Origin of the sequence: Plantactinospora solaniradicis (assembly GCF_042658085.1) — a bacterium.
GTDB classification, from domain to species: domain Bacteria; phylum Actinomycetota; class Actinomycetes; order Mycobacteriales; family Micromonosporaceae; genus Plantactinospora; species Plantactinospora solaniradicis.
Map to the genome: position 1 here is coordinate 268702 of NZ_JBHSPR010000013.1, position 57671 is coordinate 326372.

Annotated in this window: 40 protein-coding genes (1 of these 40 running past the window's edge); 21 read left to right on the forward strand and 19 right to left on the reverse strand. The window is 70.4% G+C overall.

Annotated features, from left to right (window positions below; all coding sequences use genetic code 11):
* Both ACFP2T_RS19005 and ACFP2T_RS19010 read right to left on the reverse strand, forming a co-directional pair.
* A partial coding sequence (locus tag ACFP2T_RS19005) for an Nramp family divalent metal transporter (RefSeq protein WP_377423560.1) occupies window positions 1–1402 on the reverse strand: 1402 nt, incomplete at its 3' end.
* Between the two features lie 74 nt (window positions 1403–1476).
* The gene (locus tag ACFP2T_RS19010; protein ID WP_377423563.1) at window positions 1477–2349 is read right to left on the reverse strand and encodes a shikimate dehydrogenase; all 873 of its coding nucleotides are present in this window, start codon (window positions 2347–2349) and stop codon (window positions 1477–1479) included.
* 127 nt (window positions 2350–2476) lie between these two features.
* On the opposite strand from ACFP2T_RS19010, the gene ACFP2T_RS19015 reads away from it, so the two are divergent.
* The gene (locus ACFP2T_RS19015) at window positions 2477–3223 is read left to right on the forward strand and encodes an IclR family transcriptional regulator (protein WP_377423566.1); all 747 of its coding nucleotides are present in this window, start codon (window positions 2477–2479) and stop codon (window positions 3221–3223) included.
* Between the two features lie 109 nt (window positions 3224–3332).
* Here ACFP2T_RS19015 and ACFP2T_RS19020 read toward each other — a convergent pair whose 3' ends face one another.
* Both ACFP2T_RS19020 and ACFP2T_RS19025 read right to left on the reverse strand, forming a co-directional pair.
* The gene (locus ACFP2T_RS19020) at window positions 3333–4919 is read right to left on the reverse strand and encodes a DHA2 family efflux MFS transporter permease subunit (protein WP_377423569.1); all 1587 of its coding nucleotides are present in this window, start codon (window positions 4917–4919) and stop codon (window positions 3333–3335) included.
* A gap of 324 nt (window positions 4920–5243) precedes the next feature.
* On the reverse strand, window positions 5244–6281 hold the full coding sequence (locus tag ACFP2T_RS19025; protein ID WP_377423571.1) for a LacI family DNA-binding transcriptional regulator: 1038 nt from the start codon (window positions 6279–6281) through the stop codon (window positions 5244–5246).
* Window positions 6282–6574: 293 nt separating this feature from the next.
* Between ACFP2T_RS19025 and ACFP2T_RS19030 the strand changes: the two genes are divergently transcribed.
* From ACFP2T_RS19030 to ACFP2T_RS19060, 7 genes are all read left to right on the forward strand, one after another.
* Entirely contained in the window at window positions 6575–8989 is a 2415-nt protein-coding gene (locus ACFP2T_RS19030) for a beta-xylosidase/alpha-l-arabinosidase (RefSeq protein WP_377423573.1), read from the forward strand.
* Window positions 8986–9984, forward strand: coding sequence for an ABC transporter permease (locus ACFP2T_RS19035; protein WP_377423575.1), 999 nt, complete (start codon window positions 8986–8988; stop codon window positions 9982–9984). Before ACFP2T_RS19030 ends, ACFP2T_RS19035 begins: the two co-directional genes overlap by 4 nt.
* Window positions 9981–10886, forward strand: a complete 906-nt coding sequence (locus ACFP2T_RS19040) for a carbohydrate ABC transporter permease (protein WP_377423577.1) — start codon at window positions 9981–9983, stop codon at window positions 10884–10886. Before ACFP2T_RS19035 ends, ACFP2T_RS19040 begins: the two co-directional genes overlap by 4 nt.
* A 39-nt stretch (window positions 10887–10925) precedes the next feature.
* A complete protein-coding gene (locus ACFP2T_RS19045) occupies window positions 10926–12578 on the forward strand; it encodes an ABC transporter substrate-binding protein (RefSeq protein ID WP_377423579.1) in 1653 nt (550 codons plus the stop codon).
* A 3-nt stretch (window positions 12579–12581) separates the two neighbouring features.
* Complete coding sequence (locus tag ACFP2T_RS19050; protein ID WP_377423581.1) at window positions 12582–14063, forward strand: GH39 family glycosyl hydrolase; 1482 nt, start codon at window positions 12582–12584, stop codon at window positions 14061–14063.
* A complete protein-coding gene (locus ACFP2T_RS19055) occupies window positions 14056–14742 on the forward strand; it encodes a DUF624 domain-containing protein (RefSeq protein WP_377423583.1) in 687 nt (228 codons plus the stop codon). Before ACFP2T_RS19050 ends, ACFP2T_RS19055 begins: the two co-directional genes overlap by 8 nt.
* Before the next feature lie 81 nt (window positions 14743–14823).
* Window positions 14824–16881 carry a beta-galactosidase gene (locus ACFP2T_RS19060; protein ID WP_377423585.1) on the forward strand — a complete coding sequence of 686 codons (2058 nt, stop codon included), beginning with the start codon at window positions 14824–14826 and terminating at the stop codon, window positions 16879–16881.
* A gap of 90 nt (window positions 16882–16971) precedes the next feature.
* Here the strand turns inward: ACFP2T_RS19060 and ACFP2T_RS19065 are convergent, their stop codons facing one another.
* Window positions 16972–18990 (reverse strand): copper resistance CopC family protein, encoded by a 2019-nt coding sequence (locus ACFP2T_RS19065; RefSeq protein ID WP_377423588.1) that lies wholly within the window; start codon window positions 18988–18990, stop codon window positions 16972–16974.
* 275 nt (window positions 18991–19265) lie between these two features.
* On the opposite strand from ACFP2T_RS19065, the gene ACFP2T_RS19070 reads away from it, so the two are divergent.
* From ACFP2T_RS19070 to ACFP2T_RS19080, 3 genes are read left to right on the forward strand one after another with little or no spacing between them, the layout of a single operon-like run.
* Window positions 19266–20093: a transporter substrate-binding domain-containing protein gene (locus tag ACFP2T_RS19070; protein ID WP_377423591.1), complete on the forward strand. Its 828-nt coding sequence runs from the start codon at window positions 19266–19268 to the stop codon at window positions 20091–20093.
* A 57-nt stretch (window positions 20094–20150) separates the two neighbouring features.
* Window positions 20151–21014 carry an amino acid ABC transporter permease gene (locus tag ACFP2T_RS19075; protein ID WP_377423594.1) on the forward strand — a complete coding sequence of 288 codons (864 nt, stop codon included), beginning with the start codon at window positions 20151–20153 and terminating at the stop codon, window positions 21012–21014.
* 6 nt (window positions 21015–21020) lie between these two features.
* Window positions 21021–21827, forward strand: coding sequence for an amino acid ABC transporter ATP-binding protein (locus ACFP2T_RS19080; RefSeq protein WP_377423596.1), 807 nt, complete (start codon window positions 21021–21023; stop codon window positions 21825–21827).
* A gap of 25 nt (window positions 21828–21852) precedes the next feature.
* Here ACFP2T_RS19080 and ACFP2T_RS19085 read toward each other — a convergent pair whose 3' ends face one another.
* The 3 genes from ACFP2T_RS19085 to ACFP2T_RS19095 are packed head-to-tail and all read right to left on the reverse strand — an operon-like array spanning window position 21853 to window position 24949.
* Window positions 21853–23676: an FtsX-like permease family protein gene (locus tag ACFP2T_RS19085; protein ID WP_377423599.1), complete on the reverse strand. Its 1824-nt coding sequence runs from the start codon at window positions 23674–23676 to the stop codon at window positions 21853–21855.
* A gap of 5 nt (window positions 23677–23681) precedes the next feature.
* Entirely contained in the window at window positions 23682–24425 is a 744-nt protein-coding gene (locus ACFP2T_RS19090) for an ABC transporter ATP-binding protein (protein ID WP_377423601.1), read from the reverse strand.
* Complete coding sequence (locus ACFP2T_RS19095; protein WP_377423603.1) at window positions 24422–24949, reverse strand: PadR family transcriptional regulator; 528 nt, start codon at window positions 24947–24949, stop codon at window positions 24422–24424. The genes ACFP2T_RS19090 and ACFP2T_RS19095 overlap by 4 nt, the downstream gene beginning before the upstream one ends.
* Before the next feature lie 257 nt (window positions 24950–25206).
* Here ACFP2T_RS19095 and ACFP2T_RS19100 point away from each other — a divergent pair, with 257 nt between their 5' ends.
* The 3 genes from ACFP2T_RS19100 to ACFP2T_RS19110 all read left to right on the forward strand — a co-directional run bounded on the left by ACFP2T_RS19100 (window position 25207) and on the right by ACFP2T_RS19110 (window position 31352).
* On the forward strand, window positions 25207–26082 hold the full coding sequence (locus tag ACFP2T_RS19100; RefSeq protein WP_377423605.1) for an alpha/beta fold hydrolase: 876 nt from the start codon (window positions 25207–25209) through the stop codon (window positions 26080–26082).
* A 751-nt stretch (window positions 26083–26833) separates the two neighbouring features.
* Window positions 26834–29206, forward strand: coding sequence for a polysaccharide lyase family protein (locus tag ACFP2T_RS19105; RefSeq protein ID WP_377423607.1), 2373 nt, complete (start codon window positions 26834–26836; stop codon window positions 29204–29206).
* A gap of 319 nt (window positions 29207–29525) precedes the next feature.
* On the forward strand, window positions 29526–31352 hold the full coding sequence (locus tag ACFP2T_RS19110) for a glucuronyl esterase domain-containing protein (RefSeq protein ID WP_377423609.1): 1827 nt from the start codon (window positions 29526–29528) through the stop codon (window positions 31350–31352).
* Between the two features lie 7 nt (window positions 31353–31359).
* Here the strand turns inward: ACFP2T_RS19110 and ACFP2T_RS19115 are convergent, their stop codons facing one another.
* The 4 genes from ACFP2T_RS19115 to ACFP2T_RS19130 are packed head-to-tail and all read right to left on the reverse strand — an operon-like array spanning window position 31360 to window position 38960.
* Complete coding sequence (locus ACFP2T_RS19115) at window positions 31360–34137, reverse strand: ABC transporter permease (protein WP_377423611.1); 2778 nt, start codon at window positions 34135–34137, stop codon at window positions 31360–31362.
* A complete protein-coding gene (locus ACFP2T_RS19120; RefSeq protein WP_377423613.1) occupies window positions 34134–37322 on the reverse strand; it encodes an FtsX-like permease family protein in 3189 nt (1062 codons plus the stop codon). The genes ACFP2T_RS19115 and ACFP2T_RS19120 overlap by 4 nt, the downstream gene beginning before the upstream one ends.
* A 16-nt stretch (window positions 37323–37338) precedes the next feature.
* A complete protein-coding gene (locus ACFP2T_RS19125) occupies window positions 37339–38043 on the reverse strand; it encodes an ABC transporter ATP-binding protein (RefSeq protein ID WP_377423615.1) in 705 nt (234 codons plus the stop codon).
* Window positions 38040–38960: an ABC transporter ATP-binding protein gene (locus tag ACFP2T_RS19130; protein WP_377423825.1), complete on the reverse strand. Its 921-nt coding sequence runs from the start codon at window positions 38958–38960 to the stop codon at window positions 38040–38042. The genes ACFP2T_RS19125 and ACFP2T_RS19130 overlap by 4 nt, the downstream gene beginning before the upstream one ends.
* Window positions 38961–39246: 286 nt before the next feature.
* On the opposite strand from ACFP2T_RS19130, the gene ACFP2T_RS19135 reads away from it, so the two are divergent.
* Complete coding sequence (locus tag ACFP2T_RS19135; RefSeq protein WP_377423618.1) at window positions 39247–41142, forward strand: rhamnogalacturonan lyase; 1896 nt, start codon at window positions 39247–39249, stop codon at window positions 41140–41142.
* A 140-nt stretch (window positions 41143–41282) separates the two neighbouring features.
* Here ACFP2T_RS19135 and ACFP2T_RS19140 read toward each other — a convergent pair whose 3' ends face one another.
* The 4 genes from ACFP2T_RS19140 to ACFP2T_RS19155 all read right to left on the reverse strand — a co-directional run bounded on the left by ACFP2T_RS19140 (window position 41283) and on the right by ACFP2T_RS19155 (window position 47516).
* Window positions 41283–42068, reverse strand: a complete 786-nt coding sequence (locus ACFP2T_RS19140) for a hypothetical protein (RefSeq protein ID WP_377423620.1) — start codon at window positions 42066–42068, stop codon at window positions 41283–41285.
* 9 nt (window positions 42069–42077) lie between these two features.
* Complete coding sequence (locus ACFP2T_RS19145) at window positions 42078–42857, reverse strand: hypothetical protein (RefSeq protein ID WP_377423622.1); 780 nt, start codon at window positions 42855–42857, stop codon at window positions 42078–42080.
* 70 nt (window positions 42858–42927) lie between these two features.
* Complete coding sequence (locus ACFP2T_RS19150) at window positions 42928–44073, reverse strand: PucR family transcriptional regulator (protein WP_377423623.1); 1146 nt, start codon at window positions 44071–44073, stop codon at window positions 42928–42930.
* 233 nt (window positions 44074–44306) lie between these two features.
* Entirely contained in the window at window positions 44307–47516 is a 3210-nt protein-coding gene (locus ACFP2T_RS19155; RefSeq protein ID WP_377423624.1) for a glycoside hydrolase, read from the reverse strand.
* 155 nt (window positions 47517–47671) lie between these two features.
* Between ACFP2T_RS19155 and ACFP2T_RS19160 the strand changes: the two genes are divergently transcribed.
* Window positions 47672–48832, forward strand: a complete 1161-nt coding sequence (locus tag ACFP2T_RS19160) for an RNA-guided endonuclease InsQ/TnpB family protein (RefSeq protein WP_377423626.1) — start codon at window positions 47672–47674, stop codon at window positions 48830–48832.
* 305 nt (window positions 48833–49137) lie between these two features.
* On the opposite strand, the gene ACFP2T_RS19165 is transcribed toward ACFP2T_RS19160, so the two are convergent.
* On the reverse strand, window positions 49138–50229 hold the full coding sequence (locus tag ACFP2T_RS19165) for a LacI family DNA-binding transcriptional regulator (RefSeq protein ID WP_377423628.1): 1092 nt from the start codon (window positions 50227–50229) through the stop codon (window positions 49138–49140).
* Window positions 50230–50451: 222 nt separating this feature from the next.
* Between ACFP2T_RS19165 and ACFP2T_RS19170 the strand changes: the two genes are divergently transcribed.
* The 4 genes from ACFP2T_RS19170 to ACFP2T_RS19185 all read left to right on the forward strand — a co-directional run bounded on the left by ACFP2T_RS19170 (window position 50452) and on the right by ACFP2T_RS19185 (window position 55811).
* Window positions 50452–51369, forward strand: a complete 918-nt coding sequence (locus tag ACFP2T_RS19170) for a carbohydrate ABC transporter permease (protein ID WP_377423630.1) — start codon at window positions 50452–50454, stop codon at window positions 51367–51369.
* Between the two features lie 2 nt (window positions 51370–51371).
* Window positions 51372–52295 (forward strand): carbohydrate ABC transporter permease, encoded by a 924-nt coding sequence (locus tag ACFP2T_RS19175; protein ID WP_377423632.1) that lies wholly within the window; start codon window positions 51372–51374, stop codon window positions 52293–52295.
* 66 nt (window positions 52296–52361) lie between these two features.
* The gene (locus ACFP2T_RS19180) at window positions 52362–53702 is read left to right on the forward strand and encodes an ABC transporter substrate-binding protein (protein WP_377423634.1); all 1341 of its coding nucleotides are present in this window, start codon (window positions 52362–52364) and stop codon (window positions 53700–53702) included.
* Window positions 53703–53783: 81 nt separating this feature from the next.
* Complete coding sequence (locus ACFP2T_RS19185) at window positions 53784–55811, forward strand: beta-galactosidase (protein ID WP_377423636.1); 2028 nt, start codon at window positions 53784–53786, stop codon at window positions 55809–55811.
* An 11-nt stretch (window positions 55812–55822) separates the two neighbouring features.
* Here ACFP2T_RS19185 and ACFP2T_RS19190 read toward each other — a convergent pair whose 3' ends face one another.
* A complete protein-coding gene (locus ACFP2T_RS19190) occupies window positions 55823–56959 on the reverse strand; it encodes a substrate-binding domain-containing protein (RefSeq protein ID WP_377423639.1) in 1137 nt (378 codons plus the stop codon).
* On the reverse strand, window positions 56956–57078 hold the full coding sequence (locus ACFP2T_RS19195; protein ID WP_377423641.1) for a hypothetical protein: 123 nt from the start codon (window positions 57076–57078) through the stop codon (window positions 56956–56958). The genes ACFP2T_RS19190 and ACFP2T_RS19195 overlap by 4 nt, the downstream gene beginning before the upstream one ends.
* A 505-nt stretch (window positions 57079–57583) precedes the next feature.
* Here ACFP2T_RS19195 and ACFP2T_RS19200 point away from each other — a divergent pair.
* Window positions 57584–57671, forward strand: the 5' portion of a protein-coding gene (locus ACFP2T_RS19200) for a DUF2264 domain-containing protein (protein WP_377423643.1). Its footprint extends 1919 nt past the window's final position; the window shows 88 of its 2007 coding nt (coding positions 1–88); it begins with the start codon at window positions 57584–57586; its stop codon lies beyond the right edge, outside the window.

The following is a 57671-nucleotide window of genomic DNA, read 5'->3' on the forward strand; positions in this document are numbered from 1 at the left end:
TGACCACCATGGCGATGGCGAAGAAGCCGTAGAAGCCGATGGCCACGATCATGCCGCCGAGACGCCATCCTCGCATCCGGATGGCGGCGGGAAGGTCCTTGACGTTGAGGCGTACGAGCAGGATGGAATAGAGCAGGGTGACGACCGAGGCGGCGCAGGTGGAGACCAGCAGCAGTCCGATCGGTTGAGTGAAGCCGGCGAGCAGGATGACGGAGCCGAGGACGATCTCGCCCCAGACGACTGCCAGGTAGAGTCGGGCCTCGGTCCACCGGGTCGAGGTGGCGAGATAGTTACGGCGCAGGAAGTCGCTCGCGACCCGGCCGATGACGTCGAGCAGGCCCATCGCGGCGGCCCAGAGCGAGACCGCGGCGATCGCGAAGAAGAGCAGCTTGAGCCAGGTGCCGACCTCCGCCGCGAGGACGTCGCCCTCGATCCGGAGGAAGGACGTGTCGGACTTGAGGTCGTCGCGGCCGAAGAGGGTGTCGTAGGCGAGCAGGCTCATGATCGTGATGGTCACGAAGCAGACCAGCAGGAAGGCGAAGAGGTGCTCGACGTTGGCGCGCTTCCACCAGGTCTTCCACCGGTCGAGGTTCTTCTCGTCCTGCGGGAACGCGTACCGGTCGGCGCCGGACGCCTCCTCCTGTCCGGTGATCGGGGAGATCAGGCGCGGGACGTGTGCGCCCATGCCGTACCGCTTGTCGCGGATCCAGTTGCTGAGCACCAGGTTGTGCACGCCGCCCGCACCGGCGGCGCCGATCGCGCTGAGCAGCAGGGTGAAGGTGATGCCCTCGGGGATCTGCCCGAATCCGACGACGGTCTCCTTGGCACCCTCGCCCCAACTCGCGGCGGAGATGACGAAGACCACGACGACGGCGAGGAAGAAGAGCGTGAGCGCGACCTTGACGATCTCGACCCGCTCGACGGTCCGGTAGATGACCTTCGAGATGGACAGCAGCACGCCGATGACGACGAGGACCGCGACGGTGATCCAGACCGCGTCACCACCGCCGACGAGGTACGTGAAGACCGTCGACCCGCCGGTCGCCCAGCCCGGCCAGACGTACTGGAACGCGCCGGCCAGGCAGATGATGATGCCCCAGCCCTTCCACCACCGGGAGAATCCGGCGACGGCGGTCTGCCCGGTGGCGAGGGTGTAGCGCTCGATCTCCATGTTGATGACGAACTGGACGGCGAGGGTCGCGAACGCGAGCCACAGCAGGCCCAGCCCGCCGATCGCGGTGAGGTACGGCCAGAGGACGATCTCCCCGGCCGCCAGGCCGATACCGACGGCCACCACGCCGGGACCGACCATCCGGCGTAGCGACATCGGCTCCGGCAGTTCCTGCGTGACGATGCCGCCGGGCGGCACGGTTGTCTCTGGTCTCGTTGCTGGTTGGCTCATCGGTACTCCATGGGGGTGGTGGTTGGGCGGTTCCCGCGCCGGCCGGTGGTTCGGGGGTGGCCGGAGTCATGGGGTCAGGCCTGGACATGGCGTCCGCCTTCGCCGAGCAGGCGGTCGAGGTGGTCGAGCATCCGCTCGGTGTCCGGGGTCCGACCGGTGAGCAACTCGAACGCCGCCGCGGCCTGGAACACGCACATCGCCGCACCGCCGATGGCACGCAGACCCTTCGCCCGGGCGGCTTGCAGCAGCGGCGTCTCGACCGGCATGTAGATGACGTCGACCACCCACAGGCCGGGATGCAGCAACCCGACCGGCAGCGGCAGCCCGGGGTGGGCGCGCATGCCGACCGGACTGGCGTTGACCAGGCCGTCGGCGGACCGGATCGCCGCCGGCAACTCGTCGGGCGTCGCCACCGCGATCCGCTCGGTCTCGAACCTGGCGCTCAGGGCCTCCGCCAGCAGGCCGCGCTTGTCGGCATCGGGATCGACCACGGTGAGGTGCCCGACGCCCGCGTGAAGCTGGGCGTACGCGCAGGCCGCGCCCGCGCCGCCGGCACCGAGTTGTACGACCCGGTCGACCGCCGCCCCCGGCAGGCCCCGCCGGAACGACTCGGCGAACCCGTACGCGTCGGTGTTGAACCCGAGGCGTTGCCCGTCGCGGAAGACGACGGTGTTCACCGCGCCGATGTCCCGGGCCTGCGGGGAGAGTTCGTCGAGCAGGTCGACCACCCGCTGCTTGAACGGATGGGTGATGTTGAGCCCGGCCAGCCCGTCGGCCTCGGCCTCGTCCAGCAACCGGCGCAGGTCGGCCGGTGTTCCCGGCGCGTCGACGTCGATCAGCCGGTACGTGAGGTCGAGGCCGTGCTGACGCCCTTCGGTCTCGTGCAGCACCGGTGACAGCGACGCCCCGATCCCCGAACCGATCAGGCCGTACCGGCAGAGTGGCATTGGTGTGATGCTCCCGTCCTCGTTCGTCGATGGGGTCGTCGTCGATGGCATCGAGCCGGGCCGGCTAATGTACGAACTGGTACGTTAGTAAGCAACGATCCGGCAGACCTGTCAAGGAGCTGCGCTGGTGCGTACCGGTGAGCGGAACATTCCCGATCTGGCCGTCGCCCGGGTGTCGGCGGTGCTCGGCGCGTTCGACTCCCGACATCGCGAGTTGCGGGTGTCCGAGATCAGTCGTCGCAGCGGCCTACCGAAGTCGACGACGTCCCGGCTGGTGGCCGACCTCGTGACGTACGGGCTCCTGGACCGCACCGGAACGTCCCTGCGGATCGGCGTCCGGCTTTTCGAGTTCGGCGAACTCGCGTCCGGGCGGCGGGATCTGCGGGCGGTCGCCCTGCCGTACCTGACGGATCTGCGCGAGGCGACGGGACAGAGCGTGCACCTCGCGGTCCTGGCCGGTGTCGACGTCGTCTACGTCGAGATACTGCACGGCCGGGCCGGGCCCCGGACGCCGTCCGAGGTGGGCAGCCGGATACCCGCGCACGCCTGCGCGAGCGGCAAGGCGCTGTTGGCGTTCGGCGTCGAGGCGGCGGTCGCCCTCGTCTGCAACCAGCCGCTGAGGACGGTCGGTCCCCGAACCGTCACCGCGCCCGCCCTGCTACGGCGGCAGTTGGCGCGGATCCGGGAGTCCGGCCTGGCGTACGAGAACGAGGAATCCGGTGTCGGGGTGGCGTCGGTCGCCAGCGCCGTCCTGCACACCGACGGGCGGGCGGTCGGTGCCGTCTCGGTCTCCGGTCGGACCGGTGGGCTGAGCCTACGTTCGGTCGGTCCAGCCGTCCGTACCGCGGCGTTGAGCATCGGCCGCGAACTGTGAGCGGCGGGTGACGGGTGATGACCCGTGGCCGGCTGCGGGGGCGTGCCGTCCTCCCCCGCAGCCGGCGGATGGCGCTTGCCATCCTGGTCGGCGTCGGGAACCGACAACCTCAGTGAATCAACACCGGGGTCGCCGCGCGGTCCTCGCCGCCGTCACCGCTCGGGTCGGCCGACAGCGGCGACGCCGTGGGTCGGCGGGGCAGGAACGCGATCGGCACGAACGTCAGCAGCACCAGTACGAAGCCGACCCAGAACGTCGTGGCGAAGGAGTCGGCCACGAACTCCAGGCCGCGCTGGATGATCGACGGCTCCACCGGCAACTGCGCGCCGTGCTGGTTGGCGATCGCCGCGCCGGCCTCGGTGATCGGCTCGCCGGTCCGGGGGTCGTGCAGGCCCGGGATCGGGTTCGACCCGTTCAGCTGGCTGGTGAGGATCACCGACATGATCGCGGCGCCGATGGAGCTGCCGATCTGCTGGAGGATGTTCACCAGCGTGGAGCCCCGGGCCACATCGTGGTTGGTCAGCGTCCGCAGCGCCGACGTCATGATCGGCATCATCGTGCCGCCCATGCCGAGACCCATCACGAACAGCGAGCCGCACAGCAGCCAGTACGAGGTGTCCGCGCCGACCTGGGTGAACGTGAAGAACCCGGCGGCGATCAGCGCCATCGCGAACGGCACCGTCCGGCCGACCGGGATCTTGTCGGCCAGCATGCCGGCGATCGGCATCGTGAGCATCGCGCCGATGCCCTGCGGCGCCATCAGCAGACCGGCGCGCAGGGTGGATTCGCCGCCGACCTGGAGGAAGTAGCTCGGGAAGAGCAGGCCGGCGCCCATGAACGCGATGATGAACACGAACAGCGAGATCGACGCGATCCGCAGGTTACGGTTCCGGAACAGCCGGAGATCGAGCAGCGGGTGGCGCGGCCGGAACGAGTACACGACGAAGCTGACCACCAGGACGGCGCCGGCCAGCATCGTGGCCCAGACCTTGGTGGTGGTGATCGTGCCGGTCTCCGGTAGCGACGAGACGCCGTAGAGGAACAGGGCGAGACCCGGCGACAGCATCAGCATGCCGACGAAGTCGAACGACTCGGACGGCTCGGCATTGTCCTTCGGCAGCGCGATGGCGGCGTACACCAGCGCGATCACGCCGATCGGGGCGTTGATCAGGAAGATCCAGTGCCAGCTCGCCGCGTCGATCAGCCAGCCACCGAGGATCGGTCCGCCGATCGGGCCGAGCAGCATCGGGATGCCGAGGACCGCCATCAGCCGGCCGATCCGCTCCGGGCCGGCGGCACGGGTCATGATCGTCATACCGAGTGGCATGAGCATGCCACCGCCCAGGCCCTGCAACACCCGGTAGCCGATGAGTTGACCGATCGAGTCGGCGGTCGCGCAGAGCACGGAGCCGAGCGTGAACAGCAGCAGAGCGAGCATGTAGAGCCGCTTGGTACCGAACCGGTCGGCGGCCCAGCCGCTGAGCGGGATCACCGTGGCGAGAGCCAGGGTGTAGCCCGTCATGGTCCAGGCGACCTGGGCGTACGTGGCGTTGAACTCGGTCTGGAAGGTCGGCAGCGCGACGCTGACGACGGTGATGTCGAGGATCGACATGATCGCGCCGAGCACGACCACTCCGGCAATCTTGAGGACGGCACCGTCGAGTTTGTTGGGCGCCGCGGCGACTTGATTGGTCACATGATTCTCCAGGTCCAGCAGGCCGGCTGCGGCAAGGTCAACGCAGTGGCGTGTCAAGCTACGTAGGCCGCGCGGAATCCGATGACCCTGGTGTCCCCCGGTCGCCAGTTTCCGGCTCCAGGATCACAGCTCCTACCGGCCGCCCGGTCAGGCCCCCACGCAGACGTGCTCTGGCTCACCTGTTCGAATCCCATCGGCCGGGACGACGGACCCGACGGCGTTGCCGCAGCTGACGGGCGGGACGGTCGAGCCGGCGGGTACCGCCGGCGATCCATCGGGCAGGAGATCGAGCCGGGGCGATGGAACCGGGCGGGACTTCGCGGGTCAGCGGGGGTGTGCGGGCGGCGCGGTGCTCTCCCGCACGACCAGCTCGGTCACGAGGTCGACCCGGCTCGTCGACAGGCCGACTCCGCGGGCCAGGTCAAGCAACATTTGCGTGGCGGTGCCGGCCATGTCGCGCAGCGGCTGGTTGATCGTGGTGAGCGCGGGCACGGTCCAGGCGGCCACCGGCAGGTTGTCGTAACCGATCACCGAGAGTTCCCGCGGCACGTTCAGACCGAGCTGCCAGGCGGCCCGGAGAACGCCCATGGCCTGCATGTCCGACCCGGCGAAGATCGCAGTGGGTCGGTCCGGCAGGGTCAGCAGCTCCATCCCGTGCCCGTAGCCGGCATCGACGTAGAAGCTGCCGTACCGCACCAGGTCGGGATCGACCGGAACCCCGACCTCGTCGTGCGCGAACTGGAAGCCGGCGGCCCGGGCCCGACTGCACAGCACGTCCTCCGGACCCGAGATGAGCGCGATCCGGCGGTGGCCCAACTCCAGCAGGTGACGGGTGGCGAGCAGCCCGCCGTTCCAGTTGTTCGAGCCGACGGTCGGCACGGGGGCGGAGGTCGCGCTGTCGGTGTCGACGACGACCACCGGAACCAACTGGCGCTGCAACTGTTGGTGTTGCGGTTCCGTCAGATTGCAGAGCACCAGCAGCACGCCAAGGGGGCGGCGGGTCAGCACGCCGTCCAGCCACGGCTGTGCGGGGCGATGGTCCCCACCCAACTGGGACAGCAGCACGTCGACGTTCGCGGTGGCCGTCACGGCCTCGACACCGCGAATGATCTCCATCGACCACGCTGCGTTGAACTCGTGGAACACCAGGTCGATCTGCCCCGCGCCGGTCGGCTGCCGCTTGGACCGGCGACGGTACCGGTGCCGCTCGAGGCTGGCCTCGACCCGCGCCCTGGTATCGGCCGCCACGTCGGAGCGTCCGTTGAGGACCTTCGACACCGTGGTAACGGAGACGCCGACCTCGTCGGCGATGGTCGCGATCGTCGCGGACCCGGGGCCGGCGATGGGATGGGACTTTGTCATCGACGCTCGCCTCACACAACGTGACCGAAAGTTTCGGGCCGAACTCTAACACCGCGGCTGCCCAGCGAATGAGATCGACGGGCAGGTCCACAATCACCTCCTAGCGTGATCACGGCAGCATACTCGCGCCAGACCCCTTGGATGACAGCTCGGAGAGCCTTGACACGGTCTATCCAGGCGCTTAAGTTGCCCGGCACAGGTAACGCAGCTATTTCCGAAACTTTCGAAGACGCACCGACATGTGCCCCCGCTGCCGGTAAGCAACGACGCCATGCTCGGACCGAAGGGGTGGCATGAGGAGTCAGTTGCCCGTCGACCACAGCCGTGCCTCGAGCAGCGCCGCGCCCTGGCGCGATCCCCGCCTCTCCCCCGCCGACCGCGCCGAGACAATCGTCCGGCTGATGTCGCTGGAGGAGAAGGTCGCCCAACTCGTCGGGCTGTGGATCGGCGCCGACGCCTCGGGGGAAGGCGTCGCGCCGCACCAGTCCGACATGATGGACGGCGCACCGCAGTGGAGCGAGGTCATCCGGCACGGGCTCGGCCAGCTCACCCGCCCGTTCGGCACCGCACCGGTCGACCCCGTCCTCGGCGCCCGGTCCCTGGCCGCGTACCAGGAGCAGATCGTGGCGGCGAGCCGGTTCGGGATCCCGGCACAGGTTCACGAGGAGTGTCTGACCGGCTTCGCCGCCTGGCGGGCGACCGTGTATCCGACCCCGTTGAGCTGGGGAGCCTCCTTCGACCCGCAACTGGTCGAGGAGATGGCGGAACGGATCGGGCGGTCCATGCGGGCCGCCGGCGTCCACCAGGGCCTGGCACCGGTCCTCGACGTGACCCGCGACTATCGCTGGGGCCGTACCGAGGAGACGATCGGCGAGGACCCGTACCTGGTCGGAACGGTCGGTTCGGCGTACGTGCGAGGGCTGGAGACGGCCGGTGTCGTCGCCACGCTGAAGCACTTCGCCGGGTACTCCGCGTCCCGGGGTGGCCGCAACCTCGCGCCGGTGCCGATGGGCCGCCGGGAACTCGCCGACGTCGTCCTGCCGCCGTTCGAGATGGCCCTGCGGCTCGGCGGCGCACGGTCGGTGATGCACTCCTATGCCGAGATCGACGGCCTGCCCGTGGCGGCCGACGCGGGTCTGTTGACCGGGCTGCTCCGGGACGACTGGAACTTCTCCGGCACGGTGGTCGCGGACTACTTCGCGGTGCGGTTCCTGCAGACCCTGCACCGGGTGGCCGGCGACGCCGGAGAAGCGGCCGGGCTCGCCCTGCGGGCCGGGATCGACGTCGAACTACCCACCGTGGACGCCTTCGGGGCGCCGCTGGTCGAGGCGGTCAAGTCCGGCGCGGTCGACGAGGCACTGATCGACCGCGCCCTTCGTCGGGTGCTGACCCAGAAGGTCGAACTGGGCCTGCTCGACGAGGACTGGCGCCCGCTTCCCGACGACGTCGAGCAACTCCGCCTCGACGACGAGACCAGCCAGGACCTCGCCCTGCGGCTGGCCCGGGAGTCCGTCGTACTGCTCCGGAACACCGATGGAGTGCTGCCGCTGGCCGAGGGACTTCGCGTGGCCCTGGTGGGTCCGGTCGCGGACGACCCGATGGCCATGCTCGGCTGCTACGCCTTCCCGACGCACGTGGGCGGACAGCATCCGGAGCACGAACTCGGGTTGGACATCCCCTCGCTGCGCGACGCCCTCGGCCCACTGACTCCCCAGCTGCGCTACGTGCCGGGTTGCACGATCACCGGCGACGACACCTCGGGGATCGCGGCGGCGGTCGCGGCGGCCGCCGACTCCGACGTGTGTGTGCTCGCCGTCGGGGACCGGGCGGGGATGTTCGGGCGCGGCACCTCGGGCGAGGGCTGTGACGCCGTCGACCTGCGCCTGCCGGGCGTGCAGGCCGAACTCGTCCGGGCCGTACTCGCGACCGGCACCCCGGTGGTGCTGGTGCTGCTGACCGGCCGGCCGTACGCGCTCGGCGACGAGTTCGACGCGGCCGCCGGTGTCGTACAGGCTTTCTTTCCCGGCCAACGGGGCGGTCAGGCCCTGGCCGAGGTGCTCACCGGCCTGGTGAACCCGTCCGGACGGCTGCCGGTCAGCGTTCCCCGGAACACCGGTGGCCTGCCGGCCAGCTATCTCGCCCCGCCACTGGGACGCCGCACCGAGGTGTCGTCCGTCGACCCCACTCCCGCGTTCCCGTTCGGGTACGGACTGAGCTACACGACGTTCGAGTGGAGCGATCCGGGCGTACTCGGGTTGGATGACCAGCCGCCCGGCGACTCCGCTGAACCGGCCGAGTGGGCCGTCGACGGCGAAGTGACCGTCCAGGTCACGGTCCGCAACACCGGGTCCCGGTCCGGTACCGAGGTCGTACAGCTCTACCTGCACGACCCGGTGGCGCAGACGACGAGGCCGGTGGTCCGGCTGATCGGCTACACCCGGGTACCGCTGGAGCCCGGCGAGAGCGCCCGGGTGGCGTTCGTGGTCCCGGCTGACATCGCGTCGTTCACCGGGGTACCCGAGCGGCGCATCGTCGAGCCCGGCGACATGGAACTGCGGTTCGGGCGATCGAGCGCGGAGGCGACGGCGGTGGTGCCGCTACGCCTGGTCGGCGCCGTACGCGAGGTCGATCACCAGCGACGACTCCTGTCGCTGGCGCGTGTCGAGCGCAGCGTCGCGCTCCCGCACATCCCGGAGGCCCGAGCATGAGCACATCCAGTACGGTGGATCCACCACCGGACATGTTGAGCGTCGGGGTGAAACCCGAGCGCGACAGCCGGTCCCGCCGGTCCCGCCCGCACCGCCGTACCTGGCGGCGGGCGCTGCGCCGGGACTGGCAACTGTATTCGCTGGCGATCCTGCCTCTGCTGTTCTTCGCGATCTTCCGGTACCTGCCGATGCTCGGCAACGTCATCGCGTTCCGGCGGTACCAGGCGGGCGGTGCGCTCCTCGGCGAGTACTGGGTGGGGCTGCACTACTTCAAGTTGTTCTGGAGCGACCCGACCTTCTGGCAGGTGTTCACCAACACTCTGATCATCGGCGGGCTGACGCTGCTGTTCTGCTTCCCGGCGCCGATCATCCTCGCCCTGCTGCTCAACGAGGTGCGCGTCCGCTGGATGAAGCGGGCCGTACAGACCATTTCCTACATGCCGCACTTCCTCTCCATCGTGGTGGTGGCCGGCATCGTCCTCGACATGGTCGCGCTGGACGGTGTGGTGAACCAGGCGCTGAAGGCGGTCGGCCAGGACACCGTCGCGTTCATCCAGGAGCCCGGCTGGTTCCGCACCATCTACGTCTCCTCGGAGATGTGGCAGACCGTCGGCTGGGGCACCATCCTCTACCTCGCCGCGCTGACCACCATCGACCAGAACCTCTACGAGGCGGCCCGCGTCGACGGCGCGAGTCGCTGGCGGCAGACCTGGCACGTGACCCTGCCCGGCATCCGGCCGACCATGGTGACCCTGCTGATCCTCAACATCGGCAGCTTCATGGCGGTCGGGTTCGAGAAGGTCCTGCTGCTGTACAACCCGTTGACGTACCAGACCGCGGACGTCATCTCCACCTATCTGTACCGCGTCGGCGTCCAGGGCGGCAGCTTCAGCTACGCCGCCGCGATCGGGCTGTTCGAGGCAGTGATCGGGTTGACGCTGGTGCTCTCGGCGAACGCCATCTCCCGTCGCACAGTGGGGACGAGCCTGTGGTGAGCACCGTCGCGAAAACGTCCCGGCCGCGCGGGATCCGGCCGAGCCGGGGCTATCGGGTGTTCCAGGCCGTCAACGGCGTCGTGCTGACCGCCATCGTCGTGGTGACCCTGATCCCGTTCGCCAACATCATCGCCCGGTCGTTCAGCGCGGAGGGGCCCATCCGGGCCGGCGAGGTCAGTTTGTGGCCGAAGGGGTTCAACCTCACCACCTACGGCCGGGTGATGACCGACTCGTTGTTCTGGACCAACTACCGCAACACCGTGGTCTACACCGTCGTGGCCACCGCCATCGCGATGGTGATGACCACCTGCTACGCGTACGTGCTGTCCAAGAAGCACTTGAAGGGCCGCGGCGTGCTGGTCGGGATCGCGGTGTTCACCATGTTCTTCAATGGTGGCCTGATCCCCAACTACGTGCTGGTCAACTCGCTTGGCATGCGCAACACGATCTGGGCGATCGTGGTTCCCAACGCCATCAACGTGTTCAACCTGCTTGTGATGAAGGCGTTCTTCGAAAGCCTCCCGACGGAGCTGGAGGAGGCCGCCGCGGTCGACGGCATGAACACGTACCGAACCTTCCTGTGGATCGTGCTGCCGCTGTCCAAGGCGGTGCTGGCCACGATGGTGCTGTTCTACGCCGTCTCCTTCTGGAACTCGTGGTTCTCCGCCTTCCTCTACATGGACCGGCAGGACCTCTTCCCGGTCACCGTCTACCTTCGCAACATGATCGTCGGCGCCACCACCGGGTCGGACAACTCCTCGAGCAGCGACTTCGCGTTGCAGGTCGGGGCGAACATCCGGGCGGTGACGGTCGTACTCACCGCGCTGCCCATCATGCTCATCTACCCGTTCATCCAGCGGTACTTCGTCTCCGGGGTCATGCTCGGCTCGGTCAAGGGCTAGCACCGTGACCCTCCCCCACCCACCCAAAGAGGAGTCCTCGTGCACCAGCTAACCCGGCGCCAGTTGCTCGCCGCCGCTGGCGGCGCCGCCACCCTCGTGCTCGTCGGCTGCGGCAGCGGCGACGAGAACGGCGATCAGAACCTCGACGGCAAGCGGGTCGGCGCCATGGACGACTACGGCGTCGGCGACCAGTTCAAAGCCGCGGAAGCGCTCACCTTCTCCATTGCCATACTGGACAATCCCGGGTACCCGTACAAGGCCGACTGGCCGTTCTTCCAGGAACTCACCAAGCGCACCAACATCAAGTTCGACGCGACGGTCATCCCGCTCTCCGACTACAACCAGAAGCGCAGCGTGATGGTCGCCGCCGGCAACGCCCCGTGGATCATCCCGAAGACCTACCACCCGTCGGAGGAGGAGTACATCGCCGGTGGCGCGATCCTGCCGGTCAGCGACTACGTCCACCTGATGCCGCACTTCCAGGACAAGGTCAAGAAGTGGAACCTGCAGCCTGACATCGACGCGAGCCTCAAGCAGGCGGACGGCAAGTACTACCTGCTGCCCGGGCTGCACGAGGATGCCTGGCTGGACTACTCGCTGGCGATGCGCACCGACATCCTGGCCCAGCTCAACCTGCAGGTGCCGACCACCTGGGACGAGCTGACCACCGTGCTGCGGGCGATGAAGCAGGCCCACCCCGACGTGTACCCGCTCTCCGACCGGTGGAGCACCACGCCGGAGGGGCCCGGCGCGAACACCCTGCTGGCGCACATGAGCGACGCGTACGACACCCGCGCCGGGTGGGACTGGCAGCCCTACCACTGGGACGCAGGCGCCGGCAAGTTCGTCTTCCCCGGCGCGATGGACAACTACCGGCAGATCCTGCAGTACCTCAACACGCTGGTCAGCGAGAAGCTGATGGACCCGGAGAGCTTCACCCAGCAGGACGACCTGGCCAAGCAGAAGTTCGGCACCGGCAAGTCGTTCGTGATCAGCACCAACGCACAGGAGCTGATCAACAGTTACCGGAAGGACCTCGCCGCGAGGCTCCCGAGCGCGAAGGTGGAGAAGATCCCGCGGCTGCTGGGACCGATGGGCGCGACCAAGCGGCAAACCCGCCTGGAGAGCGGCGTCATGATCTCCAAGAAGGCGCTGGAGAGCAAGAACTTCGTCGCCATGATGCAGTTCGTGGACTGGCTGTGGTATTCCGACGAGGGCCAGACGCTCGCCAAGTGGGGCATCAAGGACCAGACCTTCACCGGCAGCGCCGAGGACGGCACGCTCAAGCTCGCCTCCGACGTGGACTGGGCCGGGCTCAACCCCAGCGGGTCCAAGAAGCTGAACGTGGACTACGGCTTCCTCAACGGCGTCTTCGCCTACGGCGGCAGCACCAAGTTCCTCAACACCCAGTTCACCGAGGAGGAGAAGAAGTTCCAGGAGGTGATGGCCCAGCGCAAGCTCCGCCCGGTCGACCCGGCACACCCGCTCACCGCCGAGGAGCGCGAGCAGACGACGCTGTGGGCCACGGCGCTGAAGGACCACGTGAACCAGCAGTCGCTGAGGTTCATCCTCGGCCAGCGGCCGCTGTCCGACTGGGACGCGTACGTCGCCGAGCTCAAGGGCAAGAACATGGACCAGCTGATTGAGGCTCACAACAAGGCCTACGAGCGGTTCAAGAAGGAACACGGCTGACCGTTGCGGATCCACGTTCCTGAGCTACCGACCGGCCGGTTGACCGACGCATGGCGTGCCTGCGTCGGCACCGGCCGGTTCGACCTCGCGCTGCGGCGCGACTACCAGGACTCGCTCGCCCTGGTCCAGCGGGAGATCGGCTTCCGGCACATCCGCGGCCACGGGCTGCTGAGCGACGGCGTCGGCGTCCACCGGCCGTACGAGTACGGCGGAGCGCGGCGGGTGCTGCACTCGTTCACCTACGTCGACCAGGTGGTCGACGCGTACCTCGACCTCGGCATCCGGCCGTTCGTGGAGCTGGGCTTCATGCCATCCGCGCTCGCCACCGGCGACCAGACGGTGTTCTGGTGGCGCGGCAACGTCACCCCACCCCGTTCCTGGCCGGAGTGGGCCGACCTGGTGAGATCCACCGTGCAGCACCTGGTCGACCGGTACGGGCTGGCCGAGGTGCGCGGCTGGCCGATCGAGGTGTGGAACGAGCCCAACCTCACCCAGTTCTGGCAGGACGCGGACTCCGACGCCTACCACCGGCTGTACGAGGTGACCGCGAACACGGTCAAGGAGGTCGACGCCTCGCTGCAGGTCGGCGGCCCGGCCATCTCCCCCGGCTCCGAGGCTGACGAATGGCTGGCCCGGTTCGCCGAGTTCGTCACCGACAAGTCCGTGCCGATCGACTTCGTCAGCCGGCACGCGTACAGCTCCGGACCCGCGCAGCATGTGCCGTTCGGCGTGCACCAGACGCTGGCGCCCGCGGCCACCCTGCTGGACCAGTTCGCCCAACCTCGGCGGCAGCTCGCCGGCACCCCACTGGCCGGTCTGCCCGTGCACATCACCGAGTTCAACTCGTCCTACCGGCCGGACAACCCGGTCCACGACACGGCCTACCACGCCGCCTACCTGGCCCCGGTGGTGGCGGCCGGCGGCGACCTGGTTGACTCCTTCTCGTACTGGACCTTCAGCGACATGTTCGAGGAGGTGGGCGTGCCGACCGCGCTGTTCCACGGCGGCTTCGGCCTGCTCACCCATCGCCAGATCAAGAAGCCCACCTACCACCTGTACGCGTTCATGGCCCGCCTCGGCGACCAGATCCTGGCCCGCGGCGCCGACCACCTGGTCACCCGGGATGCCGACGGCCGCGTCACCGTGCTGGCGTGGGCGCTCGACCCGCACCCGCTGCGGCTGTCCATCCCCCTGGACGCCGCCTCGGCCTTCATGTCGCGCTCGTCGGTGCACGAGGAAGCGGGCAACGCCTGGGCGGCGTGGGGCGAGATGGGCCGTCCGCAGTCTCCCCGCCGGCAACAGCTCGACGCCCTGCGGGAGGCGGCCGAGCCCGCCCGCAGCCACCGCAGCCTGCCCGTGGTCGCCGGTCGGGTGGACCTCGACCTCACCCTCGCCCGGCACGAGGTGACCCTGGTCGAGATCAGCGCGGTGCGCGACGAGACCCCGCCATGGTGGGACGAGATTCGGATACCCGGTCATGAATGAAACTGCCCAGGCCCGGCAGTTCGGGGAGGGGCCGCTCTCCCGTACCGCGGCGCTCGTCTACACCCTGCTCGTCGTCGAGTTGCAGTTGCTGGCCGCCGTGCTGCCCGGCCTGGTGCCGCTCGTGCTCCTGGACAGCGACGCGAGCAATGTCCCGCTCGCCGCAGCCTGCGCGCTCCCGTTCGGCCCGGCCATCTCCGCCGCACTGTACGCGCTGCACCGGCGCAGCCGGGACATCACCGACCTCAAGCCCGCGGCGGCCTTCTGGCGCGGCTACCGGATGAACTTCTCCGGAGTGATGCGGGTCTGGGTCCCGTGGCTGGCCTTCCTGACCATCGTGGGTGTCAACCTCGCCGGCTTCTCGGCCACCGACCTGCCCGCCTGGTGGGCGGTGCTGCTGGTGCTGATCGCGGTGGCGGCGAGCCTGTGGGTGGCGAACGCGCTGGTGATCACCTCGCTGTTCGCGTTCCGGGCGATAGACATCGCGCGCCTCGCGGCGTACTTCCTGGGCCGGCGCCCCGCCGTCACGGTGGGCAATGCCGGCCTGCTGGTGGCGGCGGCCGGCGTGACCTACTTCGCCTCCGAAGCGGTGCTCGCGCTGCTCGGCTCGATCCTGGCCATGATGCTGCTGGCGACCTGCCGTCTGATGATCACCGAGGTCCACGAGGAGTTTGTCGATTAACGCTTTCCCATGTCTGGAAGCCGGGGATCTCTGGCTCGGACCGCACGCGGCCACCGTCCGGTCCACCTCGGGCGGCAGCTGATGAACCTTCCGGCAACCTCGAAGCTGCCCTTCGGCGGCGACTACAACCCGGAACAGTGGCCCGAGGAGGTGTGGCAGGAGGACTACCGGCTGTTCGACTCCGCGCGGATCGACACTGTCACGCTCGGAGTCTTCGTCTGGGCGCTGACCCAGCCGGCACCAGACGTCTACGACTTCTCGACGCTGGACCGGATCGTCGAGCGGGCCGCCGCGGAGGGCCGGAACATCTGCCTGGCGACCGGCACGGGTGCCCACCCGGCCTGGCTGGCGCGGGCGTACCCCGAGGTGACCCGGACGGACTTCGAGGGGCGCCGGCACCGGTTCGGACAGCGACACAACTCCTGCCCCAGCTCGCCGGTCTTCCGCCGGCTCTCCGCCGAACTGGCCCGACGCGTCGCCGCCCGGTACGCCGACAACCCGTCGGTCGTCGCGTGGCACGTCGGCAACGAGTACGGCGGCGCCTGCTACTGCGACCTCTGCGCCGCCGGCTTCCGGGACTGGCTGCGCGAGAAGTACGGCACCCTGGAGGCGCTGAACGCCGCCTGGTACACCACCTTCTGGTCGCACACCTTCACCGACTGGGACGAGATCGAGCCGCCCTCGGCGCTGACCGAGCACTGGCGCGGCCCGAACCACACCGCGTTCCAGGGCATCACCCTGGACTACCTGAGGTTCATGTCCGACGCGATGCTCGCCAACTTCCGGGACGAGAAGGCCGCGATCCGCCAGGCCAGCGCCCTCCCGGTCACCACGAACTTCATGGGGATGTACCGGCCGATCGACTACCACCGCTGGGCCGCGGACCTCGACTTCGCCTCGTGGGACAACTACCCGCCGGACGACCGGTCGCCCGCCTGGATGGCACTGGCACACGATCTGATGCGCGGGCTCAAGGACGGTCAGCCGTTCTGGCTGATGGAGCAGACGCCGAGCTACACCGCGTCGCGTGACGTGAACCCGCTGAAGCGGCCCGGGGTGATGCGGCTGTGGAGCTGGCAGGCGGTGGCGCACGGCGCCGACGCCGTACTCTTCTTCCAGATGCGGGCCTCCCGGGGAGCCTGCGAGAAGTACCACGGGGCGGTCATCGGCCACGGCGGCCGGGGCGACACCCGGGTCTTCCGTGAGGTGACGCAGCTGGGAACCGAACTCGACCGGCTCGGTGGCGTGGTGCTGGGCGCCCGGACCCCGGCCCGGGTCGCGCTGCTGTTCGACTGGGACAGCTGGTGGGCGCTGGAGATCTCCGACGGCCCCTCCCGGCTGGTCCGCTACCAGCAGGTCGTACTCGCCTACTACCGGGCGCTGTGGGACGCCGGTGTCGACGTCGACGTCGTCCCGGTGACCACGGACCTCGCCCGGTACGACGTGGTCGTCGCGCCGGCCCTGCACATGCTCAAGTCAGACCTGCCGCAGCGGCTGGAGGCGGTCGCCGAACGCGGCGGGTCGGTCGTGACGACCTTCCTGTCCGGGCGGGTCGACGAGCACGACAACGCGTTCCTGATGGACGTACCGGGCCCGCTCGGGCCACTGATGGGCATCCGGATCGACGAGTGGGACGCCCGCGAACCGGAGGTCGTCAACCCGGTGCGGCTACGCGCCGGGGCCGACCGGGGCGAGGTGGAGGTCGAATCGCGGCTGGTGTTCGAACTGGTGATCCCGCAGGGTGCCGAGGTGGTCGGCACCTACCAGGCCGACTTCTACGCCGGCACCCCCGCCGTCACCAGGAACAGGTTCGGTGCCGGCCACGGCTGGTACGTCGCCGCCGGGCTGGACCAGGACGGTGTCGGCGCGGTCGTCCGACGGGTACTGGAGCAGCACGATCTGGTCGGGCCCTATCCGGACGTGCCCGACCTCGAAACGACCGTCCGGGTCGCTCCCGACGGGACGCGGCTGCTGTTCCTGCTCAACCACCGTGCCGAGCCGGTCGAGGTCACCGCGCACACCGGCGGGACCGACCTGCTCTCCGGCGACCCGATCGAGTACGGCCAGCCGATCAGGCTCGGCCCGCACGGGGTGATGGTGCTGCGGACGTCGGCGACGGGCCAGCCGTCGACGCCGTGACCCGACCGGCCCTGTCGATCACGGCGGTACGCGACGTCGGCCGCTCCCTCCCGCCGGGCGGCGAGTACCGCCGCCAGCCCGGGTCGGCCCTCAGCCGATGTCCATCGTGTACTCCGCGGTGTGCACCTTCCCCGCCACCTGGAAGTCGACGAATGCCCGGTAGCGGCCCGCGCTCGGCGCCGTCAGCCAGAACTTCACCGCCCCGTCGACCAGTTCCAGCTCCGGATGTACGTGCACGTACCCCAGGTCGCCCTCGCGCACCACGACCAGGTGGCCGTACGCGCCCAGGTAGCGCTCCAGCGGCGCCGGCCCGGACGCGTCCGTGCGGCTCACCCGGAAGGTCATCGGCGCGGTCACGCCGACCGTGGGGGTGCCCTCCATCGACACCACGAACGGCCCCGCCGTCGTCCGCGACTGTGCCGCCGGCAACGCGACCGGCGCGTGCGTGCCCGGCACGACATGGTCGACGCCCAGGACCAGCGGCACCTGAGCGCCGTCGGAGCCGGTGACCGTGAAGTCGGCGTAGATGCGGTAGCCGCCGGCCCGCGCCAGTCGCAGGGGGACGGTCCAACTGCCGTCGGGCGCCATCACGGGGTGCAGATGCTGGTAGCCGGCCAGGTCGCGACCGACGACGATCATGTGCAACGGCTTGTCGTGTACCACCGCGAACCGCGTCGCCGGCTGCCGATCGGTGCCCACGATCCGGAACGCGTAGTCCACGGTCGCCCCGGCCGGCTGGGAACGCCGCACCGGCTGGAGCGTGTACCCACCCGCGCTGACCGCCGTACCGGCGACCAGCGCCGCCCCGGTGTCGCCCCGGTGGGTGTGCGGACCGGTGCCGGACGGGTGCTGGTGCCCGTCGGTCGCCGACAGCAGGCTGCCCGGCGAGGACGTCCCACCGGCCGGCGCCGTCGCCTGGACGCCCACGGTCCGCTCGTTGCCGGCGCCGAGACGGCCCAGCCCGAAGCCGGCCAGGAGAGCCACCACCAAGCCGCCGGCCAACAGCGCCAGCCGCGTGTTGCTCGGCCCGGACCCGACCGACGGCACCGCGGGCGCGGCGTCGTCCTCATCGGACACGGCCAGCGGCGGTGCCGTCGTGTCGTCCACCGGACCTGCCGGTACCCGAGCCGTGACGGCCACTCCGCCCTTTCCCGAAGCGGGGATCGCGGCGCGTTTCCTGCCCGCGGCGGCACCCTTACCGCTCCGGCCCGTCCCGCTCCCGACGCTCGGCCCGGTCACCTTCCTGTCGCGAGTTCCCGTGGGGCGTGGTGAGCCGCTGCCAGCGCGACCGGACCGCCGGCGTTCCGGGGACACGGCGACCCGCGCGGGGACCAGGTACGAGCGCAGGGAGCGGGTCATGCCGGCCCAGGAGGCCCGGCCGGACCGCCACAGCCAGAAACCGGCGACGGCGACGGCGATGGCCACCGCCCAGCCGGTCCAGCCCAGCCAGGCCGGGCCACCCTTGTCTTCCGGCGTCGCGGGCGGCGCGGCTGCGGGTGGCGCCGACGCCCCGGCAGGTGCCGGGGAGGCGGCGGACGAGGTGGAGGCGCCGCCGGAGGTGCCGTGCCGCTCGACCGCGGCCAGGAGTGCCGGGTCCGGTCGGTTGGTCGGCGGCTGCCAACCCTGCGGCGCCGGCGTCGGGCGGCCCGTGTACCGGAACGTCAGCGTGCCACGGACCGGATCCCCGTCGGAGGCCGCCGAGAGGTAGCTCACCGAGTACTGGCCGGCGACGGGCAGGTGTGCCACCGTCACCAGCGCGGGAAAGCCCGTCGTGTACTCCTTTGGCTCGAACTTCCCGTCCACCAGGAAGTACTCCCGCACCGGCCGGTCGAGGGGCTTGGGTGACCCGTACGTCCAGCCGTTGTCGACCCGCCCGCCGCCCGGTGCGGTGATCGTGAAGAACGCGTTGGAGGCCACCTTCTCCGTGAAGTAGAGCTCCACCACGGTCAGCGGCCCGGTGACCGTCGCCCCCTCGGCGGGTGTGGACATCGCCAGCGTGCCGTGCGCCGCGGCCGGCGGTGCGGCGGCGAGGACGGCGACGGCCGTGGCGAGGGCGAGGGCGAGTAGGCCGGAGAACATCCGGCGCGCGATCGCGGGGAGATGACCCATCGGAACATCCTCACGACCCTGACGCTTTGATCAAGAGCTGGCCAACTTTTTGTGCAAATGGCAAAAGTTCGGTACACCTCGGAGCCAACTAACGTGGCAGGCGTCACGATCGCGCGGGACCGACTGCGGCTTCGGGCGGCACGGCCGGGGTTGCCGGCCCACCGGACCTGCTTGACCTGGACACCTTCCACGACACCTACCTGCGGTTCTGCGGCGTGAATCATGGCCTAACCTATGGGGAACATGCGGTTTGCTCGGCTGGGGAGGATGCGCAAATGGCAAAGCTTCGAGGTGCCCAGCGTGGTGCGGCGCTGGCCATGGGTACGGTGCTGGCAGTCACCGGTCTGGTCGGCTGTGCGAAAGAGGACGCCGGCAGCACCGCCGACGGCGTGAAGCTGGTGCGGGCCGGCAAGCTCACCACCTGCACCCACCTGCCGTACTCGCCGTTCCAGTCCAAGGACGCCAGTGGCAAGGTGGTGGGATTCGACGTCGACATCGTCGACCTCGCCGCGAAGAAGCTCGGCGTGACGCAGGAGATCGTCGACACTCCGTTCGAGGGCATCAAGTCCGGCGCGGACCTCAACTCCGGCAAGTGCGACGTGGCTGCCGCCGGGATGACCATCACCGAGGCCCGCAAGGAGGTACTGGACTTCAGCGCGCCGTACTTCGACGCCACCCAGGCGCTCGTGGTGCCGATCGGCAAGTCGTACAAGACGCTCGCGGACCTGGCCGGCAAGCGGCTCGGCGTGCAGGGCGCCACCACCGGCGAGGACTACGTCAAGCAGCAGGTCCAGCAGCAGGGCCTCAAGATCGAGGTGGTCTCCTACAAGGACCTCGCCGCCGTACAGCAGGCACTGGCCACCGGGCAGATCGAGGCGGCCGTCGGCGACCTGCCGGTCTGGAACGAGTACGTCAGGGCCAGCCCCGGCAAGGTGCTCGTCGCGGGCGGCTTCGACACGGGCGAGCAGTACGGTCTCGCGGTCAAGAAGGGCGGCAACCCGAAGCTGCTGGAGACCATCAACCAGGCGCTCGCCGAGGCACGGGCCGACGGCGGCTATGACAAGATCTACGAGAAGTGGATCGGCGCGAAGCCGACCGTCTGACCTGGTCTGGCATGGCAACATCGCGCGGTGGTCACCGCCGCGCGATCTGGGGGAGGCATGGCAGATCCTGAGACGCTGACGACCGGGGCCGACGCCCGACCGGCCCCGGCGCCACCCCCTCCGCCGCGACGGCTGGGCCGCCGGCAGCGACAGCGGTTGTGGCGACTGGCCGGCTACCTGGTCTTCGCCCTCGTGCTGCTCGCCGTGGTGGCGGCGGCCGACTGGGGCCGCCTCGCCGACGCCTTCTTCCGGCTGGACATCGCCGGGAGCATGTTCCCCGAGGCGATAACGGTCGCGCTGCGCAACACCATCGTCTACACGCTGCTGGCGTTCGCCTTCGGGTTGGCGCTCGGACTGCTGCTGGCCCTGATGCGACTCTCGTCCGTCGCGCCGTACCGCTGGTTCGCCACCGGCTACATCGAGCTGTTCCGGGGGCTGCCCTCCCTGCTGGTGCTCTTCATGGTCGGTTACGGCGTCCCGCTCGCCTTCCCCGACCGGGAGATCCCCGGCGGGGTGTACGGCGCGGTCACCGTCGGCCTCGGCGCGACCGCCGCCGCGTACATGGCGGAGACGATCCGGGCCGGGATCCAGGCGGTGCCGAAGGGACAGTTGGAGGCGGCCCGGACGCTCGGCATGTCGCACGCCCGCGCGATGGTCTCGATCGTGCTGCCGCAGGCGTTCCGGATCGTCATCCCGCCGCTGACGAACGAGATCATCCTGCTCACCAAGGACACCTCGCTGGCGTACGTGCTGGGCGTGACCGCCACCACCATCGAGCTGACGAAGTTCGCCGGCGACTCCCTCAACACCCGGGTCAACCCGACCCCGCTGGTGGTCGCCGGCCTGCTCTACCTGGCGATAACGCTGCCGCTGTCACAACTGGTCCGCTGGCTGGAACGCCGGGCCGCGAAGGAGAGGTGACCGGCGGTGCCCGCGATCGAGATCCGCGACCTGCGTAAGTCGTTCGGCAAGCTGGAGGTGCTGCGCGGCATCGACCTGTCGGTGGAGACCGGCGAGGTGGTCTGCGTGATCGGGCCGTCCGGCTCGGGCAAGTCCACCCTGCTGCGCTGCGTCAACCTGCTCGAGGAGCCGTCCAGCGGCTCGGTGCACGTCGACGGCGTGGAGGTCACCGACCCGGACTGCGACATCGATGCGGTACGGCGGCGGATCGGCATGGTCTTCCAACAGTTCAACCTCTTCGGCCACCTGCGCGTACGGGAGAACCTGACCATCGCGCAGCGTCGGGTGCTCCGCCGATCCCGGGCCGAGGCGGAACGGATCGCGACAGAGAACCTTCACCGGGTGGGCCTGGCCGAGAAGGCCCACGCCTACCCGGCGCAACTCTCCGGTGGGCAGCAGCAACGGGTCGCGATCGCCCGCGCGCTGGCGATGGACCCTCGGCTCATGCTCTTCGACGAGCCGACCAGCGCGCTCGACCCGGAACTTGTCGGCGAGGTGCTGGCGGTGATGCGCTCGCTCGCCGCGGAAGGCATGACCATGCTGGTCGTCACCCACGAGATGAGCTTCGCCCGCGAGGTCGCGTCGCGGGTGGTGTTCATGGACGGTGGCACGGTCGTCGAGTCCGGTCCGCCGGAGGAGGTCTTCGGCTCGCCACGCGAGGCCCGCACCCGCGAATTCCTGCACCGGGTGCTCGAACCGACCCGGGTGAGCGAAGCCGAGATCGGCGCACACCCGGTCGCACCGCACGGATCGGCGGCGCCATCGGGGAGGTGACGATGGCAGCCAGGACGAAGGCGACTCAAAGAGACTCGGTCACGGGACGGCGGCCGCCGAGGCGGGCGGGCACAGCGGTGAGCGCCCCCACCACGAGCACGGTTGCCAGCACCAGCGCGACCGACTGCCAGAGCGAGGGAAGCGTGGCCCTTTCGCTGTCGCCGCCGGCGATCGCGTTTATCGCGGCGAACAGCGCGATGCCGCCCGGGAAGACGCCCAGGATGGCGCCGAGGAGCGCCGGCAACACCTGCGCGGCCGCCAGTGCCGTACTCACTTCACTGGGGGTTGCGCCGAGGGCGCGCGCCAGCGCCGACGAGTGCCGGTTGTCGAGCACCGTCGCCCAGGTGATGACGATGGCGTTGACCCCCGCCAGGGAGAGCAGTACGACCGACCAGACGAGGAGCACGTGGCGTAGCACCTCCACCTGAGCATCACCGTATCCGCCGGTGAGTGGCTGGGTGGTGAGGAAGGTGTTGAGTACCAGTAGGACGTAGATCCCGCTGACCGTGATCGCGATGATGGCCACCCCCAGCACGACCCGTCGCGGCCGCCGGGCGGCGACCCGCAGGGCGAGAAGCAGCGGAACCGGCAGTCGGGCCGAGGCCGCGATCAGCCACCCTATGCGGCGGGGCGGGCGAGGGGCGTCGGCCAGCGCGTTGACGGTGCTGGAGCGGGCAGCGCGCACGGCCGGAACAGCGGTCGCCACTACGGCGACTCCGAGTGCCACGGCGGTCACCAGCCCGATCGTGGACGGGGTCATCGAGGGCGTGCCCGCGCTGCCGACGAGGCCGGCACTGGACTCGGTGAGCAACGGAGCGGTCAGCGTTCCGATCGTCAACCCGGCTGCGGCCGCGACGAGGGCCACGAGGACGTACTCCGCGAGCAGCACGGCAGCGACCAGGCCCGGCGTGCCGCCGACTGCCTTGAGGAGCCCGGTGCGTCGGGTCTGATCGGCCATCCGGCCGCCGACCAGCACCGAAAGACTGGCCACGGCGAGCAGACCGAGCAGCCAGGTTCCGATCAGCAGAAGGATCTGGGAGTCCCTGGCCAGCTCGGTGGCGCCGTCGAGGATGTTCCCCCAGGTCTGCATGGGGGTGACGCGGCCATGGTCGCCGTCGTTCGTGTCGACGAACGCCTGGGCCTCGTCGGGGTCGGCAAGCTTCAGGTTCATCACGTAGGACAGGGATTCTGGATCCGGAGTGAGGCTCCGGACATCCGCCCGGGTGAGCCAGACCAGTCCGGGATTGTGCAGCAACCCCGGAGGCAGGACCCTGTCTTCGGGGACGACGCCGTTCAGGCAGCCACGGGCGACAAGGCAGGACGACCCCGGATAGGGCGGCATGGCGGCGGTGACCGCAACGCCGACGACCTCGAACGACCGGCCGGACAGGGTGACCGCATCACCGACGTGCACGTCGAGCGCGTTGGCGAAGGCGGCTTCGACCACCACCCCGCCATCGCCGACCCAGTTGCCCCGGATCAGCTGGGGCTGGTCGACCGAAGCGGACGCGGCGTCGCGCCCCACGGCCTGCACGTCTGCCGTTCGACCGGATGCCTGAAGTTCCGCCGAGGTGACCGGGTACGGTCCGCCGTGTGCGATGACGCCGGGAGCGTCGGCCAGTTGCTCGAGGCGGGAAAGGTCGGCGAGCTGGCCGTTGGCGACCACGTCGGGTCCGTTGGTCGCCTCCCTGGTGGTCTCGTACGGGTCGCTGGCCGCGTCGCGCAGGACGAGCGCGAGCGTCAGCGTCGTGCTGGCCGCCAGGATGGCAAGCAGCAGGAGCGCGGCCTCGGTGCGGCGCCGCCGGAGGTCGCGTACGGCGAGGCGGACCACGAGCACGATGCGGCCCATCACCCTCAGTCCTCCAGCCCGACGACGGTGCGGAGCTGCCCGGTGGTGCCACCGGTCAACCTGGTCTCGTCCACGAACGCGCCGTCGCGCATCGCGATCATCCGGTCCGCGATGGCCGCGATCCGCACGTCGTGGGTGACGATGACCAGCGTCTGACCGGACTCGTGCAGGCCCTCGAAGAGCCGGAGAACGTCCATGGTCGACGCGCTGTCCAGATTTCCGGTCGGTTCGTCGGCGAGAACGACCGATGGTTCGTTGCTCAACGCCCGGGCGACCGCAACCCGCTGCCGCTGGCCACCGGACAACGCGGAGGGCAGGAAACGCGCCCGGCCGGCGAGCCCGACCTGCTCCAGCAGTTCCTCCGCACGCCGTCTGGCGGCCCGCGGCGAGCCTCCGGCCAGCAGCGCCGACAGCTCGACGTTCTCCACGGCGGTGAGCTCCTCCATCAGGTGAAAGGACTGGAAGACGAAGCCGACGTCAGTGCGTCGCATCCGAGCCAGTGCCTTCTCGCTGATGTTGTCGATGCGGCGGCCGTTCAGCGAGACCTCTCCGCCTGAGAGCCGGTCCAGCCCGCCGAGCAGATGCAGCAGCGTGGACTTCCCGCAGCCGCTGGGTCCCGTTATCGCCACCGTCTCTCCCGCGCCGACGTCAAGATCGATCCCGTCGACGGCACGCACCAGTCCCTCCCCCTTGCCGTACTCCTTTCGCACCCCGCGAGCGCGAAGCACGGGCGTGGCGGCGTCGCTCACGATCCACTCCTCCGGTGGGTCCAGTTCTTCTCACATGCCTCGAGCCAGCGCAGATCCGCCTGGAGTCGGAACACGATGCCCTCCGACAACAGCGCCGCGTCCGAGTGGTCCGGCTCGGCCATGGCGGCGCGCTGGGCGTCACGCAGCCGGCGCAGCAGCTCGCGGCGCTGGGTATCGACGATGGTGAGCGGGTCGGCCAGCCGGGCCGTCGCGGCCGCGATCAGCTTGAGATGGAACTCCGCGAGGTCGGGCCTTGGCCAGCTCACCTCGGCGATCCACTCGGCGACCCGCTGTTGGCCGGTGGGGGTGAGCACGTACACCTTGCGATCCGACTGGTCGCCGCCATCGGCGGACCTCTCGACCGCCAACAGGCCGGCCTTCTCCAGCCGGGTCAGCGTGACGTAGATCTGCCCGGCGTTCATCGCGTCGCCGAGCGGGCCGAGCGCGGCGCGCAACCGCGCACGCAGTTGGTAGCCGTGCGAGGGTTCCTTGGCCAGCATCGCCAGCACCACTTCCTGCTGCATCGACCCTCCTCCCGGATAACCGTTAGCTAATAGATAACGGTTATCTCCTGTCGCTGTCAAGTGGATCGACGGGGGTGTCGGTGGCGGCCCTCTCGCACCCGCGGTGCGTATCGACCCACTCGAGCCCGATCCACTGGCCCCCGTCGCATCCTGGGCGGCCCGCCCGGCGGCAGCGCGCCGATGCGTCGCTCGGCTGCCGGCTGCGACCCGCGCGCCCAGGACCCCGCTCCGTTCCCGCCGGTCGTAGTCTCACCGGCATGACGAACACGCAGACGCACACCCTCGCCGTGCCCGGCGCCGACCTGGTCTACGACGTCCGCGGCCCGCTCCCCCCGTCCGGCGGGCGCCCCGCGTTGCTCATGATCGGCCAGCCGATGACGGCGGAGGGCTTCGAAGCGCTCGCCGCGCACTTCACGGACCGCACAGTCGTCACCTACGACCCGCGCGGCCTGGGCCGCAGCATCCGCAAGGACGGCCGGTCCGACCACACGCCGCAGCAGCAGGCGGACGACCTGCACCTGCTGATAGCGGCGCTCGACAGCGGTCCGGTCGACGTGTTCGCCAGCAGCGGCGGTGCGGTGACCGCACTCGAACTGGTCGCGACCCACTCCGGCGACGTCGCCACGCTGGTGGCGCACGAGCCGCCGATCAACGCCGTACTCCCCGACGCCGCGGCCGCCGAGCGTGCCCGGGCCGCCTTTCACGAGGCGTACCAGGCGAACGGCACCGGCGCGGGCATGGCCGCGTTCATCGCGATGACGTCCTGGCAGGGCGAGTTCACTGACGCCTACTTCGCCCAGCCCGCGCCCGACCCGGCGACGTTCGGGATGTCGACCGACGACGACGGCACCCGCGATGACCCGCTGCTGTCGAAGAACTCGTGGGCGATCAGCGACTACCGCCCCGACGCGGGCGTGCTCACCGCAGCACCGACCCGGGTCGTGATCGCGGTCGGCGAGGAGTCGGCGGGAACGTACACCGCGCGTACGGCCGAAGGCATGGCGGCGTTGCTCGGCCAGAAGGCCGCGGTGTTCCCGAGCCACCACGGCGGCTTCCTTGGTGGTCAGTTCGGTTACGCGGGCAAGCCCGAGGAGTTCGCGGCAAGGCTGCGCGACGTGCTGGACGCCGGCTGACCGGATCCCGAGAATCCCTGATCCGCTCCACTGGGGCTCTGCGAACTCCCGGGCGCGGAAAGCGGGCCTATTGCCGGTTGCGAGAGGTTTGAAAGCCCGAGGAAAACCCCTCCGCAATCGCGAGCGCCCGGCGGGGTTGAGCCAGATCAACCTATTGAACTGTTTCAATTTTGCCCGACCAAAACAGATTCATCCGACTGCGACGCGACCAACGAGGCCGGCCCGCCCGTCATTGTCATTCTTGGCGGTTCCGACGAGCGGCGGGCCAAGCGGGAGCGCCAGCTGGCGTTGGTGACGGAGCAGTGGGTGCAGGGCCATGCCAGCGGCTTCGGCTGGCGGGCGCACCGCCCGGCCGGGCCAGCGGTTGACCACGGGCGACACGGGCGGGCCACCGCGTCCCGGGGCCCGCCCCTTGACAAGCCACTCCTGCTACCGCAACACTCTTGAAACCTGAATCGATTCAAGCAAGCGCTTTCCCGCCGGCGGTCAGCGGCACGGCGAACGATGTCCGGCCGACGTCGACCCGGTCGATCCCGGCCGGACGCCACCGATCAACTTGAGCCGGAAGCCCCCGGTCGCCGGTACCGGTCGCGGCAAGCCTTCCACCCGGAGCCACTCCCACCCCCAGGCGACTGTCGACATCACCGACGCACCGTACTTCTTCGAACCCGACATGGAGATCTCGTTCAACGCCAACGACGGCCGGTCCCGAACCACCGTCATCGGGCATTGCGACAGGAGGACCAGTCACATGGCCGCAGAAGTGTCCCGACGAACCGCCCTCGGACTGATGGGCGCTGCCGCGACCGCGCCAATCCTGTTGGGCCGAGGCGACGCCGCCCGGGCGGCGCCCACGGCGAACGACGTACAGGTCCTGATCAACGGCGCTCCGGCGGTGCCCGGCAGCTACCCCTTTCCGGACGACGTCGACGCCCTGGCACTCGACAACGGACTGATCCGGTTCACGTTCGGCCGTGACGACGCGGCCGGCGGCATCGTCACCGGCTGGACCGACGTCTCCATCACCGCGACCTCCATCGTGGTGGACGGCGTGGAGCTGGCGCACAACCTCAACGGCGTGGAGCCGCGCGACCCAGACCGCCAACACTCGTTCTACATCGACGCGGGCGGCGGTAGCAGCCGGCTGGTCTGCACCGAGGTGCGGGTGCTACGCGCCAGCGTGGATCTCGTCGAGGTGGCGTTCGTGGACAACACCAGCCCGAGGCTGCGCCACGAGCACCACCTGATCATGCGGCGCGGCAAGCGGGGCCTCTACGGGTACAACATCCTCACCGCGGTGGTCGCGCAGTCCATCAACGAGGTCCGGATGAACGCGCGATGGGACCGGGCCATCCTGGACCACGCATTCAACTGGGAGCGTGGCAAGGGCCAGCAGCCGACGTACGCCTACCTGGAAACGCAGGTCCCCGTCCAGGACGAGGCCCGGCGGGTCGACGGCGTCAACAACCCGGATCTGCCGTCGCCGGAGAGCAATTCCGGCAACCTGCCGCCGGGCAGCGCCTACACGAAGTACGACTGGAGCCTGTACCACCACGAAAACCCAATGTTCGGACACTACGGACACGGTTTCGGAGCCTGGTTCACCCCCCTCGGCGGGGTGACCGACCAGACGCTGTGCGCGTTCTACGGCGTCGGGCCCAACCACCAGGACCTGGCCATCCACCAGGACGCGCTGATCCTGAACTACTTCGGCGCCAACCACTACGGGCTGCCGGCGTATCCGCTGTTCGCCGACTACCAGCGGCTGTACGGGCCGTGGTACACGTTCGTCAACACGGGCGACCCGGACGACCCGGACGCGATGATCGCCGAGGCGGCCGACATCGCCAAGGCGGAGATCGAGGAGAACCGGGGCGGCTCGGACTGGATCGTCGACCCCTTCTACCCGCCGCCCGACCAGCGCACCACGGTCACCGGCCGGTTGCGCATCGCCGACGGCCGGCCCGCCGGCGGGCACTGGGTCCTGCTGTCCACCCAGGACGTGACCGACGTCTACACCATCCACGAGCCGACCTACTTCGTGAAGACGGCCGAGGACGGCACCTTCAAACTGCCCGGCATACCGCCGGCCTGGCAGCCGGGCACCCGCACGCCCGGCACGTACAACCTCTACGTCTTCGCCGCCACCGGATCGGTGACCGACCAGCTCAAGCTGACCGGGATCACCGTCAGCGGGGCGCGTCAGGATCTCGGCAAGATCGAGTGGGCGCCGACCAACCACACCACGTTCCTCTGGCAGATCGGCTCCGCCAACCGGATGGGCGGCGAGTTCGCCCTCGCCACCGACCCGGAGACGTTCGCCAACCCGCGCAACTTCGACAAGCCGGCCCAGATACCGGGGAACCTGACGTTCGCGATCGGGGAGAGCTGGGAACCGCAGGACTGGTACTACGCGCAGACGAACGCGGGCACCTGGACGATCACGTTCGAGCTGGACCGCCCGCACACCGGCACCGCGTACCTCACGGTCTCCAGTTCGATGCAGCGGAGCGGCCGGCCCACCGTGGCCGTCAACGGTTCCGCGACGGGTATCACGGGTTCGCTGCCGAACAACAACGACTCGACGATCGCCCGCCAGGCCGACCGCAGCGGATTCCCCCGGCTCGCCACGCTGTCGTTCCCGGCGTCGATGCTGACCGTCGGGACCAACACGATCACGTTCACCCGCGGAGCGGGCACCAGCGCCGGCGACGGCTTGGGGTGGGACACCCTGCTGCTGGAGGTGGACGAGGATCCGGCGCCCCGCCCGGCGCGACTGACCGGCCGGGTGACCGGTGTCGACCGCCACCAGCACGGCCGCCCAGGCGCGACGGTCTGGACGGTCGAGGTGACCAATACCGGCGGCGGCGCCGCGAACGACGTACGGCTGGACGGCTTCGCGCCGACCGGACCGGGCAAGGCCGGCAGGTCCGGCCACGCCATCACGAGCCGGGACCCGGGCAGGTTCCCGGTCCCCGTCGCGGCAAGCATCCCACCCGGCGGTACCGCGACGTTCGAGGTGCGGGTGGACTTCACCAGGGCCCCGGATCTGTTCCGGAGCAAATTCGAGATCCGGGTCAGCGCGAACGGCGGGCGGTCCCGGGCCGTGTTCACCGGGCGCTGACAGCCGTGTCGGCGCTCGACGATCGAGCGACTGCGTCCGTGGTCGGACGGAGCCGCCGAGCCGCCAACCAATCTGTCCCCTGTCACCTCGAGACACCAGCGCCGATCCAACAGGAGAGAACCGATGGAGAATCCAGAAACTGCCGAACCCACGCCGCGACCCCCACGCGGGTGCCGGTGGGGAGCGGGGCACGTCGAGGCGAACTCTGCTCCGTGTCGTAGGCGTCTCCCCCTTGGGCTTGGCGGTCGCAGGGGCGCCCGCCTCGGCACATGGTTCGACGAGCCCCACCGGGCAGGGCGAGGTGGCGGCGAACGAATGCGTGGAGAAATTCGGAGCGTTTCCGACCCTGCCGATCAGCACCGTCCAGGATCGGGACCAGATGCTCTGCCAGCTTGGTGCGAGACTGCCGAATCTGGGCTCGTGGCTCGACGACCCGAACCGTGCGCCGAACGTGACCGGAGACCCGGCGGCCCGGCTCTGGTTCGATGCCCTTGGCCACCCCGTGCGACGGGGAGCGCTGGGTGGACTTTGGACGAGCTATGACGACGCGACCGGTGACGGTGCCACCGGGCTTGGCACCGGCGACAATCCTGACGTTGACGGTTGGGGCTACACCCCGATCGAGCTGCTGGCGATGAAGGACGGGACGCCGGTGCGGACGTCCCATGATTGGTGGAACAAGCGCCGTCCGGAGATCTTCAAGGCAGTCCAGGAAGAGTTGTACGGCAAGATCCCGGATCGTCGGCTGTGGCCGAAGATCACCTGGGAACTCGGGGAGATCTCGTACGGCACGGCGGACGGTGTCGCGTACGTCGAGCGGACGATAACCGGGAACATCGACACGTCCCGTTACCCGCAGGTGCGGAACCCACCACGGATCTTCGGCACACTTCGGATCCCGCAGCAGGCGTACGACGCCCGGACCAACGTCCCGGTGGTGATCGTGTTCGGCGGAACGGGGAGATGGTCGAACCTGGGGCCCGAAGGATGGGGAATCTTCGGGTTCTCCAATGCCCAGCTTCAACCGGACAGCGGCGGGGCCAACATGTCCAGCTACATCATCGGCTTGATCAACAAGGGCCACTGGAGGAAGCCGGACGACTGGGGCGCGTTGGCCGCCTGGAGCTGGGGTATCAGCCGGCTGATCGACTTCTTCGACGCGTCGGCCGAGTACGTCGGTGTCGACGCCAACCGGATCGGAGTGCAGGGGCACTCGCGGTACGGAAAGGCCACGACCGTCGCCGCCGCCTACGATCCCCGCATCAAGGCGGCGTACGCGAGTTCGTCCGGATCCCTCGGGGCGAGGATGAACCGCCGCCACTGGGGACAGGATCTCGAGGTCGAGGGCGACTACGCCAACAACGCCGGCGAGAGCCTGGAGTACCACTGGATGGCGGGGAACTACTTCAGGTGGATGGGTCCACTGGTCGACGATCCGGACTACCCCGGCGTCGGCCTGGTGAAGAACGGCACCTACAAGCCGCGCAAACTGGAGCTGATGAGTGTCGATGGACACTCGATGGTGGCACTGGCCGCGCCCCGCGTGGTGTACATCACCGGCGGCAACGCCAATGACGCGTGGGCTGACCCGCGGGGCATGTATCTGGCCGGCGTACACGCCACGGCGGTCTACAACCTGGTCGGTGTCGACGGACTGGTCGTGCCTCCGGGGACGGAGTTCACCTCGGGCCCCGGCGAGTCGATCGGTGGGACTCCGCCGTTCGACCAGGCGTTCATCGACGGGTACGTCGGCTTCCGGCGGCAGAACGCCGGCCATGTCGACGCACCCGGGTGGCCCGCATTCGTCGAGATGTGCAAGAAGGTCTTCGCTCTCGCGCCGTTCCCCGATGCGACCAACGTCAAGGCGGGGAAGCAGGTGACCAGCGGGAAGTGGAAGGTCGAGGGCCTGACCGGTCCGACCCGGGTCAGTGTCGTCAACGGCGAGTACCAGACCCGAGGAGGCTGGAGCAGTAGGCCAGGTGTGATCGAGAACGGACAGCACATCCGGGTCCGGCACACCAGTTCCCGCCTGGCCGACGCGCCGGTGGTGACCACCCTGAGGATCGGCGACGACACGTACACCTTCACCAGCATCACCGCCCCCGACCGCGGCCGTCCAACTCGACGAGGTCACGATCGCCCCTAGCTCGCGGCTATCCCCCGCCCGCCCGGAGCACCTCGCCCAGCCGCCGGCGGCGTCGCATCGCGAACTCGATCCGCGCCACCGCGACGACCGCCGTCGGCAACGCGACGGCGAGCAGGCCGATCTGCCACCACGGCAGCACCAGGGTGGGATCGACAGCCTGCGCGGTGAGCAGCCGCAGCGCGAGCGGACCGAGGGTCAGGCCCGCGAGCACCACGCCGAGCAGCGGGCCGCCCAGCGCGGCGACGACCACCGGCGGCAGCAGTTCGCCCACGGCGACCCGGCGGGCGTCCGTCGGCCGCAGGCCGAGTGTCCGCAACCGGGTCAGCGTCTGCCATCGCTCCGGTGCGCCTGCGGCCGCGCCGAGCACCAGTCCGAGCAGACCCATGGCCAGCAACATCGTGATCGAGGCCCACCCCAGCCGCAGCAGTCCCATGGCCAGCGGCGCGGCCCGGCGTTGCGCCAGCACGTCCTCGCGTACCACGACGTCGGCCGCGACGGTGCTGTCGGCGACCGCCCGACCCGCGCCGGGGCCGGCCGCCCACACCGTGTTCAGGACGACCGGCACACCGGCGGCGGAGATGGCGGCGGCGTCGACGATGACCACGTCGTCGGCGTCGCCGACGGTGGGCGCGGCGCCGACCACCGCGAGCGGGACGGCCGGGCCGTCGTCCCGACGGAGTTCCAACCGCGCACCGGGCCGGAGCCGGCCGTCGGCGGAGCGCACCAGTGCCGGAACGGGCCCGGGGGCGGTGCCGGCCACCGCGAGCCGGTCGAGTTGCGGCCCGTCCGGCAGCGGTGTGGCGGCCAGGAGCCCCGCAAGCGCGGCGGTGTCCACGATCACCAGACGGGGTGCGACGAGCGTCGAATCGGCGGCGACCCGCGCGCCGTCGGTCACCTGCGCGGCCACCACCTGCCGCACTCCGGGCGCGACGGCGATGCGCTGGGCGAGGTCCGCGGTGGAGGCCGCGTCGACGGGGCTGACGTCCAGCCGGGCGTCGGCGCCGACGGTGCGCCACGCCCCCTCCGCGAGGCCCCGGACGGCGGTGGCCTGGAGCGTGAGCGCGAACGACGCCAACGCGACGGAGGTCACCAGGACCAGCAGTGGCAGCACGCGTGCCGACGTCGCCGCCGCCCGCGCGGCGCCGAACACCGCGAGCGGACGCCGGGAGCGGAGGGAGCGCCGCAGCGCGAGGCGGGTGCCGGTGGGCAGCAGCCGCAGCAGGACGAGGGTACCGGTGAGCGCGCCGAGCGCGGGGGCGCTCGCCGGCAGTGCCGCGCCGCCGTCCTGGCCTGGCGCTGGCCCGGTCGGCGCGGAGGAGACGGCCGGCAGGATCCCGCGCTGGTGCAGGGCGACGAAGGCGCCCACCGTGGCGGCCAGGACCGCGGCCTCCAGGGTGGCCCGGCGCAGTTGCCCGGTGCGGCGGATCCAGCGGCGTGCGGCCCGGTTGGCGGGCACGCGTCGGTCCCGGGTGGCCCGGGCGGCGGCGAGCGTGCCGAACGCCGGGCCGGCGACGACCGCCGCGAGGACCACCGGAACCGTCCACGTCCAGGAGAGCCCCGGGGCGACCGCGACCGCCAGCCCGAGCCCGGCCACGGCGGCCACCAGCGCCAGCACCGTGGACTCAAGCAGCAGTTCCCCGGCGAGGTCGGGCAGGGACGCCCCGCGCTGCCGGGCGGCCGTCAACGCCGGTGCCCGGCGCCGGACCAGCAGCTCGGCGGCGAGCAGGAGCACCAGCACCGCGCTGGCCAGGACCCCGATGAGCAGTACGGATGCCTGCGCGGTCGCGGCGGCGATCTGGGTCCGCACGTCCCGTAACACGGCGTCGAGCCGCGTCTCCCACTTCAGTGAGCTGTCCCGGACGCCGGAGGAGCCGGAGGACGACTTGAGGGCGACCACGGTCGCGGCGACGGTCTCCGCGGAGTCCCGGGTCAGTACCTCGGGGTCGGCGCTGAACCAGACGGTGCGCTCCAACTCGTCGTCGACGAAGGCGAGCCGGGCGTCCGGCAGGGAGTCTGCGGACAGCAGCCCGGCAAGCCGAGTACTGCCCACCCCGTCCACGCCGGGAACGGGCTGCAACAGCCAGGGTGCGAGCTGCCAGGCCGGATCGCTGCTGTCCGTCGCCTCGAAGACACCGCTGACCTGTACGTGCTTTACCCTCTTCCGCTGGTCCACGAGTGGGATGCGGTCTCCGGGACCCACGCCGAGGGCCTCGGCGTCCGCCTTCGAAAGGCCCACCTGCACCGGCCAGGGCGGTCCGCCGTTGGGCACCTCGACGCGGCTGTCCACCTCCGGGACGGCGGGCCGGGGGGCGCCGCCCGCGATCCAGGTGACGCCCGGACCACCACCGGCGGCGGGATCGTTGTCGAGGTAGGTGAGCTGGAAGGTCCGTTGCACGCTGCCGTCTGTGATCTTGAGCGTGCTGCTGGTGACGGCGGCGACGGACGGGCGAAGCACGGCCCGCAGGTGGGGTTCGAGTTCGTCCCGGGCCGTCCCGCGCAGGTCGGCGACGGCCTCGGCGAGGTGCGGGTCGCGGACCCGCCCGCCGCTCGGCCCGGTGTCCGGTTCCCAACGGGCATGTACCCGGACCGCGGCGTCGTCGGCGTCCCGGCGCACCGCGTCCTGCACGGCGTCGTCGGCGGTGGCCCGGATCAGCGTCGGCACGGCGCCGGCGAACAGCACGACGACCGCGACGACGACGGCGGTCAACAGCAGTGGCCCGGCATCGGCGCGGGGGCGGCTGCGTACGGTCGGCCAGTGCACCGCCGGTCGCCACAGCCCGCTCACGAGCTCACCCGCAGGTACCCGGCGTCGGGGCGGCGGGTCCGAACGACGACCACGACCGCCACCGCGAGCAGGCAGGCGACCAGCAGCGGGGCGAGCAGCGCCGCCTCGGCCGACCACGGCCAGTACGCGACCACGGGCGGGACCGGCGCGGCTCCGAGGTCGGAGCGAACCAGCGGGGGTGCGACCACGAGGGTGGCGAGCGCGCCGACGGCCGTACCGGTCAGTAGCAGCGGCAGCAGGACGCCGGCGTACTGGCCGAACAACAGCGCGCGGACCTCCCGTCGGGTCATCCCCAGCCCGCGCAGCCGCGCCACCTCGACGGCGCGGGTCCGCAGGTCGACGAGGACGTGCAGGACGACACCGGCGACCAGTAGCAGGGCGGCTGCGGGGACGAGCAGCCGGAGCGCGGCCGGCAGGCTGGCACGCAGCGGCCCTTCGCTGAGGCGGGCGGTCTCCCCCGCACGGGTGGTGACCGTGCCGATGTGCAGGGCGGCGGCCCGCGCGGCGGCGTCCGTCCGGTCCGGATCGCCGACCCACCAGCCGTCGACGGGGTACTGGAAGTTGCCGGCGACCACCAGGGCACGGGAGAGGACGTCCAGGTCGGCGAGGATGGCGGCGGCACCGGGGGCGGACGGGACCTCGGGCACCGCCTCGGCGACGACCACGGAGATGGCGGTGTTGCCGACGGCGATACTCAGGGACGAGCCGGGTCGCACCCCGAGTTCGTCGAGGAGGCGGGCCGAGGCGGCCACGGGCACCGTCCCGGGTACGGGGAAGGCGGTCGCGACGAGGTCGCGGGCGGCGTCCTGAGGACCGGTGAACTGGACAGCCGTCGTCATCCTCAGCTCGGTACCCGAGGCGGTGGTCGCGAACGCGACGGCCGGGTCCGTGAGTTGCCCGGGTGCGGGCGGGGCGGAGATGGCCGTCCACGGCGGCGCGCCGTTGGGTGCGACCGCCCCCGGCGCCGTCAGCGTCACGGCGACCCGGCTGCGCTCGGGACCGGCCGGTCCGGCGGACGGATCGGCCGCGATCCGCAGGGAGGCCGCGACCAGTTCCAGGCCGTCGGCCGTCACGCACTCCGGCAACCGGTGCACCGCGCCGTCGAGCGGCACGGGCCCGCCGGTGCAGGTGGTCCGCAGGCCAGTGGCGTCCTGCAGCAGCAACCTCGGGGTCGCCAGTACCGGGGTCGCACCCGTCGCCGTGCCGGTCAGGGCGAGGGCGGCACCGGCCGGGAGGGCGACCCCGCCGACGCGGGACGGCGGCGCCAGTGCGGCGCCCACCTCCGCCCAGCTACGGTCGCCGTCCAACCGACCGCGGAGCAACGCCTCGGCGCGGGCGGTGTCCACCGCGACCAGCCGTGGCGCGTCGCCGGCGGTGCCGAGCCACTGACCGATGGCGACACCACGTCCGGTGGCCGGGCTCACCGCTCCGCCGGTCGCCGCGCTGACGGCCGCGCCCTGCCCGGCGACCGGCGAGGTCGTCAACGCGATCTCCAGGTCGGTGCCGACCGAGAGGTCGGCCTGGTCGTGCTGCGACCGTTCCCAGGTGGCGCCGAGGGCGATCCCGAAGGTGCCGGCTCCGCAGGCGAGGCCGATCAGCAGGCCCGCGGCGACCGCCCGGGGCCGGCGGGCGGCCTCGAACGCGGCCAGTGGAAGTGCCAGCCCCCGGGCGCGGCGGGCCAGCCTCTCGGCACCGTGCAGCGCGGGCGGCACAAGGCGCAGGGCCAGCGCGGCACCCGCGGTCAGCAGCAGAGTGGGCGCGACCACCCGGACGGCGTCGATCCGGCTGTCGGCACCGGTGGCCTGAGCGTGCAACTGCCACAGACCGACGGCGGCGAACGCCAGGAGCAGCACGTCGGCACTGGAACGGGCGAGCAGCGCGCGGGGGGCGCGTCGGTCGCCGACCGTGGCTGCGGGCCGTGCGGCGAGGGTCACCAGCACCGCGGCGAGCGCCAGCACGCCGCCGCCGACGACGAGCACCTGCGGTACGGTCACGGCCGGTGGCCCGGCGAGGCCGGCACCCGCCAGCGGCGGCAGCCGGGTCAGGCCGGCATGCAGCAGGGACGAGGCGGGAACCGCGAGCGCGGCGGCGAGCAGCGCGAGCGTACCGCCCTCCACGGCCGCCCCGGCGGCGAGCCGACCACGGCTGAAACCGAGCGTCGACAGCAGGCCGGTCTCGTCGGCACGTATCCCGGCGGTGAGCCGGCTGGCCAGCGCCAGGGCGGTCGCGGTCAGGACCGCGCCGAGCAGGGCGACGGCGAGCACCGTGGCGGCGGTGACCCGCTGCTGTTCGCGGGCGGTCAGCAAGGTCTGCGGCAGGGGCGAGGCGAGGTTCTCGATCCGCACCCGGTCGCCGAGGATTCCCGCCAACCGGCGGTCGGCGCCGCGTACGGCTCCGGCGACCGCTTCCAGGTCGTGGCGGGCGGGGGTGGAGAGGTCGGGGTCTGCGGTGATCTCCATCCGGTCGATGGTGTGACTGCCGGAGAGCAGGTCGGCGAGATCGACGACGAGCGGACCGTAGGCGTGGACCAACTGCGGCTGGCGCCCGTCGCTGAAGGCGAGGTCGTAGCCGGCACCGCCGAGCGGATCGCGGTCCCAGCCGGCGCCGGGCAGCGGGCGTACGACACCGACGACGGTCACGTCGATCGCCGGGGCGGGTGCGTCGTTCAGCTCCGCGCCGAGCCGGACGCGGCTGCCGAGGGTGAGACCGAGCAGCCGCGCGGTGGGTTCGAGCAGGACTGCCTCCACGGACCCGGCCCCGCCGACGGCCCGTGGCCAGCGTCCCTCGACCAGTGTGGTGCGGGCCGGCAGGTCGTCCATTGCGGACAGGTACGTCTCGGTCGGGACGTCGGTCCGCCCGGCCAGGTTCGCCGGCAGCGTCCGGAGCGCGGACGACGCCCGGGTGGCCGTCGTCGCGGCGAACGGGGCGAGGGTCGAGGTCAGCAGCTCGCGGGTGTCGGCGGCCACCGAACTGGCGTGGGCTCCCGGTACGGCGACGGTGTAGGCGGTGACGCCGACGTCGCCGGGGGCGGCACGGGCCGCGGCAACCTCGTACGCCCGATCGGCGGTGCTGGTGATCAGCAGGGCGCAGGTGCCGAGCAGGGTCGCACCGAGCGCGACGACCGCCAGCAGAGCCGCGAGCAGCGGCCATTGGGCGCGGGCACGCAGCCCGAGCAGCCTCAGCACGCGCCGCTCCGGCCGGTCACCCGGGTGTCGTCCCCTCGGGCTCGTCGTCGAGCCGGCCGTCCTGGATCCGGATCACCCGGTCCGCCAGCGCCATCATCACCGGGTCGTGCGTGGAGACCAGCGCGGTGACGCCCTCGGACTCCACCACCCCACGCAGCAACGACATGACCGACAGTCCCGTCTCGGCATCCAGCTGTCCGGTCGGCTCGTCGGCGATCAGCAGCCGTGGTGAGCCGGCCAGGGCCCGGGCGATCGCCACCCGCTGCTGCTGGCCGCCGGAGAGTTCGCCGGGACGCTGCTGGGCGTGATCGGCCAGGCCCACCAGCTCCAGCAGCAGCTCGACCCGGCGCTCGCGCACCGTCGCCGGGGTACGGACCAGGCGCAGTGGTGCGCCGACGTTCTCCGCGGCCGACAGCACCGGGATCAGTCCGAACGTCTGGAACACGTAGGCGACCGTCGCGCGGCGTAGCCGGGAGAGCCCGTCCTCGTCGAGGGCGGTCACCTCGGTGCCGTCGACGACGACGGTGCCGGAGTCCGGCCGGTCCAGCCCGCCGACGATGTTGAGCAAGGTGGTCTTGCCGGAGCCGGAGCGGCCGACCAGGGCGACCATCGTGCCGGCCTCGACGTCGAACGACACGTCCCGCAACGCGTGTACGACCGTGGGCCCGACGCCGAAGCTTCGCCGGACGCCGCGTACGGAGAGCAGCGGTGCGGCGCTCACCGGCGCTCGGCCGGATCGGGGCGGATCGCGACGTGGTCCGCCTCCAGGGCGAGCCGGACCCGCCTGGTCAACGCCAGTGCCTCGCGGTACTCGCGGGGCACCTGGACCCGCCCGGCACGGTCCATCACGGCGTACTCCTCGGCGACCATCCCCTCGTCGCCGTCGGCACCGCTCGCGGCTCGGCGCAGCACCTCGCTGCTGGTGCGTCCGTCGCGGATCGCCACGGTCCGCTCGACCCTGCCGCTGATCTCCGGATCGTGGGTCACCACGACGACGGTGACGCCGAGCTGCCGGTTGACGTCCCGCAGCGCACCCAGGACCTCCGCCGAGGTGGCGGTGTCCAGCTCGCCGGTCGGCTCGTCGGCCAGCAGCACCCGGGGCTCGTTGGCGAGGGCGACCGCGACGGCGACCCGCATCTGCTGCCCGCCCGACATCTGCGCGGGACGCCGATCGGCACAGTCGGCGACGCCGAGGGCGTTCAGCAGTTCGGCGGCGCGGACCCGGCGGGTACGGGCCGGCGTGCGGGCCGCGGTCATCGGCAGGTCGACCATCTGCCGCGCGGTCAGGTACGGCACGAGGTTGCTCGTGCTCTGCTGCCGGACGAACCCGACGGTGTGGCGCCGGTAGCGGACCCGGTCGGCCCGGGACATCGCCAGCAGGTCCCACCGGTCGACGCGGGCCCGCCCGGCGGTGGGGGCGTCGATCCCGGCGAGGATGGAGAGCAGCGTCGACTTGCCCGACCCGGACGCCCCGACGACGGCGACCATCTCGCCGCTCTCGACGACGAGGTCCAGGCCCTGCAGCGCCTGCACCTCGATCGAGCCGGTCTGGTAGATCCGGACCAGGCTCTCGCAGACGATCAACGCGTCCCGACCGAATTCCGGTGCTCGCCGCGACGGCAGAGGCAGCGGTGTGATGGTGATACCTCTCCTTCGGCCCGCGTCGCGCAGACTTTAGCCATCGGGATCTGGTCCGTCAACGGCCGGCCGCGTGCATACGGTCGTTGTTGACAAACGTCTATGAGCTTCCTACCTTTGCCTGAGGGCAAGCGCTTTCCGAGAGCCGGTGGAGGCGCTTCAGGGCGACCCCGGCCGCGACGCTCGCACCCGGGCGGGTAACACCGACCCAGCGCGGGCATCACCCGGTTCGAGGCCAGTCACACCGTCGGCGCGCGTTCACGTGCGCCTTAACTTGGATGGCCAAATGAAACGTATCAACCACCACCCCCCGATCAACCCGCTCCCGGGCCGCCGGTCGGTTCCCCGTCTCGTGCTCGCCACGGCGACCGCCGTCGCCGTGGCAACCGCCGGCATCGTCACCCCGACGGTCGCACAGGGCGCGCCCGGCCCGGACCCCGCCAGCGCCGCTTCCGTACGGGCCGACGCCGGTACGACGACCGAGAAGCTGAACCGTGGGTTGATCAGCATCCGCTCCGACAAGGGCAACTTCGTGTCCTGGCGGTTGCTGCTCAGCGACCCGGCCGGCACCGCCTTCAACGTCTACCGGGGCTCGAAGAAGATCAACGCCACACCGATCACCACGGCAACCAGCTATCTGGACGTCGGCGCACCCGCGGACGCGACCTACTCCGTACGCCCGGTCACCGGCGGTGTGGAACTGCTGTCCACCGCCGCCGACGAGGTCGTGCCGTTCGCCACCTCGCGGGACGTACCGCTGCAGATCCCGCCCGGCGGAACGACACCCAGCGGCGAGTCGTACAGCTACTCCGCCAACGACGCCAGCGTCGGCGACCTGGACGGCGACGGCGAATACGAGATCGTGCTCAAGTGGGACCCGTCCAACGCCAAGGACAACTCACAGTCCGGCTACACCGGCAACGTCTACCTCGACGCGTACAAGCTCAACGGCACCCGGCTGTGGCGTATCGACCTCGGCCGCAACATCCGGGCCGGCGCCCACTACACCCAGTTCCAGGTCTTCGACTACGACGGCGACGGCCGGGCCGAGGTGGCGATGAAGACCGCCGACGGCACCCGCTCGGGTACCGGACAGGTCATCGGCAACGCCAACGCCGACCACCGCAACTCCAGCGGCTACGTCCTCGCCGGCCCGGAGTTCCTCACCGTCTTCAACGGCCAGAACGGCGCGGTCCTGTCCACGGTCAACTACGAACCGGCCCGCGGCAACGTCTCCTCCTGGGGGGACAACTACGGCAACCGGGTGGACCGGTTCCTGGCCGCCACCGCGTACGTGGACGGCCAGCGACCGTCGCTGATCATGGCACGCGGCTACTACACCCGGGCCGTGATCGTCGCGTGGGACTTCCGCAACGGAAGCCTGACCCGACGCTGGACCTACGACTCCGGCAGCGGCGGCGCCTACGGGCAGGGCAACCACAACCTGTCCGTCGCCGACGTCGACTCCGACGGTCGCGACGAAATCGTCTACGGCTCGGCCACCATCAACGACAACGGCACCCTGATGTACTCCACCGGCTACGGCCACGGCGACGCGATGCACGTCGGCGACCTCATCCCCAGCCGTCCCGGCATCGAGGTGTTCACCATCCACGAATCCAGCAACCAGCCCGCCGCCGACGTACACGCCGGGAGCAACGGACAGGTCATCTGGCGACGACCCGCCAACGGCGGAGTCGAAGGACCCGGCCGTGGCGTGGCCGCCGACATCTACGCGGGCAGCCCCGGCGCGGAGTTCTGGGGTGCCGGCACCCAGATGGGCAACCTGTACAACGGCTCTGGCGCGTCGATCGGCCGGAACCCGTCCTCGGCGAACTTCGTCATCTGGTGGGACGGCGACGCGCAACGGGAACTGCTCGACGGCACCCACATCGACAAGTACGGCACCGGCGGCGACACCCGGCTGCTCACCGGATCCGGCGTCGCCTCGAACAACGGCACCAAGTCCACCCCGGCGCTGTCCGCCGACATCCTCGGTGACTGGCGCGAGGAGGTCATCTGGCGTACGTCGAACAACTCGGCGCTGCGCATCTACTCCACCACCGACTCGACCAGCATCGCCAGGCCCTCGTTGATGCAGGACCGGCAGTACCGGGTCGCCGTCGCCTGGCAGAACACCGCCTACAACCAGCCGCCGCACCCCAGCTTCGCCATCGGATAGCGAACAGCACGAACCGCTGGTGGCCGGAGACGGACCCGGCCACCAGCGGTCGACACCAGGTCGCTCTTGGAAGCCGTCCGAGAATGTGACCGTCCACGCCGCGTGGTGTCGATCGGTACCACGCGGCGTGGACGAACTGCTCAGACTCCCAACGAGCGGAGTTGGGGTAGTGCGGACAGGGCCGAGGGGCGGCTGGTGTTGCGGGTGGCGGAGTTCTCCGCCTGGGCGCGGACGGGCTCGGCCGGAGCGGTGACCCACTGGGACTGGCCCCAGTCTCCGTTGTAGGCGGTGCACTCCCACCACTTCTCGCGCGGGTAGCCCGGTTCCTTGAGGCCCTTCTTCACGCAGTCGGTCGGGGTGAGCTTGGTGACGACCGCGTCGTAGCTGCGGATCTGGTCCTGGATGACCAGGTTGATGCCGTTGGAGAGGCCGGCGCGGCCACGGGCGGCGATCACGATGGCGAACAGCGAGGGTAGGACGTGGCCGATGTTGTCGACCGCCTGCGGGGTCTGGACGGTGGTGACGTAGGCGGTCGCCAGCGTCGCGCAGCCCGTCGCGTTCTGCGCCCAGAGCTGCCGCACCGTGTTCGACATGTTCTCGATGTCGGCGAACTCGATGGTGTGCTGGCGGGCGCAGGCCTGCACCTCGGCGCTGGCGATCAGGTCGGTGTGGGCGATGATGTCGTTCTTCGCGGCCTCGACGGCGGCGACGATCTGCTGGACGGCCGCCTTCAGCGAGGCGTCCTCGGAGCCGCCGCCGGACAGCAGGTGCCCGGCGACCGCGACCACGAGGCTGGCCCAGTCGACCACCATCGCCCGCACTTCACCGGTGCGCGGCGCCGCCTGGGCTGGTGCGGCGGCGGGGACGACCGTGACCGCGACGGCCAGGCCGGCGGCTATCAGGCAGTTGCGCAGTCGTTTCCTCACGTTGCTCTCCTACTGTCCCTGTCCGGCGAGGATGCGTTTGGCCGCCGCCCAGCTGGAGTTCTTGGCGGCTTCGAGCTTGAGGTTCTCCAGGTTGACCGGCCCGCTGTGCCAGGTGTCGCCCACCTTGTGGTCGACGCCGTAGGCCTTCTCACCGTTGGCCGCCACACACTCGTGACGGACGTAGATCCGGCCCGGGATGGGCTCGGGGTCGCTGACGCGGGTGCACGTCGGTTCCAGGTCGGCCACGATCTTCTGGTTGAGCTGCCGGTACGCGGTTTCGATGGCGCTGAGCCCGCCGGTCCAGCCGGCGTCGGTGCGCACGGTCAGCGTGACCGGGTAGAGCACCTGCGCGCCGAGGCCGATCTGGTCCTTGGCCTTCCTCCCGACCGCCTGGTACTTGTTGTTCGCGTTCTGTGCGTAGCGGCCGACCTCCATGGCGAAGGACTCCAGGATGATCTCGTTGTCCCGGAAGTTCTGGTAGTCGAGCATGTCGATCTTGATTGACGCGGCGTGCCCCAGCACCTCGGCCGCCTCGATACCGTCGGCGTGCGCGATGACCTCGTTCTCCAGGTCGGTGAGCGCGCCGGTCACGATCCGGACGAACTCGACGATCTGTTCCGGCGTCGCGCCGCCCGACTTGTAGATGTTCCAGCCGATCAGGGCCGCGTCCACGATCGGACTGCTGATGCCGCCGTCGTCGGTGGCCCGGGCCGGTTGTGCCGTCCCGGTCAGCAGCATCGCGAGCGCGACGGCCGACGCCGCGATGCCACGTCTCAATCTCCTCCACATGGCGAGGAGTCTGTCGGGGCGGGACGGTGCGCGTCTTCGTGAGTGGTGTGCAAGTCCCCGGTGACGTTTGTCAGTCCGCGTAGTGGTCCACGGCGAGCGTCCGCGCTACCGTCGCGCTCAGTAGCCGGACACCGACGGTCGAGCAGGGATCGATGCCGGCGACCTCCCGCACGCGGCGCAGCCGGTAGTCCAGCGTGCGCGGGTGGATGTGCAGCGCGGCGGCGGTGCTCGTGCGGTTCATGTCGTTGGCGTAGTAGGCACACAGCGTCGCCACCAGGTCCGGACCGGTGGCCAGCGCCTTTGCGTAGCGGCGCAGCCACCCGTCGACCGCCGGCGTGCGCGCCACCGCCATCTCCACGAACAGGTCCGCGATCTCCGGCAACCGCTCCGGACGATCCTGCGGCGGCGCCACCCGGCTCGCCTCGCGGGCCCACGCCAGCGTCTCGGCCAGCCCGCCCACCGCGCCCTGCGCCGCGCCGACGCCGCAGGGCTGCCCGATCACCGCTGTCGCCCGGCGTACCCACTGAAGGATCTTTGCTTTGGGAACGTTGCCGGGTGCGAGCACGGCGACCTCGTCGACGGCGAGCCAGGTCACCGGAATCCGGTCCCCGGCGAGCACGGCGACCACCTCGGCCTGCGTTCCCGGAGTCACCGGCTGCGCCATTTTCAGAATCGAGATGTGATAGTGCCCGGCGAGGCGCAGGTCGGCGACAAGCGGCTCCACCGGCTCGTCGGCGAGCAGGGCACGGGCCAGGATCTCCAGCCGCGTCGACAGCACCCGCGCCGTACCCACGCCACGGGTGTAACCGCGCAGGTAGGCGCTTCGCGCCCGGACGCCCTGGGCGCCGAGCCAGCCGACCATCCGGAGCAGGTCGGTGACGTCCTCGGGGCGGGCCAGATCCTGCACCTCGCGCACCATCATCGCGGTGTGCAGGCCGAGTACCTGCTGCTGCGAGGGCACCGACAGTCCCACCTCGGCCCGCTGGCGGCCGACCGCGCCGATGCCGGCCAGGTCCGCCGCGTTCAACGGCAACTCGGCCGCGGCGAGATCGAGCGACCGGCGCCGGATCAACACCGCGAAGTCGTACATCCCGATGCGGTCGTCGACGCCGGCCGGCATCGCCTGGTACTCGCTGACCTCGTTGAGGTACGTCTCGACCGCGTGCCGCGCGTTGACCTCGACCCGCTCGCGCAGGGCTTTGAACAGTGCACTCATCGATGCGATTCCTCCCCGTCGCAGACACTTCGGAGCAGTGACGGTTGCGGATGGGTCGCTGTGTCATCGACCGTAACAGATGTCGGTGCTGATACATCTGCGCGTCGACGGAGGTACCCAACCTGCGGGTCGGATCGGCGCCGTGCCTGACGTCCTGCCGATTACGGGCTGGTATCCCTGGTGGCCGACCGCCCGGCATTGGCCGGGCGGCGTACGCCGGTCGGGGGTGCTGCCTACCGGGTCCGGATCTCCACCCGGTAGGTGCGAGTCTGCGACCCGTCCTCGCTGGTCACCGTGACCAGCCAGGTGGGGTGGCGGGCCGGCCCGGTCCGCCCGATGCGGACGGCGGCGTACGGGTCGTTGGCGGTCCCGGTGACCACGACCCGATCGGGGTGGGCGGCGGTGACGCGGTAGTCGGTGCGGGCCGGGTCGAAGCCGGCGAGCGGCCAGCCGTCCACCGCGAGCGCGGACAGCGCGGCGTCCGACGAGACGCCCGGCGCCTTGGCGAGGACCTCGATCTCGCCGAGCGTCAGGTATCCGCCCGCGCGGGGCGTGAGCACCACGCACACCCCGGTCGTGGCGCCCGCGGCCACCGGGACCTCGACCGCCGGCGTGCCCTCGGCGCCGACCGCCACCTCCCCGCTCGCGTCGGCGCACGTGCCGTCGGCACCGAGCACCTGTACCCGCAGGCTCTGGGCCAGGCCGCCACCGGCCGCGCTGTCCCGGTGGAAGTGGGTCACCACCCAGGCCACGTCGACCGGCCGGGGCAGCCTGATCGTGATGGTCTCGGACGGGTTCTGGGTGCCGGACCTCCAGTTGGACCAGGCCTTCTCCGTGGTGACGCCGTTGCGCAGCCCGGCCGGCGAGTAGCCGCCCTCGGTGAAGGTCGCGGTCACCGACGCGCCGTCCTCGAGCGCGGCGTTGGCCTGCCCCGGCTCCGTGACCTGCACCCGGACGGTCGCCGGGAGCGCGACGCCGTCGACCACCCGCGCCACGCCGGTCAGCGTCGCCACCCCGGCTCGGTCGAACGCGCCCGGTGGCGCCGGATCCCAGGTCACGGGCAGGGACGCCCGGCCACCGTGCGCGCCCAAGCCGACCACCGTCGCCGGCAGTTCGGGAGCCCCGCCGGTGTACGTCTTGGCCCGTCCCGGCGCCGTCGCGGTGAAGGTGTCCACCGTGACCTTCGCCGTCGCCGCGACCTGGTTGCCGAGGACATCCGTCGCCACGCCGCGCACGGTGACCACGTCGGGCGTGCGCCACGCCGCCGCCGACGGCCCCCGCCAGGTCACCGGCAGGACGCGCCGTGCGCCGCTGCGCAGCACCGCCGTCACCGCCTCCGGCAGCGCGGGCGTACGGCGGGGCACGGTGTGGAGCTCGGCGGTCTCGGTGCTGGCGACCGCCTCGTCCAGCGCCGCCCAGCGTTGGTTCCCCGCGCCCGTCGGCTGCCAGAGCGAGACCGGGCTGCCGTCGGCGGTGGCGCTGCCGGATACGTCGAGCACGCGGCGGCCCGCGACGTTGACGAAGGTGTAGGTGCCATCGCCGGTCGTGGAGAGAATCCACCGGGCACCGTCGTCGGGACGGGTGGTGCCGTCCTCCAGCACCGTGGCCGTGCCCCGCACGGCGAGCCGTCGGCCCGTGCCGGCGTTGACGATGGCGTAGTGGTCGCGGTTGCCGGCACCGCCGCCCAACTCGCGGACGTACCAGAGCTGGTCAGGGCGGTCCGGGTCGGTCGTGCGCAGCACCGCCGACACCCCGTCCGCCGAGGGCGCCAGCGACCGTCCGCTCTGCACACCCTGCAGCCGGTACGGGTGGCCGGCCCGGATGTGGTCCGCGCCGGGGGCCACCCCGGAGACGCCGTCGACCAGGAACGTCGTGACCGACTCGCCCGGCACGGTGAGGGTGGCGGAGCGTCCCTTGACCCGTACCGGGTTGCCGCGAACGAGCTTGCCCGCCGCGCTGGTCACCACCGGCGTGACGGTGGCACCGGGGTTCAGGTGGGCGAAGCGGGACAGGTCCAGCGTCACCGCATGGGATTCGACGTCGGCGTTGGCATGCACCACGACCGCGTCCCGGCCGGACCTCTTGACCGCCGCGACGCTGGTCGGGTCGTCCACCTTGACCAGACGGTCCCCGGGACGGATGTGGTGGGTGAAGTTGCGGATCGTGTCGAACTTGGTATTCGTCCTGATCGGACAGCTCGCCAGCGTGTCGGTCGCGGTGCAGGTGAAGGGCACGTGGATGCTCCCCCACTGCAGGTTGCCCTCGGCCACCATGTTCTCGGCGTCCTCGACCGGCTGCCACAGCACCCAGGCCGACGGCTCCAGCTCGCGCAGGTCGTCGATGATCCGGCGGGCCATGCCCAGGCCCGAGTCCATGCTCGTGAAGTCGTTCCCCCAGCTGCCCTCGACCTCGCTCATCCACAGTGGGCGCCGTTCGGCCTTGGCCACGTCCCGGGCGGCGGTGCGCTGCCCGGTGCCGTACGTGTGCACGTTGAGCTGGGCGACCGCCGCCTGCGCGTCGGCCGGGTAGCCGTACCAGTCCTGCAGGAAGATGCCGGGGTTGGTCTCGTCCGGCGCCGAGACGGCCGCGCCGGTCGACGCGGTGGCGAGCCGGCGGTGCAGCGCCAGCAGCACCTGTGCCTGCAACGCGGGCCCGACGTGGGCACCCTCCTGCCGCCCGCCCGTGGGCCGGCCGTCCGGGCCCAGCGTGGTACGCCAGTACGGGGTGTTCGGCTCGTTCAGCGGGTCGATGGTGTCGAACTCGATGCCGTGTGCCCGCTCGATGTGCTCGGTGACCCGCACGAGGTAGTCGGCGAACTCGTCCACCCGGTCCGCCCGAATCTGGTCGGCGTTGGGGTCGAAGCCGCCGGAGACGTACCCGCTGACGGTCTGGAACCACGGCGGCGAGTTGCTGAACGCCTCCCAGGTGTCGACCCGGTCCTTGATCTGGTCGATCCACCAGCGCTGGTTGGCGTCGGCGTCCCACTCCCAGTGGTCCGGGTTTTCCGGATCCCACCACTCCTTGTCGCTGGGCCCGTACGCCTCCGGCGCCTTCCAGAACCCGGGCACCGCGCCGCCGAGGCGCAGGTAGTCCGGGACGGCGGGCGCGTTGCCGCCGCCGATGTTGTACCGGGCGATGTTCAACCGCAGGCCGTCCTCGCCGAAGAGCAGGTCGACCAGCTTGTCGCGGACCTCGTCCGGGTACCCGCCGGTGGCGTTCGCGAACCAGACCAGGCTGGTGCCCCAGCCTTGGAACGGCTGCTGCTGGTACGACGGGTCGATCCGGATCGTCACCCCGTCCGGAGCGGGCGCGGATGCTGCCTCAGCCGCGGACGCTGCCTCAGCCGCCGCTTGCGGTGCGGCGGCGCTCGCCGTCAGCGCCGCGCCGAGTGTCGCGGCAACCGTCGCGCTGGCCACCCGAGTCACGCTGCGTCGAGACGTCATCGGATTCCTTCCGTGGATACTCCGGCCTTCAGGCCGGAGAGGAAACGGAACTCCTGCGGAGCAGGGCAGGGACAGCCGGTCCGCCGCCAGGGCGGATAGGCGGCTACCCGCGTGCCACCGCTAGGCTTACCGGCTGGTTCGCTAACGTGTGAGCCGTGTCCAGGACCGTGAAGCGGGCGTTCAGGTACCGCTTCTACCCGACCGAGGCGCAGGCAGCCGAGCTGTCGCGCACGTTCGGATGCGTCCGAAAGGTCTACAACCTGGCCCTGCAGGCCCGGACCGAGGCCTGGACCCTGCGGCGGGAACGGATCAACTACAACGCCACCAGCGCGATGCTCACCGGGTGGAAGAAGACCGAGGAACTGACGTTCTTCTTCGCCAAACGCGCCCGGTACCCGAGCTTCAAGTCCAGGAAGAAGTCGCGGAAGTCGGCGGAGTACACCACCAGCGCGTTCCGCTACCGCGATGGCCGGCTGACTCTGGCGAAGATGGCCGAGCCGTTGAACATCGTGTGGTCGCGGCCGTTGCCCGAGGGTGCGTCGCCGTCCAGGGTGACGGTGTCGCAGGACTCGGCCGGACGCTGGTTCGTGTCCCTGCTCTGCGACGATGTGATCGAATCGGTCCCGGTCCCGGTCCCGGTCCCGGCCGCGGACGCGGCCGTCGGGGTGGACGCCGGACTGGACAGCCTGCTCACGTTGAGTACCGGTGAGAAGCTCACCAACCCGCGCCACGAACGCGCCGACCGGTCCGCTCTGGCCCGCGCCCAGCGCCAACTCGCACGCAAGGAGAAGGGCTCGGTGAATCGGGCCAAGGCCCGGTCGAAGGTGGCCCGGATCCACGCGCGGATCCCCGACCGGCGTCGGGACCACCTGCACAAACTGACCACTCGACTCGTTCGTGAGAGCCAAACGATCGTGATCGAGGACCTGACCGTGCGTAACATGGTCAAGAACCACACGCTGGCCCGTGCCATCGGCGATGCCGCCTGGCGGCAGTTCCGCACCATGCTCGAATACAAAGCCGACTGGCACGGTCGGGACCTGGTCGTGGTGGACCGTTGGTTCCCGTCGTCCAAGCTGTGCTCGACGTGTGGTGTTCTCGCGCAGCGGATGCCGCTGGACGTGCGGACGTGGACCTGCCGATGCGGCACCATCCACGACCGCGACGTCAACGCGGCCCGCAACATTCTGGCGGAGGGGCTCTCCGTCACGGCCTGTGGAGCCGGTGTAAGACCCCAACGGGCGGACGCCCGGACGAGGCAGTCGGCGTCGAAGCAGGAAAACCCAAGGGCGACCAAGGGAATCCCCGCCCTTTAGGGCGGTGGACGATGTCAATGCACGCCCTCCGATCCCACACACCCCGCCGCGAGCGTGCCGACAACGCTGTCCAGGCGTCATGAACTGGGCAATCGGCCCCTGGCCGACGGCCGCGACTACCAGGCCCGACATCGATGGTTGCGTAAACATCGATGTCGCCAAGCTAACATGTTTGCGTAACCATGCAAAGGCTCGGCCGACATGCGCAGGTCATCGTCCCGCAACCGCTGCGTGGCCCCGTCGAGACCGTGGCCCCGTCGAGACCTTTGTGAACCGGGGCCGCGGCGCCACCCGCTCCCCCGCGGTCAGGCCGGCGGGGCCGCGGTGCTGGTGCGGACCACGAGCCGGGTCGGCACGAGGTCTGTGCCCGGGTCGGCGGGCTCGTTGCGGATCTGTCGCAGCAGTGCCTGCACACAGCGGCGACCCACCTCGGCGAAGTCCTGGTGCACGGTGGTCAGCGGGGGAAGGTACGCGGATGCGTCCGGGATGTCGTCGAAGCCGACCACGCTGACCTGTGCCGGCACCTGACGGCCCCGCTCGTGCAACGCCCGCAGCACGCCGAGCGCCATCTGGTCGTTGGCCGCGAAGACGGCGGTGCAGTCGGGCTGTTCGGCCAGGCGCAGGCCGGCCCGGTAGCCGGACTCGGCGGACCAGTCGCCGCGCTCGACCGGCGGCACGGGGCGGCCCTCGGTCTCGAGCACCGCGCGCCACGCTCTGCCGCGTCGTTCGCTGGCGAACGACTCGGCCGGGCCGGCCACGTGCCAGACGGTGCGATGACCGAGGTCCAGCAGGTGACGTACGGCCTGACCGGCGCCGTCGGCCTGGTCGGTGTCGACGACGGGGTAGCGGTCGCCGGCGTCCGAGTCCACGACCACGGCGTGCACGCCCGGCGGAAGGGCCACGGTGTTGGTGTCGAGGAGGTGGATCTCGATAATCACGATGACACCGTCGACGGCGAGTTCCCCCATCCTCGTGAAGGCACCGAGCACGTTGTCCTGGGTCGGCGCGCCCAGCGGGATCAGGGTGGTCGCGTAGCCCTCTGTCGCAGCGTGGGTGGCGATGGCCTCGACGGTGCGGCTGTTGCCGGTCGAGGAGAGGTTGAACAGGATCACGCCGATGGTGTTGAACCGGCCGTAGCGCAGCGCGCGGGCGGCGCTGTTGGGTCGGTAGCCCAACTGCCGCATCGCGTCGAGCACCTGCTGCCGGGTCGTCTCGATGACCGCGGAGTCGCCGTTGGACACCCGGGACACGGTCTGGGACGAGACGCCCGCGAGTCGAGCCACGTCCGCCATGGAAACCCGCTGCTTGCGGCGCCCGCCGGGTATCCCGGAGCCGCCGCGTTGCGCGCCACCGGCCGGGACGGCCAGCGGTCGATGGCCTCGAGTGTCCGCATCCATCGTTGCTCCCGCCTGCCATGCACCCACACCAGAAGCCCACGCAGTGCGTCCGAGCCGTTACTTGACGGTCGTGGTGACGGGTGCCACGATACCGCAACGCCCGTTTACGTAAACATTGCCGCCTGCGTTGCATCTGGCGCTCGTCGCCGCACAGCAGACGCCTGACGGTGATGTTTACGTGACCATCACGCCCAGGAGTGCCGGATGGTAAGGAGTGTGCCGATGGCTGCGGCAGGGTTCGCACACCGCTCACGAAACCGGAGAGCGGCAGGCGCCGGCCGGCGATCCTGGGTCGGTTGGCAGTTCACCGGCCCGTTCATGGCGGTGTTCGCGCTGGTGTTCCTGGCGCCGATCGCCTACTCGCTGTACCTGAGCGTGTTCCGGACACAGTTGGTCGGGGGCACGACGTTCGTGGGCCTGGACAACTACGCCAAGGCGCTGACCGACGGGCAGTTCTGGTCGGCGTTCGGCCGGGTGGCATCCTTCCTGGCGGTACAGGTACCGATCATGCTGTTCCTGGCGTTGCTGATCGCCCTTGCCGTCGACAGTGGACGGCTGTACGGGGCCGGGTTCTTCCGGATCTCGGTGTTCCTGCCCTACGCGGTGCCCGCGGTGGTCGCCACGCTGATGTGGGGCTTCATGTACGGCAGCCAGTTCGGCCTGGTCGGGAACCTCAACGAGGCGCTCGGGGTGTCGCTGCCCGACCCACTGTCGCCGGACCTGATCCTCGCCTCGATCGGCAACATCGTGACGTGGGAGTTCGTCGGCTACAACATGCTGATCCTCTACTCGGCGCTGCGGGTGGTGAATCCGTCCCTGTACGAGGCCGCACAGATCGACGGAGCGGGCCAGCTACGGATCATCACGGCGATCAAGTTGCCGGCACTGCGTGGCCCACTGCTGATCGCGACGATCTTCTCGATCATCGGCAGCTTCCAGCTCTTCAACGAGCCCAGCATCCTCAAGACCCTGGCGCCGAACTCCATCACCACCTACTTCACGCCGAACCTCTACGCCTACTCGCTGTCGTTCGCCGGCCAGCAGTTCAACTACGCCGCCACGCTAGCGATCGTGATGGGCGTGATCACGATGATCGTCGCGTACCTGGTCCAGCTGCGCGGCATGCGGAAGGCGGTCTGAGCATGGCCACCACCTCCATGACCGAGCCGACCGCCCCGGGCCGGTCCGCGCGCACCGCACTGACGGTTCGCCGGAGAGCCCCACGCCAGGGCAAGAGTGTCATGCTGACCACCCTCACCGGCCTGGTGCTGATCTACGCGCTGCTGCCGCTGGCCTGGCTGCTGATCAACGCGACAAAGACCCAGCAGGGACTCTTCGACTCCTTCGGCCTGGCCCCGGCCGAGGACTTCGCCCTGTTCAGCAACATCGCCGACACGTTCACCTACGACGACGGCATCTTCACCCGCTGGCTGCTGAACACCCTGCTGTACGTGGCGCTGGGTGCCGGCGGCGCGACCCTGTTGGCGGCGCTGGCCGGCTACGGGCTCGCGAAGTTCGACTTCCCGGGCAAGAGGGCGGTCTTCGCGGTGGTCATCGGCGCGGTCGCGGTGCCGGGCACCGCGCTGGCCGTGCCGACCTTCCTGATGTTCTCCAAGCTGGAGCTGACCAACACTCCGTGGGCGATCATCATCCCGTCACTGGTCTCACCGTTCGGCCTCTATCTGATGTGGACGTTCGCCACCGACGCCGTGCCAGACGAGGTGATCGAATCCGCGCGCGTCGACGGCGCCGGGGAGTACCGGACGTTCTTCTCGGTCAGCGCGCCGCTGCTGGCCCCCGGGACGGTCACGGTCCTGCTGTTCAACGTGGTCGCCACCTGGAACAACTACTTCCTGCCCCTGATCATGCTCAAGGATCAGAACTGGTATCCGCTCACGATCGGCCTCGACTCCTGGAACAAGCAGGCCGTCACGGCGGGCGGCGAGCCGGTCTTCAACCTCGTGATCACCGGTTCCCTGCTCACCATAGTGCCGCTGATCGCGGCGTTCCTGCTGCTACAGCGGTACTGGCAGTCCGGTCTGGCCAACGGAAGCGTCAAGGAATAACCGGCGCTCGCCGACGGGCCACGCCACGCCAACTGGCACCAGCACACACCCACGAAGGGAACCGTCATGATGGTCATACGACGCCGAACGTTGTTGGCGAGCGCGGTTCTTTCCGCGTCGCTGCTGGTCACCGCGTGCGGATCCGGTGACGACGGCGATTCCGGCGGGCAGTCCGCCGGCGCCTCCGACGCGGACATCCAGGCCGCCCTGGACGCCGGCGGCAGCATCACCGTGTGGGCCTGGGAGCCGACTCTCAAGCAGGTCGTCACCGACTTCCAGGCCAAGTACCCGAAGGTCAAGGTCGACCTGGTCAACGCCGGCACCGGCAACGACCAGTACACCGCGCTGCAGAACGCGATCAAGGCCGGATCCGGCGTCCCGGACGTCGCCCAGGTCGAGTACTACGCGCTGCCGCAGTTCGTCCTGTCCAAGGCGCTGACCAGTCTGAACGGGTACGGCACCGACAAGCTGCAGGGCACCTTCACTCCCGGCCCGTGGAACGCCGTACGGTCCGGCGACGGCGTCTACGGTCTGCCGATGGACTCCGGTCCGATGGCGTTGTTCTACAACAAGGAGGTATTCGACAAGCACGGGTTGAAGGTCCCCACCACCTGGGACGAGTACGTCGCCGAGGCCGAGAAGCTGCACAGGGCCGATCCAAAGGCCTACATCACCAGCGACACCGGCGACGCCGGCTTCACCACCAGCATGATCTGGCAGGCTGGCGGCAAGCCCTACACGGTCGACGGCACCAAGGTGGGCATCAACTTCGCCGACCCGGGCACCCAGAAGTTCACCGCCACCTGGCAGAAGCTCATCGACGGCAAGCTGCTCTCACCGGTCGTCGGGTGGAGCGATGCCTGGTACAAGGGCCTTGGTGACGGCACCATCGCGAGCCTGGTGATCGGCGCCTGGATGCCGGCGAACCTGGAGTCCGGCGTCAAGGCCACCAACGGCAAGTGGCGGGTGGCACCCATGCCGCAGTGGGAGGCCGGCGGCAAGGTCACCGCCGAGAACGGCGGCAGCTCACTGGCGATCCCGGCGCAGGGTGCCAACAAGACCCTCGCGTACGCCTTCCTCAGGTACGCCACGGTCGACCAGGGCGCCCAGACCCGGGCCGACGGGGGTGCCTTCCCCGCCACCAGCGCACAGCTGAACTCGCCGCAGTTCCTGAACAAGGATTTCCCCTACTTCGGTGGCCAGAAGGTGAACCAGGTCCTCGCCGAGTCCGCCGGACAGGTCGCCCCGAACTGGTCGTACCTGCCCTTCCAGGTCTATGCCAACAGCGTGTTCGGCGACACCGCCGGCAAGGCGTACCTCGGCGGAGCCAGCCTGCAGGACGGGCTCAAGGCGTGGCAGGACGTCTCCATCAAGTACGGCCAGGAACAGGGCTTCACCATCGGGTAACCCCGGTTGCCGTCCGGCCGCCACGCCGCGGCCGGACGGCCGTGTTCACGTAAGCATCAGCAGCTTCGTTGGGAGTTCGTCGTGGGACAACACCGCGGTCACCGATGGCTACGCTGGCCCTCCGACCCCGCCCGGGCGCGCCTGGGGTTCGGCGCCGACTACAACCCCGAGCAATGGCCCCGCGGCACCTGGCACGAGGACGCGCAGGCGATGCGGCGGGCCGGCGTGAACATCGTGTCGCTGGCGATCTTCTCCTGGGCCCGACTGCAACCGGCCGAACACGAATGGGATTTCGCCTGGTTGGACGAGGTAATGGCCCTGATGCACGCCCACGACATCGCGGTGGACCTGGCCACCGCCACCGCGTCGCCGCCGCCCTGGCTGACCACGAAGCACCCGGAGATCCTGCCCGTCGACCGCGACGGCCGCACGCTCTGGCCCGGCGGCCGGCAACACTGGCGGCCGACCTCGCCGACCTTCCGTCGCCATGCCCTGCACCTGACCCGCCGACTCGCCGAGCGGTACGGCACCCACCCCGGCCTGGCCGCGTGGCACATCTCCAACGAGCTTGGCTGCCACAACGTCTACGACTACTCCGACGACGCCGCCGCGGCGTTCCGCACCTGGCTACGCGCCCGATACCAGACCCTCGACGCCCTGAACCACGCCTGGGCGACCACCTTCTGGTCCCAGCACTACAGCGACTGGGCCCAGATCCTGCCGCCCCGCCTGGCCGCTTCCTACCCGAACCCCACCCAGCAGCTCGACTTCAAACGGTTCTCCTCGGACGCCCTCAAGGAGCATCTGCGCGCCGAACGCGACCTGCTACGCGAGCTCACCCCCGACATCCCGGTCACCACCAACTTTATGATCATGGGCGAGACCAGCGGCATGAACTACGCCGACTGGGCCCCCGAACTCGACTTCATCGCCAACGACCACTACCTGACCCCCGGGCCGCAGGCATACGACGAACTGTCGTTCTCCGCCAACCTCACCGGCAACCTCGCCGAAGGCCATCCCTGGTTCCTCATGGAGCACTCCACCAGCGCCGTCAACTGGCAGCCGGTCAACGTCGCCAAACGCCCCGGCCAGTTGGCAAGGGACTCGCTCACCCACGTCGCGCACGGCGCGGACGCGGTGTGCTACTTCCAATGGCGCCAGTCCGCGGCCGGCGCCGAGAAATACCACTCCGCGATGATCCCGCACGCCGGCCAGGACAGCGACGTCTTCCGCGCCGTCACCGACCTCGGCGCCACCCTCCGCGACCTGGCACCGGTGGCCGGCACCGTGCGCGGCCGCGCCAGCGCCGCCATCATCTTCGACTGGGAATCCTGGTGGGCCGCCGAACTCGACTCCCACCCCACCGACCGACTCCGCTACCGCCGGGAAGCGCTGGACTGGTACACCGCGTTTCTCGACATCGGCGTCCGCGTCGACGTCGTCCCCGCCACCGCCCCGCTGGAACAGTACGACCTGCTGATCGCCCCCATTCTCCACGTCGTCCCCAGTCCGCTCGCCGACCGGCTGGCCGGATTCGTCACCGGCGGAGGCCACCTGGTCACCACCTACTTCTCCGGCATCGTGGACGAACACGACCGGGTCTGGCTCGGCGGGTACCCCGGTGCGCTCCGGGACACGCTGGGCATCCGGATCCAGGAATTCGCCCCGCTGCTCGACGACCAGAGCGTCGAACTCGACAACGGCACCACCGGCACCGTGTGGGTCGACCACATCGACGTCATCGGATCCACCACCGAGGTCCTGGCCCGCTACAAGACCGGGGACCACGCCGGCCGACCAGCGATCACCCGACGGACCGAAGGAGACGGCTCGGCCGCCTACGTCTCCACCCGACTCGGACCACAGGCCCTGTCCACCGTCCTGGCCGTCCTGGCCGACCGGGCCGGCGTCCACAGCGAACTGCCCGAACCGCTGCGCGGTTGCGTCGAACTGGCCGTGCGCGGACCCTACCGTTTCCTCATCAACAGAACCGACACACCGATCGACACGGCCAGCGTTCCCGGCGGACGCGTCAACGCGGACTCGGCGTTACTGGAGGCCGACGGCGTTCTGGTGGTGCGTAGTCCGTCCGACGAGGCCGGCTAGTCCGGCTCCGACTACACCGGTGGCGGCGCGGTCGACTCCCGGATTCGCAGTGATGGGCTGATGACGATCCGGTGGGTGGGGCGGTCGAGGTCGGCGAGCCGTTCGGCGACAAGACGCACGGCGGCCCGGCCGATCGAGCGACGCGGCGGCCGGACGGCGGTCAGCGGTGGGCTGAAGAGCCCGGCGACCTCGTCGTCGTACGCCACGATGGAGAGGTCGCCGGGAACGGACAGGTGCCGCTCCTCGCAGTGCTGCACCAGCGCGATCGCCTCGGCGTCGGCGTGCACCAGCAGCGCCGTCGTCCCGGTCGCCCGGCACCGGTCGAGGACGCCGTCGAGCACGGTGTCCCGCTCCGGTGACCGTACGTCGGGTACCACGGCCGCCACCGTCTCGTCCGGCTCGAGGCCGCACTCGGTCGTGGCGTCGAGCCAGCCGCGCCGGATGTGCTGGCTGGTGGGGCTGTTGGCGTCGAGCACCAGGCCGACCTTGCGGTGTCCGAGCGAGGTGAGGTGGCGCACCGCCATGGCCGCGCCGAGCGCGTGGTCGGTGACCACCGACTCCATGACGGCGTGGTGGCTGCCTACCGTGGCGGTGCGTTCCAGCAGGACGACCGGGACGCCGACCTGGTCGAGCCACTCGATGGTGCGCTCGGCGGTCGGTGCGTCCATGCGGGGCGCGATGATCAGGGCGTCGACGGCCATCCGCTCCACCAGACGGGCCAGTTGCGGCTGGTCGTCCTCGGTGTCGTAGGAGGAGCCGCGCAACACCACGCGCATGTCGAGTTCACGGGCAGCCTCCTCGGCGCCGCGCGCCACGTCCGGCCAGTAGTAGTCCAGCGAGGGTACGAGCATGCCGAGGGTGCGACCGGGCAGCGAGTCCAGGCCCGCGCCGGGTGCCTCGTCGGCCGCCGGGACGTCATCCGGCGTGATCAGCGCGACTCCGCCGTGGACCCGGCGGACCAGCCCTTCGGCGGCGAGCTCGGCGATGTCGCGCCGGATGGTGACCGGCGCGGCGCCGAGCGCGTGGGACAGGTCGGAGATGCGCATTGAGCCGTCGCGTTGCAGGGCCGCCAGCAGTTGCTGGCGGCGGGCGACCTGAAGTGGCCCGCGGGCCTCCGCCGTGGCGACGGCGGGACTGTCCTTGGTCATGGGGCACCTCCGAGGAACGCTTCGTGCGGCGGAAGCTCTTGCACGGTGAGGACGACCTTGCCGGCCGGTCCGAACGCGGCGACGTCGATCGCGAGCCGGATCAGCTGCCCTCCCCACATATCGAAGAGCATAGGAGCCGCGATCCGCCGGACCGTGGCGGCGCGAGGGGCCGACGCCGGCCGCCAGCCGAGCCCGATCCGGCCGGCCACGCCGCAGCCAGAGAGCCTGCGATGCGGTGTGCGACGGCCATGACTCCTCGATCGGGTAGGGCGGCTGTGAACGATTCTGATCGTATCAGAGCACTTATGGAAGCTAAGCGCGCAGGCGAGACCACGTGGGAGCCGAGACAGGCCAGTCGACAGCGAGGCCCTCCGAGCTGGTTGGGCGGATTGCAGCATCTATGCCCGTTTTGTGGGCGCCGCGAGTGGCCCCGGTCACAGCAGCTGTAGGCAGCAACGTGCGTCCTTCTGATCGGATGTGTTCATCTCGGTTTGACAACAGCATTGACTTGCTCGGTTGTGAGCGTTTTACTTCGGAAACCCGGCTGACGCCTGCGCGTCACATACGTCGGCAACGCCCCGCTCGCCACTTCCACGGAGACGGATCGATGCGACAGGACCTCGGATGATGTTCGGCACGACCGGCCAGCGGGCACCGGGGACGGACTCGGGCGCCGACACCGCCGCGACCTGGAGCCGGGATGACTGGTTGG

Coding starts and splice junctions, on each gene's coding strand:
- ACFP2T_RS19105 (WP_377423607.1), top strand. CDS start 26,834: ATGGCCGCAGAAGTGTCCCGACGAACCGCCCTCGGACTGATGGGCGCT.
- ACFP2T_RS19060 (WP_377423585.1), top strand. CDS start 14,824: ATGAACCTTCCGGCAACCTCGAAGCTGCCCTTCGGCGGCGACTACAAC.
- ACFP2T_RS19065 (WP_377423588.1), bottom strand. CDS start 18,990: ATGGGTCATCTCCCCGCGATCGCGCGCCGGATGTTCTCCGGCCTACTC.
- ACFP2T_RS19100 (WP_377423605.1), top strand. CDS start 25,207: ATGACGAACACGCAGACGCACACCCTCGCCGTGCCCGGCGCCGACCTG.
- ACFP2T_RS19190 (WP_377423639.1), bottom strand. CDS start 56,959: ATGACCAAGGACAGTCCCGCCGTCGCCACGGCGGAGGCCCGCGGGCCA.
- ACFP2T_RS19055 (WP_377423583.1), top strand. CDS start 14,056: ATGAATGAAACTGCCCAGGCCCGGCAGTTCGGGGAGGGGCCGCTCTCC.
- ACFP2T_RS19150 (WP_377423623.1), bottom strand. CDS start 44,073: ATGAGTGCACTGTTCAAAGCCCTGCGCGAGCGGGTCGAGGTCAACGCG.
- ACFP2T_RS19070 (WP_377423591.1), top strand. CDS start 19,266: ATGGCAAAGCTTCGAGGTGCCCAGCGTGGTGCGGCGCTGGCCATGGGT.
- ACFP2T_RS19085 (WP_377423599.1), bottom strand. CDS start 23,676: ATGGGCCGCATCGTGCTCGTGGTCCGCCTCGCCGTACGCGACCTCCGG.
- ACFP2T_RS19095 (WP_377423603.1), bottom strand. CDS start 24,949: ATGCAGCAGGAAGTGGTGCTGGCGATGCTGGCCAAGGAACCCTCGCAC.
- ACFP2T_RS19035 (WP_377423575.1), top strand. CDS start 8,986: ATGAGCACATCCAGTACGGTGGATCCACCACCGGACATGTTGAGCGTC.
- ACFP2T_RS19170 (WP_377423630.1), top strand. CDS start 50,452: ATGGCTGCGGCAGGGTTCGCACACCGCTCACGAAACCGGAGAGCGGCA.
- ACFP2T_RS19010 (WP_377423563.1), bottom strand. CDS start 2,349: ATGCCACTCTGCCGGTACGGCCTGATCGGTTCGGGGATCGGGGCGTCG.
- ACFP2T_RS19155 (WP_377423624.1), bottom strand. CDS start 47,516: ATGACGTCTCGACGCAGCGTGACTCGGGTGGCCAGCGCGACGGTTGCC.
- ACFP2T_RS19145 (WP_377423622.1), bottom strand. CDS start 42,857: ATGTGGAGGAGATTGAGACGTGGCATCGCGGCGTCGGCCGTCGCGCTC.
- ACFP2T_RS19025 (WP_377423571.1), bottom strand. CDS start 6,281: ATGACAAAGTCCCATCCCATCGCCGGCCCCGGGTCCGCGACGATCGCG.
- ACFP2T_RS19165 (WP_377423628.1), bottom strand. CDS start 50,229: ATGGATGCGGACACTCGAGGCCATCGACCGCTGGCCGTCCCGGCCGGT.
- ACFP2T_RS19135 (WP_377423618.1), top strand. CDS start 39,247: ATGAAACGTATCAACCACCACCCCCCGATCAACCCGCTCCCGGGCCGC.
- ACFP2T_RS19175 (WP_377423632.1), top strand. CDS start 51,372: ATGGCCACCACCTCCATGACCGAGCCGACCGCCCCGGGCCGGTCCGCG.
- ACFP2T_RS19075 (WP_377423594.1), top strand. CDS start 20,151: ATGGCAGATCCTGAGACGCTGACGACCGGGGCCGACGCCCGACCGGCC.
- ACFP2T_RS19180 (WP_377423634.1), top strand. CDS start 52,362: ATGATGGTCATACGACGCCGAACGTTGTTGGCGAGCGCGGTTCTTTCC.
- ACFP2T_RS19030 (WP_377423573.1), top strand. CDS start 6,575: ATGAGGAGTCAGTTGCCCGTCGACCACAGCCGTGCCTCGAGCAGCGCC.
- ACFP2T_RS19195 (WP_377423641.1), bottom strand. CDS start 57,078: ATGTGGGGAGGGCAGCTGATCCGGCTCGCGATCGACGTCGCCGCGTTC.